The 57,671-nt window shown below is 71.0% G+C and carries 44 protein-coding genes (1 of these 44 running past the window's edge); 28 read left to right on the forward strand and 16 right to left on the reverse strand.

From position 1 onward, the window contains the following. The first annotated feature begins 298 nt into the window (after positions 1–298). A complete protein-coding gene (locus tag G4D86_RS47800; RefSeq protein ID WP_164002239.1) occupies positions 299–1,114 on the forward strand; it encodes an SGNH/GDSL hydrolase family protein in 816 nt (271 codons plus the stop codon). Positions 1,115–1,132: 18 nt separating this feature from the next. Here the strand turns inward: G4D86_RS47800 and G4D86_RS47805 are convergent, their stop codons facing one another. The 4 genes from G4D86_RS47805 to G4D86_RS47820 all read right to left on the reverse strand — a co-directional run bounded on the left by G4D86_RS47805 (position 1,133) and on the right by G4D86_RS47820 (position 4,790). Continuing rightward, positions 1,133–2,308: a tetratricopeptide repeat protein gene (locus G4D86_RS47805; RefSeq protein ID WP_164002240.1), complete on the reverse strand. Its 1,176-nt coding sequence runs from the start codon at positions 2,306–2,308 to the stop codon at positions 1,133–1,135. A 60-nt stretch (positions 2,309–2,368) separates the two neighbouring features. Continuing rightward, entirely contained in the window at positions 2,369–3,304 is a 936-nt protein-coding gene (locus tag G4D86_RS47810; RefSeq protein WP_240360888.1) for a Circumsporozoite protein, read from the reverse strand. A 147-nt stretch (positions 3,305–3,451) separates the two neighbouring features. Next, the gene (locus G4D86_RS47815; RefSeq protein ID WP_164002241.1) at positions 3,452–4,333 is read right to left on the reverse strand and encodes a GspE/PulE/PilB domain-containing protein; all 882 of its coding nucleotides are present in this window, start codon (positions 4,331–4,333) and stop codon (positions 3,452–3,454) included. Positions 4,334–4,421: 88 nt separating this feature from the next. After that, positions 4,422–4,790, reverse strand: a complete 369-nt coding sequence (locus G4D86_RS47820; RefSeq protein WP_164002242.1) for a Spx/MgsR family RNA polymerase-binding regulatory protein — start codon at positions 4,788–4,790, stop codon at positions 4,422–4,424. A 59-nt stretch (positions 4,791–4,849) separates the two neighbouring features. Here G4D86_RS47820 and G4D86_RS47825 point away from each other — a divergent pair, with 59 nt between their 5' ends. Next, positions 4,850–6,244, forward strand: coding sequence for a right-handed parallel beta-helix repeat-containing protein (locus G4D86_RS47825; protein ID WP_164002243.1), 1,395 nt, complete (start codon positions 4,850–4,852; stop codon positions 6,242–6,244). Positions 6,245–6,265: 21 nt separating this feature from the next. Here G4D86_RS47825 and G4D86_RS47830 read toward each other — a convergent pair whose 3' ends face one another. Further along, positions 6,266–7,153, reverse strand: coding sequence for a LysR family transcriptional regulator (locus G4D86_RS47830; RefSeq protein ID WP_164002244.1), 888 nt, complete (start codon positions 7,151–7,153; stop codon positions 6,266–6,268). A 212-nt stretch (positions 7,154–7,365) separates the two neighbouring features. Between G4D86_RS47830 and G4D86_RS47835 the strand changes: the two genes are divergently transcribed. The 4 genes from G4D86_RS47835 (at position 7,366) to G4D86_RS47850 (ending at position 12,608) form a co-directional block, all read left to right on the forward strand. Next, a complete protein-coding gene (locus G4D86_RS47835) occupies positions 7,366–8,124 on the forward strand; it encodes an outer membrane beta-barrel protein (protein ID WP_164002245.1) in 759 nt (252 codons plus the stop codon). A gap of 325 nt (positions 8,125–8,449) precedes the next feature. Beyond that, positions 8,450–9,163 (forward strand): ribose-5-phosphate isomerase RpiA, encoded by a 714-nt coding sequence (gene rpiA / locus G4D86_RS47840; protein WP_164002246.1) that lies wholly within the window; start codon positions 8,450–8,452, stop codon positions 9,161–9,163. 383 nt (positions 9,164–9,546) lie between these two features. Then, positions 9,547–11,154, forward strand: coding sequence for a DUF1592 domain-containing protein (locus G4D86_RS47845; protein ID WP_164002247.1), 1,608 nt, complete (start codon positions 9,547–9,549; stop codon positions 11,152–11,154). Between the two features lie 8 nt (positions 11,155–11,162). Continuing rightward, positions 11,163–12,608, forward strand: a complete 1,446-nt coding sequence (locus G4D86_RS47850; protein ID WP_164002248.1) for a DUF1552 domain-containing protein — start codon at positions 11,163–11,165, stop codon at positions 12,606–12,608. Between the two features lie 36 nt (positions 12,609–12,644). Here the strand turns inward: G4D86_RS47850 and G4D86_RS47855 are convergent, their stop codons facing one another. Further along, positions 12,645–13,673 carry a metal-dependent hydrolase gene (locus G4D86_RS47855; RefSeq protein ID WP_164002249.1) on the reverse strand — a complete coding sequence of 343 codons (1,029 nt, stop codon included), beginning with the start codon at positions 13,671–13,673 and terminating at the stop codon, positions 12,645–12,647. Between the two features lie 131 nt (positions 13,674–13,804). After that, positions 13,805–15,115, reverse strand: coding sequence for a pectin acetylesterase-family hydrolase (locus G4D86_RS47860; protein WP_164002250.1), 1,311 nt, complete (start codon positions 15,113–15,115; stop codon positions 13,805–13,807). Positions 15,116–15,316: 201 nt separating this feature from the next. Between G4D86_RS47860 and G4D86_RS47865 the strand changes: the two genes are divergently transcribed. Both G4D86_RS47865 and G4D86_RS47870 read left to right on the forward strand, forming a co-directional pair. Next, entirely contained in the window at positions 15,317–16,012 is a 696-nt protein-coding gene (locus tag G4D86_RS47865) for a hypothetical protein (protein ID WP_164002251.1), read from the forward strand. A gap of 84 nt (positions 16,013–16,096) precedes the next feature. Beyond that, positions 16,097–17,851, forward strand: a complete 1,755-nt coding sequence (locus G4D86_RS47870; protein ID WP_164002252.1) for an ATP-binding protein — start codon at positions 16,097–16,099, stop codon at positions 17,849–17,851. On the opposite strand, the gene G4D86_RS47875 is transcribed toward G4D86_RS47870, so the two are convergent. Further along, on the reverse strand, positions 17,817–19,940 hold the full coding sequence (locus G4D86_RS47875) for an ATP-binding domain-containing protein (protein WP_164002253.1): 2,124 nt from the start codon (positions 19,938–19,940) through the stop codon (positions 17,817–17,819). The genes G4D86_RS47870 and G4D86_RS47875 overlap by 35 nt on opposite strands. 91 nt (positions 19,941–20,031) lie before the next feature. Here G4D86_RS47875 and G4D86_RS47880 point away from each other — a divergent pair, with 91 nt between their 5' ends. From G4D86_RS47880 to G4D86_RS47925, 11 genes are all read left to right on the forward strand, one after another. After that, positions 20,032–20,919: a spermidine synthase gene (locus tag G4D86_RS47880; RefSeq protein ID WP_164002301.1), complete on the forward strand. Its 888-nt coding sequence runs from the start codon at positions 20,032–20,034 to the stop codon at positions 20,917–20,919. Positions 20,920–20,985: 66 nt separating this feature from the next. After that, positions 20,986–21,876 carry a ChaN family lipoprotein gene (locus G4D86_RS47885; RefSeq protein WP_164002254.1) on the forward strand — a complete coding sequence of 297 codons (891 nt, stop codon included), beginning with the start codon at positions 20,986–20,988 and terminating at the stop codon, positions 21,874–21,876. Positions 21,877–21,881: 5 nt separating this feature from the next. Then, entirely contained in the window at positions 21,882–22,658 is a 777-nt protein-coding gene (locus G4D86_RS47890; RefSeq protein ID WP_240360890.1) for a helix-turn-helix transcriptional regulator, read from the forward strand. 65 nt (positions 22,659–22,723) lie between these two features. Beyond that, a complete protein-coding gene (locus G4D86_RS47895) occupies positions 22,724–23,071 on the forward strand; it encodes a DUF3703 domain-containing protein (protein WP_205520383.1) in 348 nt (115 codons plus the stop codon). 98 nt (positions 23,072–23,169) lie between these two features. Further along, positions 23,170–23,775: a hypothetical protein gene (locus tag G4D86_RS47900; RefSeq protein ID WP_164002255.1), complete on the forward strand. Its 606-nt coding sequence runs from the start codon at positions 23,170–23,172 to the stop codon at positions 23,773–23,775. After that, on the forward strand, positions 23,772–25,334 hold the full coding sequence (locus tag G4D86_RS47905) for a GMC family oxidoreductase (RefSeq protein WP_164002256.1): 1,563 nt from the start codon (positions 23,772–23,774) through the stop codon (positions 25,332–25,334). Before G4D86_RS47900 ends, G4D86_RS47905 begins: the two co-directional genes overlap by 4 nt. Positions 25,335–25,525: 191 nt before the next feature. After that, positions 25,526–28,300 carry a M16 family metallopeptidase gene (locus G4D86_RS47910; protein ID WP_164002257.1) on the forward strand — a complete coding sequence of 925 codons (2,775 nt, stop codon included), beginning with the start codon at positions 25,526–25,528 and terminating at the stop codon, positions 28,298–28,300. Positions 28,301–28,427: 127 nt separating this feature from the next. Further along, positions 28,428–29,300: a KPN_02809 family neutral zinc metallopeptidase gene (ypfJ, locus tag G4D86_RS47915; protein WP_164002258.1), complete on the forward strand. Its 873-nt coding sequence runs from the start codon at positions 28,428–28,430 to the stop codon at positions 29,298–29,300. Positions 29,301–29,391: 91 nt separating this feature from the next. Next, complete coding sequence (locus G4D86_RS47920; protein ID WP_164002259.1) at positions 29,392–30,297, forward strand: hypothetical protein; 906 nt, start codon at positions 29,392–29,394, stop codon at positions 30,295–30,297. Positions 30,298–30,420: 123 nt separating this feature from the next. Continuing rightward, a complete protein-coding gene (locus G4D86_RS54080; RefSeq protein ID WP_256445442.1) occupies positions 30,421–30,552 on the forward strand; it encodes a hypothetical protein in 132 nt (43 codons plus the stop codon). Further along, complete coding sequence (locus tag G4D86_RS47925; RefSeq protein ID WP_205520384.1) at positions 30,549–31,295, forward strand: helix-turn-helix domain-containing protein; 747 nt, start codon at positions 30,549–30,551, stop codon at positions 31,293–31,295. The genes G4D86_RS54080 and G4D86_RS47925 overlap by 4 nt, the downstream gene beginning before the upstream one ends. Positions 31,296–31,305: 10 nt before the next feature. Here G4D86_RS47925 and G4D86_RS47930 read toward each other — a convergent pair whose 3' ends face one another. The 3 genes from G4D86_RS47930 to G4D86_RS47940 form a co-directional block, all read right to left on the reverse strand. Beyond that, positions 31,306–31,767: a hypothetical protein gene (locus G4D86_RS47930; RefSeq protein ID WP_240360891.1), complete on the reverse strand. Its 462-nt coding sequence runs from the start codon at positions 31,765–31,767 to the stop codon at positions 31,306–31,308. A gap of 522 nt (positions 31,768–32,289) precedes the next feature. After that, positions 32,290–32,631 carry a hypothetical protein gene (locus tag G4D86_RS47935; RefSeq protein WP_164002261.1) on the reverse strand — a complete coding sequence of 114 codons (342 nt, stop codon included), beginning with the start codon at positions 32,629–32,631 and terminating at the stop codon, positions 32,290–32,292. An 18-nt stretch (positions 32,632–32,649) separates the two neighbouring features. Then, positions 32,650–36,333 carry a VIT domain-containing protein gene (locus tag G4D86_RS47940; RefSeq protein WP_164002262.1) on the reverse strand — a complete coding sequence of 1,228 codons (3,684 nt, stop codon included), beginning with the start codon at positions 36,331–36,333 and terminating at the stop codon, positions 32,650–32,652. Between the two features lie 158 nt (positions 36,334–36,491). Here G4D86_RS47940 and G4D86_RS47945 point away from each other — a divergent pair, with 158 nt between their 5' ends. Further along, complete coding sequence (locus tag G4D86_RS47945) at positions 36,492–38,348, forward strand: glycoside hydrolase family 15 protein (RefSeq protein WP_164002263.1); 1,857 nt, start codon at positions 36,492–36,494, stop codon at positions 38,346–38,348. Between the two features lie 27 nt (positions 38,349–38,375). Here G4D86_RS47945 and G4D86_RS47950 read toward each other — a convergent pair whose 3' ends face one another. Then, on the reverse strand, positions 38,376–40,487 hold the full coding sequence (locus G4D86_RS47950; protein ID WP_240360892.1) for a S9 family peptidase: 2,112 nt from the start codon (positions 40,485–40,487) through the stop codon (positions 38,376–38,378). Between the two features lie 81 nt (positions 40,488–40,568). After that, the gene (locus G4D86_RS47955; RefSeq protein WP_164002264.1) at positions 40,569–40,955 is read right to left on the reverse strand and encodes a hypothetical protein; all 387 of its coding nucleotides are present in this window, start codon (positions 40,953–40,955) and stop codon (positions 40,569–40,571) included. Between the two features lie 64 nt (positions 40,956–41,019). Between G4D86_RS47955 and G4D86_RS47960 the strand changes: the two genes are divergently transcribed. Continuing rightward, entirely contained in the window at positions 41,020–41,208 is a 189-nt protein-coding gene (locus tag G4D86_RS47960; RefSeq protein ID WP_164002265.1) for a hypothetical protein, read from the forward strand. Positions 41,209–41,215: 7 nt separating this feature from the next. Here G4D86_RS47960 and G4D86_RS47965 read toward each other — a convergent pair whose 3' ends face one another. Then, on the reverse strand, positions 41,216–42,505 hold the full coding sequence (locus G4D86_RS47965) for an MFS transporter (protein WP_164002266.1): 1,290 nt from the start codon (positions 42,503–42,505) through the stop codon (positions 41,216–41,218). A gap of 258 nt (positions 42,506–42,763) precedes the next feature. Between G4D86_RS47965 and G4D86_RS47970 the strand changes: the two genes are divergently transcribed. Continuing rightward, positions 42,764–45,757 carry a CBM96 family carbohydrate-binding protein gene (locus tag G4D86_RS47970; RefSeq protein ID WP_240360893.1) on the forward strand — a complete coding sequence of 998 codons (2,994 nt, stop codon included), beginning with the start codon at positions 42,764–42,766 and terminating at the stop codon, positions 45,755–45,757. 48 nt (positions 45,758–45,805) lie between these two features. Here G4D86_RS47970 and G4D86_RS53570 read toward each other — a convergent pair whose 3' ends face one another. Then, complete coding sequence (locus G4D86_RS53570) at positions 45,806–46,402, reverse strand: hypothetical protein (RefSeq protein ID WP_164002267.1); 597 nt, start codon at positions 46,400–46,402, stop codon at positions 45,806–45,808. Between the two features lie 38 nt (positions 46,403–46,440). Further along, positions 46,441–47,112: an STAS domain-containing protein gene (locus tag G4D86_RS47980; protein WP_240360894.1), complete on the reverse strand. Its 672-nt coding sequence runs from the start codon at positions 47,110–47,112 to the stop codon at positions 46,441–46,443. 401 nt (positions 47,113–47,513) lie between these two features. Between G4D86_RS47980 and G4D86_RS47985 the strand changes: the two genes are divergently transcribed. The 6 genes from G4D86_RS47985 to G4D86_RS48010 all read left to right on the forward strand — a co-directional run. Then, positions 47,514–48,377: a 2-oxo acid dehydrogenase subunit E2 gene (locus G4D86_RS47985; RefSeq protein ID WP_164002269.1), complete on the forward strand. Its 864-nt coding sequence runs from the start codon at positions 47,514–47,516 to the stop codon at positions 48,375–48,377. Positions 48,378–48,473: 96 nt separating this feature from the next. Next, positions 48,474–49,271 (forward strand): intradiol ring-cleavage dioxygenase, encoded by a 798-nt coding sequence (locus G4D86_RS47990; RefSeq protein WP_164002270.1) that lies wholly within the window; start codon positions 48,474–48,476, stop codon positions 49,269–49,271. Positions 49,272–49,389: 118 nt separating this feature from the next. After that, complete coding sequence (locus G4D86_RS47995) at positions 49,390–49,881, forward strand: GFA family protein (protein ID WP_164002271.1); 492 nt, start codon at positions 49,390–49,392, stop codon at positions 49,879–49,881. Between the two features lie 146 nt (positions 49,882–50,027). Next, positions 50,028–50,453: a YciI family protein gene (locus tag G4D86_RS48000; protein WP_164002272.1), complete on the forward strand. Its 426-nt coding sequence runs from the start codon at positions 50,028–50,030 to the stop codon at positions 50,451–50,453. Positions 50,454–50,774: 321 nt separating this feature from the next. After that, positions 50,775–52,319 carry an SDR family oxidoreductase gene (locus tag G4D86_RS48005; protein ID WP_164002273.1) on the forward strand — a complete coding sequence of 515 codons (1,545 nt, stop codon included), beginning with the start codon at positions 50,775–50,777 and terminating at the stop codon, positions 52,317–52,319. A gap of 25 nt (positions 52,320–52,344) precedes the next feature. Then, positions 52,345–57,671: the 5' portion of a type I polyketide synthase gene (locus tag G4D86_RS48010; protein WP_164002274.1), read on the forward strand. Its footprint extends 1,069 nt past the window's final position; only the first 5,327 of its 6,396 coding nucleotides appear in the window; its start codon is at positions 52,345–52,347; its stop codon lies beyond the right edge, outside the window.

Genomic DNA, 57,671 nt, shown 5'->3' on the forward strand with positions numbered 1-57,671 from the left:
CAGCAGCCAGCGCCACCCGCGCGACTCGCACAGGCGAGTGACTGAGGGTTGCAGTAGCCATACCCGCATAACCCACGCCAGCCCGCCTGCTACTCCCTTCTCTCTGGTGGGGTCGAGACAGAGCCAAGGAACCTTCCTTCCACGAGTCCACTGCCCGAAGGGGTGGGACGGAGTGCGGGGCTGACCGCGTCATGGATGCGTCAGGCCGCCCGGCCCTTCACCCGCCGTGTGCCACCTGCGCCACGCACTGGAAGGGGGATGTACCTCACCGCGTCCGGCCGGTAGCGTTCGGCCGGCAATGCGGAACCGTCTCGCTCGCGCGCTCACCCTCGTCCCCCTGCTCTCCGCCGCTCCCGTGCTGGCCGCGTCCGAACCGGATGCCGGCGCGCCACGCGAGGCGCTGCACGCCGCGCCCGTGTTGCCGGCTCCACCGCCCGCGGTGAGCCCGTCGCCTCCGGCGGCGGAGCGCTCGCACACCGTGCTGCTCCTGGGAGACAGCCTCATCGCCACCGGCTTCGGCGAGTACCTGCAGGCGCGACTGGAAGCGCACCCGCACATCCGCACGGCCCGGCGCGCGAAGTCCTCCACCGGGCTGGCCCGTCCGGACTTCTTCGACTGGATGACGGTGGGACAGCAGGAGGTGCAGCGCCACAACCCGGACGTGGTGGTGGTCATCATCGGGGGCAACGACGGGCAGTCGCTCAAGGACGCGAAGGGCGGCAAGCCCATCCACTGGGGTCGCCCCGAGTGGGAAGAGGCCTACCGCCAGCGACTGGAGGACTTCGTGACAGTCCTGTCCGCGCCGGGCCGGAAGATTGTCTGGCTGGAGCTGCCGGCCACCGGGCGCAAGCGCTTCGAGCAGAAGCTGGAGCTCATCCGCGGCCTCCAGCGCGAGGTCATCTCCGCCCACCAGGACGCCCTGCACGTGGAGACGCGCCCCTTCTTCACGGATGCGAAGGGACGCGCCCTCGTCCAGACCCGCGTCGAGGGCTTCCGCAAGCCGATGCGCCTGCGCATGGAGGACGGCGTCCACTTCACCGTCGCGGGAGGCCGCTACTTCGCCAGCAAGGTGTACCCCGAGGTGCTGGGCCTGCTGGGGCTCGCGCCGGGGTAGTGCTTCACGCGCCCGGCGTCACCGCGAGCCGAGCGCCGCGACGAGCCGGTCCGCCTGCTCGCGGATGTGGCGGTCGCGACTGGCCTGGGCGCGCTGCGCGTGCGTGCGGGCCCGGGCCGCGTCGCTGTCCGCGAGCGCGAGGGCCAGGTTGAGGTGGAGGCCCGCGTCTTCGGGGTGCGCCTTCAGGGCCTCGGTGAGCACGGCGCGGGCGCTGGCGGCGCCGCCCGGCTTCGACAGGTGCAGCACGGCGAGGTCATTGGCCGCACCCACGTCGGAGGGCTCGGCGGCGAGGGCTGCCTCGAGGAGCGTCCGCGCCTCCGCGTCGTCTCCCAGGCGGCGCCGCACCTTGGCCAGCGCCACCCGCACCGGGGCGGAGTCCGGGGCCTTGGCGAGCGCCTCGCGGAGGATGCGGTCGGCGTCCTCGTTCTTCCCGGCCACGAAGGCGGACAGGCCGTGGAGGTAGATGGCGTCCGCGCTCTCGGGCAGGAGCAGGCGCAATTCGATGGCCGCGCGCAGGGCCGCGTCGGGAGCACCGGCGAAGAGGCACAGCGAGGCGAACTCGCGGAACAGCGAGGCCTCCTTGGGCGCGCGGAGGATGGCCTGCCGCAGCGTCACCAGCGCCGCGCCCACGTGGCCCTGGAGCACCTGCACGCGCGAGGCGAGCAGCAGCGGCAGGTGCTCGGTGCGGGTGGCCTCGGAGGCCTCCTGGTAGCGCTTCAGCGCCGCGTCCAGCTGTCCCTCGCCCTGGAGCGCCTGGCCCAGGTACGTCAGCGTCTGGGCGTTGCCGGGCTGCAGGGACAGGGCCCGCTCCAGCGCGGGCACCGCGGCGGCGTACTGCTCGCGCGCGAGCAGGGCCCGGCCGTGGTTGAGCACCTCGAAGTAGCCGGCCTTCGGCTGGGCGGCGAGCGCGCTCAACAGCTCCAGCGCCCGTGCATCCCCCTTCTCGGCGTCGAGCCGGGCCACGTGGCTGAGCGCCTCGGGGTGGGTGGGGTGCAGGGCGATGAGCTGCTGGAGCACGGCGCGCGCGGCGGGCTCGTCATGCTGCGCGAGGCGCAGGCGCGCGAGCCCCAGCAGCGCGCTGGCATCCTTCGGGTCCTGGGAGATTGCGCGCTCGAACTCGCGGGCCGCCTCCTTGAGGAGGCCCTGCTTCATGAGGCGCGCGGCGGAGGATGCGAGCTTGGAGACGGCGGCCATGAGTCCACGGAGTCTAGCCCAGCCCCGTGAGGGGCCGGGCCTTTCCCACCGGGGCGCTGGTTAGAAGACGGAGTTCCAGGCGTCGCTGGCCGCGTTGCCGATGCCGCTGGCCACGTCGCCCAGGGCGCCCACCGCGCCGGAGAACACGTCGCCGGCCGCGTCCACCACGGCGCCGCCCGCGTTGATGGCGCCCTCGGCCACGTTCTCCAGAATCTCGCCGCCCGCGGCGGCGGCCGTCTCTCCCACGGCCTTGAGCACGTTGCCCGGGTTGACGGAGCCCTCGACTTCCACGCCGAGGCCCAGACCCGCGGTGGCCTCCACGCCGACGTCGAACTCCAGGTTGCCGCCGTCCAGGCCGATGTCGGCGTGGGCATCCCCGCTGACACCCGCGCTGGCGCTGGCGGTGATGCTGCCGGACGCGAGGGTGTCGCCCTCATGCTTCAGCTCGATGGAGCCCGTGAGGCTCGCCTGCGCGCCCGCGAAGCCCGAGGCCGCGGCGTTGATGGACACGTTTCCATCCGTGCCCACGTGCAGGTCCAGGTTGATGTGCCCGTCGGCGCCGATGCGGCCCATCGCCTCCACGTCGAGCTCCACCGAGTACTGCTCGCCGGCGATCTCGAACTCCACCGTCTTGCTGGCTCCGGCGCCCGCCTCCACCGCCGTGGCGTCGATGTCCACGTCGAGGCTCACGTCGATGCCGGACAGGCCGATGTCCGCGTCCACCCGCGCGTCCGCCGTCAGCGACGGCCCCTGCGCGTACGCCCGCGTCTCGATGCCGCCCGGGCCGGTGCCGCTCGTCTCCGCGCGGGCACCGCCGGCCTGGAAGCTGGACTGGCCGCTCACGAGGTTGCCGCGAGGCCCCTCCACCGTGCCCTGCGCCTGCGTGTCCACGCGCGGGTTGCGCGCACCACCCTGCGGCTGGGCCGGGGGCTCGCGGCGCACCGGCGGGGGCGGGGGCGGAGGCGGGCGGCGGGTTCCGATGGGCGAGTAGGACATGGGGGGCTCCGGGATGACACGCGGTGCCCAGGTGGGCACCCTCTGGTTCTCATTCTCCGAGAGCCCGCGCAGGAGTTGCCTGGAGCCTTCACTTTTTTGTGGGTTTCGAGCGGCGCGCCTGGGTGGAGGTGGGTCTGACTCGGCGCGTCAGTGGGAATGGGGCGCGGAGTCGGGTCCCCCGGGCAGGCCGGAGGTGCTTCCGTCGGGGCGGAGCCGGCGGATGGCGCGCAGCAGGAGCTGCTCGTCGCGGGGGTTGGCCAGGAAGCCTCGCGCCCCCAGCTTCCGCGCCCGCTCGAAGCCCTCGTCGTCCGAGGTGCCGTGGACGATGAGCGAGCCGGCGATGTGCACCTCTCCGGCCAGCAGTCCTTCCATGGCCTGGATGGGCGCGAGCACGACGTCGTTCGGCGCGGTGTGCAGCACCTCCAGCGGCGTGGCCACCTTGGCGGGGATGCCGTGCCGCGCGAGCTGCCGGGAGATGAGGACGGCGGTGACGGGCGGCCACCCGTAGAGCAGCAGCGGGCCACCGGGGGCCGGTGTGGGGCCGGCGGGAGGCTCGGCCGGCTCTTCGATGCCGTAGAGCTCGGCCAGTGCGCGCGCTACCGCGGGGTCCGACGCGACATGCGCTTCGACACGGGGCTTGCCGGACACGGCGCGCACGGCGTCCACGGCCTCGAGCGATACCGGGGCGGGCAGGGCGATGTGGAGCACCTCGCGCTCGCCCTGCTCCAGTTGCACCATCTCCACGCGGAGCGGGACGGCGCGGTACTGCCGCGCGATGCGGGCGGGGATGAGCGAGGCCACGGCGCGCTCGGGAAGCGCGTGCTCCAGGTCCACTGCCTCCACGCCGAGCTGGGCGGCCAGGCCGCGGAGCACGTCGGCCTCGGTGCAGACGCCCTCGCGCACCAGGGCGCGGCCGAGCGGCACGTGGGTCTCGAAATGATGTACCAGCCCCACCCGGAGCTGGGCGCGGTTGAGCACTCCCAATTCCAGGAGGATCTCTCCGAGCGGACGTCGCGCGCCGGTCTCCATGAAGGAAAGGAGTCTTCACTCCAGGTCCCAACGCGCGAGGGACGGCGCGACGAGCGCATGCTCCCCCGCCTGCTTCCGGGGCATGCCCTCAGCGGGCGCCGTCGAAGGCCCGCGCGTACGCGTCCGGCTGGAAGCCGACGAGGACGGTGCTTCCGGTGACGAGCACCGGCCGCTTGACGAGCTTTCCGTCGGCGGCCAGCCAGGACACCAGCTCCGCGTCGGACGCGGCGTCCACCTTCGCCTTCCCGAGCGCGCGGTAGCTCTGGCCGCTGGTGTTGAGCCACTTGCGGACGGACACGCCGCTGCGCGGAATCCACTGTCCCAATTCCGTCACGGTGGGCGGCGCATCGACGATGGGCCGCACCTGGTGCGCGACACCGTGCGCCTCCAACCACTTCAGCGCCTTCCTGCACGTGTCACAGCCGGAGTACGTCAGGACGAGGACTTCGTTCGCCATGGGGCGCTGCTTCTAACAGAGGTTGGCGGCCTTCGAGTGGCGTGTTAGCGCGGCGAGACATGAACACCTTCGTCCCGCTCCGCTGGAAGCTGTCCCTTCCGCTCCTCGTCGTGGGGTTGTTCGCCGCCGCGTGTTCGTCCGCTCCGGAGGCGAAGCCTCCGACGGTCGTGCAGGAAGAGGAGGACGCGGGCTCCACGGGCGGAGGTGAAGACTCGGGCACGGTGGACGCGGGCGGTGACGCGGGCTCCGTCACCCCGGGGACGGACGGAGGCGGTGACGCGGGGCCGACGGACGGTGGCTCGGACGCGGGCACATCAGATGGTGGCTCGGACGCGGGGCCCGTCATCCCGGTGCCGGCGGACGGCGGCACCACTGTCACCAGTACGCTGTCGGGCCGGCTCACGGAGGCGGGCTCTCCGTACCGCGTCGTCGGGGACGCGAATGGCGTCGTCACCATTCCCAAGGGTCAGGTCCTCACGGTGGAGCCGGGCGTCATCCTCGACTTCCGCGGCCGCCCGGAGGTGACGGAGGCGGACGTGGACTCCTCCGCGCCGGCCAGCGTGATGAACCACCAGAAGGGCCGCGTGGAGGTGCGCGTCTACGGCGCCATCCACGTCCAGGGCACGGCGCAGAAGCCGGTGCTGCTCACGTCCACCAATCCGTACGGCTGGTGGGGCGTGAACTTCTATGGGCAGGGCTCCGTGGGCGACGGCCACCCCAGCTTCGAGCACATGGTCTTCGAGAAGGTGCGCAAGAATCAGTACAACGGCGACCGTGACTGGACGCGCGGCGCGCTGTGGGCCTACTACCCGGGGCCGGTGACGATTGCCCACTCGGTGTTCCGCGACAACGTGGCGTCCGCGCACTGCGCCGCGCTGGACCTGATGTACACCGACGGCTCGCGAATCGAGGACACCCTCTTCGAGGACAACCGCGTCATCGACATCGACCGCTTCGGGCAGCCCGGCACCTACGCCATGTCCGGTGGCGGGTCCGTGTGCATCACCCACGGCCGCAACTCGGTGGTGCGCGGCAGCACCTTCCGCGACAACGGCGTGGAGGCGTACCGCGGCTACCTCACCACTGCGCTGGAGCCCCGGCCGCTGCTCACGTTTCCCAACCCGCAGAACATCGTCGACCTGGGCGGCGGCGGCGCCATCCACTACTTCCAGCCCGACAATGACCTGCTGGAGAACAACCTCTTCGAGGGCAACTTCGTGGCCCAGGGCCCCGGGTCGGCCATCTACGTGGAGCACCTGGGCGCGCGGGCCGTCACGCTGAAGGGCAACCGCTTCGTGAACAACCGGGGCGGCGCGGGCGGCGTCATCGTCTGCAACCGGGGCTCCGGCACCGCGGACCTGGTGCTGGCCACCAACAACGTCTTCACGGGCAACACGCTCAACGGGCAGCCCGCCTCCAACATGACGGGCGACTGCGGCACCGTCGCGCAGTAGCGCGCGCCCGTCACGCCGTCCTCACGACTCCGGCTCCGAGCCCGTGAGGACCTGCACCACGCGCCGGGCCGCGCGGCCCGGCTTCACTCCGGCGCGGTGGTACAGCTGCGGGTGGAACACGTGCGTGGCGCCCCGGGCCAGCTTCAGCGCCTTCAGCTCGCCCCGGCGCAGCTCGCGCGCGGCCAGGTGCTCCGGCAGCCAGCCGTAGCCCAGCCCCTCCAGGATGGCGGCCTTCTTCGCGGCGAAGTCGTTGAGGTGCACCGTGGAGCGCGCCTCCAGCACGCCGGTGCTCAGCTGCAGCCGAGGGTCCGAGCCGCGCACGGTGATGACCAGGTGCTCCGCCAGCTCCTCGTCCTTCAAGAGCCCGCGCCGCTTCGCCAGCGGGTGCCCGCGGTGGGCCACCAGCACCGCCTTCAGCTCCGGCAGCTTGTAGCCGCGCAGGCCCGGCAGCGTGGGCGGCAGCACGGACACCATCAGGTCCGCCTCCTCGCGCACGAAGGCCGCCTCCACGCCCGCGAGGAACTCCGCGGACACGTGGAAGCGCGTGCTGGCCCCTTCCGTGCGCAGCTCCTTCACCACGCGCAGCAGCGGCTCCGCCGGGAAGATGCCGTCGAAGACGATGCGCAGCGAGGGCTCCCAACCCGCGCGAATCTCCGCGCACGCGGCCTCCAGCTCCCGCTCCGCCGCCAGCAGCTTCCGGCAGTGCTCCAGCACCCGCTCGCCCGCGGGCGTCAGCCGGGTGCGGTAGCCGCGCCTGTCGAGCAGCGTCAGCTCCGTCTGCTCCTCCAGCGTGCGCAGCGCGTACAGCACCGCGGTGTGTCCCTTGTGCAGTGCCCCGGCCGCGGCGGCGAAGGTGCCGTGGCGGGCGAGGGCATCCAGCGCGCGGGCCTGCTCCAGGGTGACGTTCATGCAGACATTGTCTGCGCCCCTGACAACCACGGGCACCGGTTTGTCAATTTTCCATCCGGGGTCGAATACATCGCGCGAAGGCGGAAATCCCTGACAGATGCCACCGAGTTGCCCCCAGGTCCTGAATGACCGCTCATGTCACGACGCAGCGCACCTTACGTGGATGGTGCGGGCTGTCATAAAGTGAAAGCTCACTTGTTGGGAGGGGATATATGACGGGAAGGCTGTTCAAGGCCCTTGCGGTAGCGACCTCGCTCGTTTCCTCGGCTGCGATGGCGGAGGAGGTCGCGACGACGGGCTCCAGCGTCAAGAGCGGGCTGGAGCTCACCGTAGGCGTCGGCTTCCAGGCCGGCGCGGGCTACGTCTACAAGAACGGCCCGCGAGCGGACGGGACGGTCGGCGATGTGAAGCTCAGTGACGTCGCCAACGGGGGCCTCGCGGTCCTGCTGGATGTGGGTTACCGCGTCAACCCGAATTGGTACGTCGGTGTCTACGGCCAGTACACGAAGGTGCTGACCAAGAACAACCCGTACTCGTGCCCCGACACGTTCGACTGCTCGACCAACGCGCTTCGCCTCGGTCCGAACGTGCAGTACCACTTCTCGCCCGAAGCCACCTTCGACCCCTTCGTGGGCCTGGGTTTCGGCATCGTCCTCCTGAACTCCACCATCGAGGGCTCGGTTCCCACGCCCGTGCCCGGCGCCAATGTGGCCCTGGATATCGACAGCAAGATCCGCGGCCCCGAGTTCGTGAACGTCACCGTCGGCGGCAAGTGGCGGCTGAGCAACTCCCTGTCCTTCGGCCCGTACCTCACCGGCACCTACGCCCGTTACACCGTGCGCGCCGGCACCACGACCACGACGCTGCCCCCCGCGCTCGGTGGAACCACCACTGAGACGAATCTGGCCCCCGTGGATGACGGCCCGTACGGCCTCATCATCCTGGGCATTCGCGGCACCTTCAACCTGTAGTCAGCCGGACCGGGGCCGCGCCTCCCGCGCGGCCCTGTCGTGACACGGAGGCCCCGCTTCCGTGTCACCTCCCCGACGGGCTCCGAACCCGCGCTCCTGGCTCCGCCAGTCCCGAGCGCTTCGAAGTCGCAACGGGGTTGCAATCTCCTCCAGATGGCGTGACGGCCCGGTGATGTGCGTTCGCCGCCGTCCGGTCCTTCGTCGAAGTGCCGCCGTCAGGTGAAGCCTTGCACGTCCGCCGTCTCCCCGAGCCGGGTGTCGGGCCCTCTCTCCGGCCATGACTCGCCTGGCGCCCGCCGCCACGGGGAGGAGTAGCTTGCGCGGTATGGGCCACTCGGAGGTCGGCGACACCGCCCGGTACAAGCGCGAGGCCGCCACGTGGGCGGTGGATACCTGCTTCCGTGCCGGCATGGTGGTGGGCCTGGGCACGGGCAGCACCGCCGCGTTCGCCGTGCACCGGCTGGCGGAAGTGCGTGCGGAGGGCCGGCTCCTGGACGTGCTCGGCGTGCCGACGTCGCGCGAGACGGAAGCGCTGGCGCGCACGCTGGGCGTGCCCCTCACCACGCTGGAGGAGCACCCGGTGGTGGACGTCACCGTGGACGGCGCGGACGAGGTGGCCCCGGACCTGTCCCTCATCAAGGGCGGGGGCGGGGCGCTGCTGCGGGAGAAGATTGTCGCGCAGGCCAGCCGGCGCGTGGTCATCGTGGTGGACGCGGCCAAGCTGTCGCCGAGGCTCGGCACACGCTGGCCCCTGCCGGTGGAGGTGCTGCCCTTCGGCTGGCGCTCGCAGGCGCTCTTCCTGGAGTCGCTCGGCGCGAGCGTCGCCGTGCGGCGCGACGCGCGCGGCGAGCACGTCCTCACGGACCAGGGCAACCTCGTGCTCGACTGCCGCTTCGGCCCCATCGAACGCCCGGAGGAGCTCGCCGCGCGCCTGGGCTCGCGCGCGGGCGTGGTGGGCCATGGCCTGTTCCTCGGGCTGACGACGGACCTCGTGGTGGCCGGCGCGCACGGCGTGGAGCACCGCGCCCGTCAGGGCTGACGCCCAAGGCCCGGCGGCGCGCGCGTGCTCGCCTTCCTGCCCACCAGGCCAGTGGCGCGTGCGGGCCTCCGGATGCGCGGAGCCTGGTGGTAGCTTCGCGCGCGTCGTGGCCGTGCGCGGGTGCTTCGTTTGCTGCCACTTCGCGGGTGGAAGTGGGTGGCTGTGGGGCGCAGGAGATCCGCAAATCTTGGACTCCAAGAAGAAGCCCCGGACGCTCTCGTCAGCTGAGGCGAAATACGCCAGTGAAACTGCAAATGGAGTGGCATCTGTACGCGGCCACGAAATCCTCACAGGCCGCGACGGAGTGAGCGGTTAAAGTTGTCGACGCGCCAGCACTCCAGAGGGGGTTTTCTGGGAGTCGCTGGTACGAGGGTGCCTTTCGTATGCGAATCATCCGTTTCTGCATTCCCGCGGCGCTGCTGCTGGCGGCCGCATCCTGCTCCAGCGACAAACCAGGAACCGGCAAGGAGCCTCCGGAAGTATCGGAAGCGTCCTCGGCGCGCGTGCGCCGCCTGACGCGAGTGGAGTACGACAACAGCCTCGCCACCGTCGTGCCGGGGATGCCTTCGCTCAGTGGCACCTTCGCCCCGGAAGACACCATCCTCGGCTTCAGCACGCACGACCGGCTCCAGGTGACGTCGCTGCTGGCGGACCAGGTGGACAACGCCGCGCTGAACGCGGCCCTGTTCGCCAAGAACCAGCTGAAGATCCACGAGAAGTGCCCGTCGGGAGCGGACGAGGAGCAGTGCACGACGGACATCCTGTTCGACGTGGCCAGTCGCGCCTTCCGCCGGCCCCTCACGACGGAGGACAGGGCGGACCTGCTCGCCTTCTGGCAGGACGCCCGGAAGACGGCGGACCCGCAGACCGCGCACCGCATCTTCCTGCAGGGCATCTTCGCGTCGGCCTCCTTCCTCTACCGCACGGAGCTGGGTGAGCAGGGCGAGGGCGCCAACCAGGTGGCGCGGATGACGCCGTACGAGGTCGCCTCGGCGCTCTCCTTCGCCATCACCGCCGCCCCGCCCGACGCGGAGCTGCTCGCCGCCGCGGAGGCCGGGGAGCTGAAGACGGCGGACCAGCGTGAGGCGCACGCGCGCCGCCTGCTGGCCACCCCCGCCGCGCAGAAGCGCCTCGCTCACTTCATCCGCGAGTGGCTGGGCATCACCGGCCTGGCCAACCTCAACAAGAACAACCAGGTCTTCCCGGCCTTCAGCGCGGCGTTCAAGGACTCCAGCCAGGCCGAGACGCGGGCCTTCATCGACCACGTGCTGGCCAACGAGGGCGGCTCCGTGAAGGAGCTCCTGGGCGCGAACTACACCTTCGCGGACGGCCGCATGTCGCAGTTCTACGGCACCACGAGCACGCCCAACGGGACGATTGGCAAGGTGCCGCTGCCGGCCGACCGCGCGGGCATCCTCACCCAGGCCAGCGTGCTGGCGACCTACGCCCTCTTCGACTCCAGCTCGCCCATCCGCCGCGGCAAGTTCGTCCTCACGCGCCTGCTGTGCCGCGAGATTCCTCCGCCGCCGGCCACCGTCGTCATCATCCCTCCCGCGCCCGCGGCGGACTCCACCACCCGCGCCCGCTTCGCCGCGCACACCAACAACCCCGCCTGCGCCGGGTGCCACCGCAGCCTGGACCCCATCGGCTTCGGCTTCGAGAACTTCGACGGCCTGGGCAAGTCGCGCACCACGGAGAACGGCATCGCCGTGGACGCCAGCGGCTCGCTGGAGCACTCCAACGGCACCTTCCCCTTCACCGGGGGCGGTGAGCTGGCGCGCTTCCTCTCCACCAGTGATGACGTGGCCAACTGCGTGCCCCTGCAGCTCTTCCGCTACGCCATGGGACGTGAAGAGGACACCGTCGACGAGCAGCTGCTCTCCGAAATGCGCACGGCCTTCAAGGCCAACCCGCGGCTCCAGCTGGGGGATGCGCTCGTCAGCCTCGTGCGCTCTCCCTACTTCACCCACCGGCGCACCCTTTCTCCGTGAGTCGCCCCATGCTCCGCCAACTCTCCCGTCGAAACCTGCTCAAGCTCCTGGGTGGCTCGGCCGCGGCGCTCCCGCTGGCCAACCTGCTCGGTACCTCGGACGCGCACGCGCAGACCACCGCGCCCCCGTTGCGCTTCGTCGCCATCTTCACGCCCCACGGGTGCCTTCCGGAGTTCTGGAACCCGCAGAGCACCGGCGCCACCGATGCGGACTTCACGCTCGACTTCGCCAACTCCATGCTGCTGCCGCTCCAGCCGCACAAGTCCAAGCTGCTGGTGGTGGACGGCCTGGACTACCGGGTGCTGTACGAGCACGGCCTGACGGGCCACGAGGGCGCGCCCGTCACCTTCCTCACCGGCAGCAAGGTCAACACCGCCAGCGGTGACGACCTGCCGGAGAGCGCCTCGCTGGACCAGGTGCTGGGCAACGCCATCGGCGGCGGCACCAAGTTCCGCTCCCTCCAGCTCAACGCCTGGGAGCAGTTCGGCGGCCAGCACGTCTACAACAGCATCAGCTTCACGGCGAACGGCTCGCGCGTGCCCTTCGAGCGAGACCCGGCCGCCGTATACCAGCGCCTCTTCGGCAACGCGCCGCCGCCCGCCGCGGACCCGGCCGAGGCCGACAAGCTCATCGCCCGCCGCAAGAGCCTGCTCGGCTTCCTCACCAAGGATGCGACGCGCCTGCGCGACAGGCTCGCGGGTGAGGAGCGCCAGAAGCTGGAGGCCCACCTGGAGGCCCTCGCGGACATCGAGCGGCGCATCGGCTCGCTGAGCACGGCGCCCAACCCGGCGCCCACCCCCGTGCCTTCCACGGAGGCGTGCAGCGCCGGTGTCGTGCCGCCGCAGTACGGCCTGGGCGAGCTGGGCAACCTCGCCCGGCTGCCCGAGCTGACGAAGCTGCACATGGACATGATTACCCGCGCCTTCGCGTGCGATTTCACGCGGGTGGCGACCATCACCATCTCCGCGCCGTCCATGCCGTGGATTCAAATCAACGAGGACGTGCACAACGACCTGGCGCACCGGCTGGACGTCACCACGGAGCCGCTGCGCACGCAGATCCGCACGAAGATGGTGACAGCGCAGCGCTGGTACGCGGAGCAGGTGGCGTACCTCATGACGCAGCTGGCCTCCGTGCAGGAGGGCAGCGGCACCGCCCTGGACAACACCATCATCCTCTGGGGCAACGAGCTGGGTGACGCCTCGGGCCACATGAATGTGCGCGTGCCCACCGTGCTGGCGGGTGGCGCGGGTGGCCGCTTCCGCATGGGCCGCTTCATCCACGCGCGGCCGGCGGGGTCCAACCCGCTGTCCGGCTGGGGCGGCCCCGGCTCGCCGCTGCCGGGCGCCGTGGCGCACAACAAGCTGCTGGTCTCCATCGCCCAGGCCTTCGGGGTGAATGTGAATACCTTCGGCCACCCGGACTACACGGGGCCGCTGGCCGGGCTGACCTGAGTCTCGTCTAGCGCGTCGAGGCCCCGGTGGAAGGAGTCACTCCTTCTCCCGGGGCTTCGTCGTTTCCGCGTCCTGGCCCCGCCACCGGCGCAGCAATTCGCTCGCGCTTCCGCCGCGCTCCAACCGTGCCTCCGTCACGCGGTGGTCCGCGTCCAGGCGGAGGACGAAGCCCAGCGTGGGCTCGCCGCGCAGGTGGTAGCGCAGGTCGGAGATGCGCACCTCGCGTCCCCCGTCGGCGGGCGCCACCGTGACGACGGGAAAGCGGGCCCACGCGAGCGCCTCGCGCACCGGCCCCACCGCGCGCACGTCCGGGGGCAGCGCGTCCACGGTGGCCTCCACCCGTCGCGCCTCGCGGGGCGCACCGGCCAGGGGCACCTCGCCCGCGGCGAGCACGCCTCCCGGCAGGGTGGCCACGTACCGCCACGTGCCCACGGAGAAGGGCAGGGGGAAGACGCGCACGGACTCCGCGGTCGCGTAGGCCGCCTCCACCCGCCGCGTCAGCACGCCCCAGGACGCCACGCGCGCGCCCACGTAGCCGGCGGACAGCGCCAGTCCCACCAGCAGCGCCCGGCGCCAGTCCATGCGTCGACGACGCCACGCCACGACGGCGCCCACCAGCAGCGGCAGCGTCACCCACGGGTCCACCACCATCGTCCAGTCGAGGCTGAGGCGGGTGTCCGAGAATGGCAGCAGCAGCCGCGTGCCCCAGCCCGTCCACAAGTCCGGCAGCAGGTGCGCGAAGAGGACGGAGGCGAGGCTGGCGAGGAAGACGGGGCGGGGCCTCGCGCCCCGGAAGACGGCGCACGCGGCCAGCGTGGCCCCGAGTGCAATCAGCGGGCTGAAGAGGAGCGCATGGGAGAGCCCCCGGTGCGCCTGGAGGGCCACCGTCACCGCGTCCCCGCGCGCCAGCAGCGTGTCCAGGTCCGGCAGCTCCGAGGCGAGCACCGCGCCCAGCAGCACCGCGCGGTCCGTGGGCGAGGCCCGCTCGCCCATGCCGGGGCGCACGTCCGGCCGGCGCAGCGCGCCGATGGCGAGCCCCAGCAGCCCGTGGGTGAGGTTGTCCATGGCGGGTGCTTCGTCTAGCGCCCCACCGCGAGCAACGCCAGCGGCAGGCCCCTGAAACGACGAAGCGGGACGCCCGGCATGAAGCCCGGCGTCCCGCTCCCTTCAGACAGCTTCAGTCGCGACGACGGGGACTACCCGCCCAGCGCGCCGTTGATGAGCGGCGCGACAATCTGCATGCCGGGGTCCTCGTTGTTGTAGTTGTTCGCCGGCTCGTAGATGCGGATGCGCTGGCCCTCGTTGATCCACCGCGAGAGGAACTTGTCCATGCCCACGAACTCGCTGTAGCACTTGTACGTCTGCGTCTGCGGGAACTCGAGGTACTCGTACCAGTACCGCTTCTTCTCCATCTTCTGGCAGGCGTGCGCACCCATGAAGGTGATGATGGTGCTGCAGTGGCTGGCGTTGATGGCGCGGTGGTACGGGATGAAGTAGCTGAAGTTGTTGTAGAGGTTCAGCTCCTGCACCAGCTTGTCCTGGTCCACCTTCCAGTAGCCGTGCACGGACTCCTCGTCGTTCGGCGTCTGGAAGCGGTCATAGGAGAAGCGCGAGTAGTTGTAGTCGCGCGTGTAGCCCGTGTACGCGAGCTGGTCGTTGGGGAACTCCTGCGCCACCATCTTGTTGATGGTGCCGAAGTCGTTGATGTTGAACGTGGCCGGCAGCAGCGAGAAGACCGAGTCCAGGTTCCACGACGTGCGAATCTTGTCGTGCAGCGGGCGCGAGCGGTAGGTGGAGTTCGGCGCCATGAAGATGGGGCCGGAGTCATTGAGCAGGTAGCCGCGCGCCGGGTTGATGGCCTTGCGCACGAAGTAGTAGCCGGCCGACGTCGCCGTGCCGCCCGCGCTGTAGCCCGTCATCAGGAGCTTCTGCACGGTGGGGAACTGCGTGTGCGCCCAGTTCGCCACGGCCCGCGTGTTGGTGTAGCCGTTGTGGTACCAGGTCAGCGGCGGGTTCTGCCCCGTGGAGTCCGCGTAGGTCTTCACGTTGTTGCCGATGTGCACGTCGCCCGTGCAGTACGGCATGTAGACGATGTTCCAGTCCTTGGTGACCAGGTCCGTGCGGCTGCGCAGCGGCAGGCCCGGGTCGGCGCCGTTGACGAGGGGCGACACGTACTTCGCGGTGAACTGGGTGATGTAGTCGTCGGAGATGCCGTTGGGGTTGGCCGCGCCCAGCACGCCCGCGCGCCCGCTACACGTCTCGAAGTCCCAGCACGCGCCGCCGCCCTCGAGCAGGAACATCAGGTTGGGCGAGCTGGTGCGGTGCACGAAGAACTTGTACTGCGAGCCGTTGCCACACTTCGTCCCGGGCAGCTCCACCTTCTCCCAATTGTAGTTGTTACCTCCGTCCACGAGCACGCTGACGATGGACGAGACGATGACCTCCGCGCGGGCCATGCCAGGCACCAGCGCTACGGCCATGAGACAGGCCAGGAGTAGGCGCTTCATTCAGGAACCTCCGGGTTTGGTGGGAATTCCTGTCTATACAATGCAATTGCAACTGTGTCAGGCCCTTTGTGCCTGATTCATGTTTCATGCGCGCCAGGGTTTGTGATGCGTTGCGGCAAATGCACTCGGGGCGAGTCATTGCGCGGCGCGTCGGGAAGTCAGGTTTGCCAGGTGCGCTCGGCGCGCGGTATTCGGGTCGTCATGGCCGAGAATGCTCGCTGGAAGGGCCTCCCGTGGCTCATCGCCGCGGGAGCCGTCGTGGGGCTCGCCGTCCTGCTGGCCGTGTTCCTGCTGCGCCCGGAGCCCTCCAGCCCCCCGGAGGCGGGGACTCCGGCGGCCACGTCGGCCTCCACCTCACCCGCGGCGTCCCCCACGCCGGCCGCGACTCCGTCCGCGCCCGTGGCCGCGCAGCCGGGTGGGGGCACGGTGTCGCCCTACCTGCCCCAGCCTCCGTCCGTGCCGTCCGGCGACGAAGCGCCCCAGTTTCATCCCGTGGACCTGAAGGCGCTGCGCGCGAAGCTGCCCGACAACCTCTACTGGACGCTGGGCGCTCCCACGGAGGACGTGGAGGTGCTGAGGCGGCGCGACGAGGAGACGCGGCGGTGGAATGACGTCTACGGCAAGGTGCTGTCGGGCATGGCCACCGAGGCGGAGGTCCACGAGTACTACGCGCACCGCCGCGAGGTGTCCGAGGACATGGTGGCCTTCGCGAGCACGGTGCTCGCGGACTACGGCGACCGGCTCTCCGAGCAGGAGCGGGGCCTGTACGAGCTGAGCGTCGACATGCACCGCACGCGGCTGTCCGAGCTGCCGCGCCAGGAGCAGGAGGCTCTCACCCGCCGCCAGGAGCAGGAGCAGCGCCGCGAGGCCTGGCGCCAGGGGCAACAGCAGCCTTGAGCGCGGGTGCCCCGTCGGGGGACGGACCGGCCGCTCGCTCGCACCTCCACCGGGCCCGGCCCGTGAGTGTTGGGTGTCGAGCACATGTCCGGCTGCCTGGAGTGGGGCGTGCGGGAGGGAAGTGTTAAGCGGAAGAACACGAACGCCGTGGCCCGCCCCTTCATCCAACGCGTGGAACATCCCCTGACCGAACAGGGCCTCGCCAGCGCCGACTCCTCAGGGGCGGACATGGCGGGCATCGACACCGTTCTCCTCGACCAGCTCCCGGAGAGTGTCGCCGTCTGCGATGCGGACGCGGCGTGCCTCTACGTCAACCCCGCCATGGAGCGGACCTTCGGCAGGCCCCGGGCGGACCTGCTGGGCCGCGTGCTGTGGGAGTGCTTCCCGGACGTGCTGGGCGAAGCGTTCCAGGAGCGCTTCCACCGGGTGGCCCAGACGGGCCAGGCGGAGGAGTTCGAGTGCCACTACGCGGCCCGTGAGCGCTGGTTCGTGAAGCGCCTCTTCCGGGGCCATGGGCGCGTCTACGTCTTCTCGCGGGAGATTACGGCCGAGAAGAAGCAGGAGGCGACGCTCCGGGGGCTGTACGACGAGACGCGGCGCGCGCAGCGCCATGCGGCCTTCCTGGCGCAGGCCAGCGCGGTGCTGACGTCGTCGCTGGACCACGACCAGATCCTCCAGCGCATGGCGCACCTGACCATCCCCACGCTGGCGGACGGGTGCGCCGTGGACGTGCCCGGGCTGGACGGTGAGGTCCGGCGCGTCGCGGTGGCCCACGTGCGCCCGGGCATGGTGGAGCGCACCCAGGCCTTCCACGCTCGCTATCCCATCCGCATGGACGACGCGGGTGGCATCGGCCGGGTGCTGCGCGAGGGCGTCACGGAGTTCGTCCCGGAAATGCCGCCCCTGCGCGAGACGGAGCTGGCCGCCGACGCGGAGCGCCTGCTCGCCACGGAGGCGCTGGGCGTCCGGACGTTCATCTCCGTCCCGCTGGTCAGCCGCGGCAAGGTGCTGGGCGCGCTCACGCTCGTCATCACCGAGTCCGCGCGGCGGTACACTCAGGCGGACGTGCGGCTCGCGGAGGACCTGGCCCGGCGCGCGGCCTCGTCGCTGGACAACGGGCGGCTCTACACGGAGGCGCAGGACGCCATCCGCGCGCGCGACACGTTCCTCTCCGTCGCATCGCACGAGCTGAACACGCCCCTCACCTCGCTCACCCTCAACGTCCAGGCGCTGCGCAGGGATTTGGACTCGCGCGCCCCCGCCGCTCCGGAGGCCCTGTCCACGAAGGTGGTGGCCGTGCAGCGGCAGCTCTCGCGCCTGTCGAGCCTGGTGCGCGAGCTCCTGGACGTGTCGCGCATCACCGCCGGCCGGCTGCGGCTGGAGCGCGAGGAGCTGGACCTGGCCGCGCTCGCGCGGGAGATGGTGCCGCGCTTCTCGGAGGACCTGGCGCGGGCGGGGTGCGAGCTGCGCCTGGACGCGCCGGGCCCCGCGCGGGGCTACTGGGACCGGATGCGGCTGGAGCAGGTGCTGCAGAACCTGCTGTCCAACGCCATCAAGTACGGCCGGGGCCACCCCATTGAAGTGCGGGTGGGCGCGGACGCGGAGCGGGCCTGGCTGACGGTGCGCGACGAGGGCATGGGCATCGCCCCGGAAGGGCAGGCGCGCCTGTTCCAGCGCTTCGAGCGGCTGGCCAGCGAGCGGCACTACGGTGGGCTGGGCCTGGGCCTCTGGATCGTGAAGCAGATTGTCGACGCGCTGGAGGGCCGCATCCTCGTGGAGAGCGCGCCCGGCACGGGCTCCACCTTCACCGTGGAGCTGCCGCGCCAGCGTCCGGGATGAGGTGGCTGCGCACGCCGGAGGACACCACCCAGAGCTGGTGGGACGTGCGCGTAATCGCCACGTGCAGGCGGCGGCGCGACTCGTCGTCCATGGGCCAGGCCCGCGCCGTCACGTCGGGGAGGATGACGTAGTCGAACTCCAGGCCCTTCACGCTGCCCACGTCGGTGACGTCCACGCCGGGCTCGAAGGTGAACTCGCCGTCGCTCACCCGCCGGGCCCAGGGCAGCTCGGCCACGACGCGGTAGACGGCGTCCGCGGACTCGGGGCTGCTGGCGATGACGCCCACCGACGCGTGGGGCTCACGTGAGACGAGGTCCCTCAGCGCCTCGCCGATGAAGAGCTGTGCCTGGGCCTCGTCCGGGAAGTGGTGGAAGCCCACCGGCGCGCCCGGGCGGCCCGCGGGGTTGGAGGCCTCCGGAGCCTGGGTGCCCAGCACCTGCCGCGCCAGCTCCACCACCGGCTGCGGGCAGCGGTAGGACACCTGGAGCCGGCAGGTGGCGGCGTCGCGGATGTTCAATTCGTTGAGGACCGCGGGCCACCCCGCGAAGCCGGCGTCCGTCTGCTGCATCTCGTCTCCGGCCAGCGTGCAGCTCTTGCCCTTGCCCAGCAGGCGGCTGACGACGAACAGCTCGAAGAGGGAGAAGTCCTCGGCCTCGTCGAGCACGACGTGCGCCAGCCGCTCCAGGCCCAGCGAGGTGTGCTGCGCCTTGAGGAACATCAGGATGGGCAAATCGTCCAGGTCCACCGTGCCGGCCATGGCGTACGGCGTGTCCTCTTCGATGGCCTTCCCGTCCACGGTGACGAGCCGGTCCGGGTCGGTGATGTCCTTCAGCTCCTTGGCGAGGGGCGTGGAGTGCTGGAGGCGCGTGTGCTCCATCACCTCGTCGATGGCGGTGCGCGGCAGCTCTCCGCGCGCGGCGTTGACCACGGTGTCCAGGAAGCGCCGGTCGAAGTACGCGTCCGCCAGCCGCTTGCGCAGCCGCTCCAACGTCGTGCCCGCCTCTGTCTTCGGCGCGCCGATGCGGGCGGCCAGCGCGCGCCGCAGGGCGGGGTGGCGCTTGAGGCGCGACACCAGCGGCGGCGTGTCGTGCCACAGCTTGATGCCGGGCAGGTTGAACGCCTGCTTCGCCGTCGCCAGCAGCCAGGAGTCACGCGTCTGCACGGCCACGCCGCCCAGGCCGAGCGGCGCCAGCAGGCGGCGGGACAGCCGGGCCAGGCCCTCCTCGGGGACGATGAGCTTCATCCGCGACTGGGGGTACGTCTGCGCGTTGTCGAAGGCAATCTTCGCCAGCCGGTGCAGGGCCACCGTCGTCTTCCCGCTGCCGGCGCTGCCCAGCACGAGCAGCGGCCGGTCCGGGCCGGTGCTGACGGCCTCGTACTGCTCCGAGTCCAGGAGCGCGGTGACGCCGAAGGCATCCTCGCTGCGACGGGCGCCCTTGCCGGTGCCGAGGAACTCCGGCCGCGCGGCGGTGCCCGCGCCGCCCGACTGGAGCGTGGCGACGTCGAGCCCCACGCTGTGCCACGCACCGTCCGGGGCGCGCTCCAGCACCAGTCTGCCGGAGATGATGCGCGTCAGCACGCCGCGCTCGATGACGACGAGCCGGCGCGTCTGCACGGTGCCCTCGGCGAGCCGCTCGCCGAAGTACTCCTCGTAGGAGTCGCCCTCCTCGTAGCAGTAGAAGACGCGGGCGACGGGGGCGAAGCGCCAGTCGATGACGCGCACGCCGGCGCTCACGTCCGCGAAGGTGGTGCGGCCCAGCAGGTAGTCGCGGGGGCCGCCCACGCCGTCCAGGCGCAGGTGCGCGAAGTAGGGGGCCTGGGAGTCCGGCAGGCGCGCGGTCTCCTGGCGCTCCATGAGGGAGCGTGCCTGGTTCATCTGCGCGAAGAGGTGCGGCAGGTCCGCGACGGCGGCGGTGGCCACGTCGTCGCGCAGCACCTGGAGCTGGGCGACCAGTCCCTGCGTGTCCGTTCCGCGGCCGGCCTTGTGCCGGGCTGCCTCCAGCGTGGCCTGCACGCGGGCGAGCAGTGCCTCCTCCTCGGCGATGATGTCGCGGGCGCCTTCCGGAAGGTTGCCATGGGAGTGGCTCATGCGCGGCAAGGTGAACCCTGGCGGCGTGCAGGTCAACCCGTTGTTCTTCCTGGGAAAGTTGCTACTTTATGGGTGGCCGGAAGGAGGGGAGATGCGGCGTCACGGCCCCCGACTGCTGCTGGCGATGTGGGCGCTGCTGGTGTGCGCCGCCGCCAGTCCCCGCGCCGTCCTCTACGAGAAGCAGTCGCCCTACACCTTCATCGCCGTGACGGAGGACGCCGAGGGCCTGCGGTATCTCCAGTTCGACCAGACGGGCGCGTTGCAGAGCGTGGTGCGGCCGGGGCATCCGTTGGAGCTGGAGCTGCCCTACACGCAGGTGTCGATGGTGGGGCTGGCCTTCGTGCCGGCGCCCAAGCGCATCCTGGTGGTGGGCCTGGGCGGTGGGGCGATGCCGATGTTCCTGCGCGCGGTGGTGCCCGGGGCGCGCATCGACGTGGTGGACATCGACCCGGACGTGGTGGACGTGGCGAAGCGCTACTTCGGCTTCCGCGAGGACGACCACCTGCGCGCGCACGTCGCGGACGGGCGGCGCTTCGTGGAGGCGGCGGGGCCGCCGTATGACCTCATCTTCCTGGACGCGTACGGCCCTGACAGCATCCCCCAGCATCTGGCGACGGTGGAGTTCCTCACGTCGGTGCGGGCGCGGCTGGCGAAGGGCGGCGCGGTGGTGGGCAACTTGTGGGAGGACCCGCCCAATGCGCGCTTCGACGCCATGGTGCGCACGTGGCAGGTGGGCTTCACGCGGCTGTACACGTTCGACGTGCGGGGCAGCGCCAATCGCATCCTCGTGGGGGTGCAGCGCGCGGAGAAGCAGTCGCGCGCGGCGCTGGAGTCACGGGCGGAGACGCTGGAGCGCGCGAAGTCGATACCGTTCGACCTGAGCGCGCTGGTGGCGGCGGGCTATGCGGATGCGACGGAGCGCGAGCCTCGTGGCGAGGTGCTGAAGGACGCGGCTCCTGTGCCGGCGCAGGCTCCCTGACGCCCAACCGCGTGACTCGCCTCCCGGACCCAGGCAGAGTCCAGGCCACGAGGAGGCACGTACCGAATGGCAACAGTCACCCTGCGTCATCTGCTGGTCGCCACCGCGCTGCTGGGCGGTTGCAAGACGGCCCAGCCCGCCGTCCAGACTCCTGACACCGGCACCACCAACACCGCGCAGGCGGACTGTGGCCCCGCCATTCCCGGCATGGAGGCGCTGCTGAAGCCCGCGGCCTTCATCGTCCTCGGAGAGATGCACGGCACCCAGGAGGCGCCGGCCTTCACCACGCGGCTGGCGTGTCATGCGGCCGCCGCGGGTCAGCCCGTGCGCGTGGGACTGGAGCTTCCCGTGGAGGAGCAGCCGCGCATCGACGCGTTCCTCGCGAGTGAGGACGGCGCGCTCCAGCCGCTCACGGCGGGCGGGTTCTGGACCCAGAAGAATCAGGACGGTCGGAGCAGCAAGGCGATGCTCCAGGCCCTCGTCCGGCTGCGCGAGTTGAAGCGCGCGGGCCTGCCCGTGGATGTGCGTGCCTTCGATGCGGGCGGTGGAGATCGCGACGCCACCATGGCGGCGAAGCTCCTCCAGGAGCGGGCTCTGGCCCCCCGGGACACCTTCATCGTGCTGACCGGAAACCTCCATGCCCGCCGTGACAAGGGCGCACCGTGGGACCCGAACCTGCGCTTCATGTCCAACCACCTGCTCGAAGCGGAGCCCGGGCTGGTGACGCTCGACATGGCCTATCTGGGCGGGAGCATGTGGGCCTGCATCGGCAGGTCGGAGGACGCCTGCAAGGTCCAACCCCTGAAGAAGGCCCGCTACGAGGAGCACGCGGCGACGCCGCGCATCGTCGTCCAGAAGGGCGCCACGGACGAAGGGTATGACGGCGTCTACGGCGTCGGCACGGCGACCGCTTCACCTCCCGCGGTCCACGCGGCCACGGCGCTGCCCACGCCCTGAGCACCGTGAGCAGGACCCGCGCCTGGAAGGGGCAGCTCTTCTTCGGACCCCGGCGGCTCCTGTACGCCGGGCCGCTTGGTGAGACGCGCCCGCACGCGCACCACACCTTCCAGCTCCTCGTGTCGCTCGGGGAGCCGGTGGCGCTGCGGGACGCCCACCAGCACGTCGTCACCTGCCAGGCCGCCGTGACTCCACCCGATGTCGAGCACACCATCGCCAGCCCTGGCGCGGCCGTCATCATCCTGCACGTGAATCCAGACGACGCGGTGGGACGCCAGCTGCGCACGCTGGACATCGGCACGGACGCGGAGGCCTGGCGTCGCGCGGGAGCGCCCCTGCTCACCCAGGGCGCGAAGTCCCTGCCGAAGCGCTGGGCCGACGCGGAGCGCCTCGTGCACGCCCTGCTGCAAACCCTCCGGGCAGACACGCGACAGGCTTTGCCGGCCCACCCCTCCGTGAAGAAGCTCCTGCGCCTCCTGCCGGACCTGCTGGAAGAGGACGTGCGCCTGTCCGCCCTCGCGCCGCTCGTGGGGCTGTCTGCAGGGCGGCTGTCACACCTGTTCGGCCAGGAGGTGGGCCTGCCCTTGCGGCCCTACATCCTCTGGCTGCGCCTGCAGCGCGCCGCCGGGCACCTCCAGCGCGGGGCCTCGCTTACGAGGGCGGCGCACGCCGCGGGCTTCACCGACAGCGCGCACCTCAGTCATGCCTTCCGCCGCACCTTCGGCCTCACCCCGTCGGAGATTGCAGGCGTCGTGGACTGGGTCCTTCCGCCTCCGGAGTAGCGAGTTCTTACAAGCCCGCAGCCGCCTCCCCGCGCGAGGGTGGAGTCACCCAAGAGGAGGAAGTCATGCCCATGAAGCCGAAGCTGCGCGCCGCCTTCGAGGCGGAGCTGCTCGAAGCCCTCCAGTCCGAGGCACGCCAGGACTCGCCGAGCGCCTGGCGCCACCTGGAACGGGCCCACGTGTTGAGCCAGGCCTACGCGGGGCCGCATGTCCGCGTGCACTGCCGGATGTTCGCCTTCGGGTGGCGGCGCCGCGACATGCGCGAGCTGGCGGGACAGTTCGCGCGCATCCTGGTCGCCGGGCCGGGCTCGTGGCTGGGCCGGGCGCCGCTCGGCAACACCGGTGGCGCCAACGTGGGCATCCTCACGCCCATGCCCATCCCGGACGACTTGCGGGTGTTGCTGGACGCGTGAGGTCGACTGTCAGCTACAGGGGCCCTCCGCGCCGCCGTCTGTCCGAGCACGGAAGGGCACGATAGGCTTCGCAACCGGCGTCGGAACCGGAGGATGGAATGGACGTGTCGATGACCCGCCGGGGACTCCTCAAGCGCGGGCTCTTCGGAGGCGCCCTGCTGGCGCTGGGAGGCAGCGCCCTGCTGGCCTCGCGCGAGGGGCTGTCCCTGTCTCCGCCTCCGGAGGGACTCCAGGTGCTGGGCCCTCGCGAGTACGCCACGCTCCAGGCGCTGGCGCGGCGGGCCTTTCCGGGGCGCCCGGGCTGGCCGGACGCGGACACGGCGCGCGTGGCTTTCACGGCGGACAGGCTGCTCGCGCGAGGAGACGCCTCCGTGGCGAAGGAGGTGCGGGAGTTGCTGGGCCTCTTCGACAACGCGCTCGCGGGCTTCCTCTTCAACGGCCGCGTCACTCCCTTCTCCCGGCTGTCCCCCGAAGCGCAGGACGCGGCCTTCGAGGACTGGCGCACCTCGCGCCTGCTGCTGCGGCGCACCGGGCACCATGCCCTGCGCACGCTGGTGTACAGCGCCTACTACCTGCACCCGGCGGCGGTGGCGGCCTCGGGCTACACCATCCCCGAGGGCTTCCATGATGCGAACGCAGTGGCCTGGAAGGGTGAGGGTCCCCGCCCCGCGCCGCTGACGCAGAAGGAGGGCTCCACGCCATGAGCGGCCGAATCTTCACGGGAGACGAGCTCACCGAGGACCGCACCATCACCTGTGACGTGTGCATCGTGGGCAGCGGCGCGGGCGGCGGCGTGCTGGGCCACGAGCTGACGCGGCGTGGCCTGGACGTGGTGATGTTGGAGGAGGGGGGCTACCGCACCCGCCGCGACTTCGACATGAAGGAGTCCACGGCGTACCCGGCCCTGTACCAGGAGATGGCCAACCGGGCGACGGACGACCTGGCCATCAGCATCCTCCAGGGCCGCACCGTGGGCGGCGGCACCACAGTCAACTGGTGCGCCAGCTTCCGCACCCCGCCGGAAATCCTCCACCGCTGGCGCGACATCCACGGCGTGCAGGGACTGGACGAGAACACGCTGGCCCCGCACTGGGACTGGCTGGAAGAGCGGCTGCACATCCGCGACTGGCCCATTGAAAGGGCCAATCGCAACAACCAGCTCTTGTGGGAGGGACTGGGGAAGCTCGGCTACAGCCGGGGCACGGTGAAGCGCAACGTGAAGAACTGCGCGGCCCTGGGCGCCTGTGGGCTGGGCTGCCCCACGGACGCGAAGCAGTCCACGCTGGTGACGCTGATTCCGGACGCGGTGGAGCAGGGGATGCGCCTGTTCGCCAACGTCAGCGCTCGCAAGCTGGAGCTGGATGGCATGCGCGTGGTGTCGGTGCACGCGGACGTGCTGGACCCGCGCACGGACCGGCCCACGGGCCGGCGCCTCACGGTGAAGCCGAAGGTGACGGCGGTGTGCGGCGGGGCCATCAACTCGCCGGCGCTGCTGTTGCGCAGTGGGCTCACCGCGCGGGGGCTCGTGGGCAAGCGCTTCTTCCTGCACCCGGTGGTCGTCTCCACGGCCCGCTTCCGCGAGCGGGTGGAGGCCTTCTACGGCGCGCCGCTCAGCGTCTACTCGCGCCAGTTCATCGACCGGGGGCCGGGGAAGCTGGGCTGGCTCATCGAGGTGCCACCCATCCACCCCGTCCTCGCCTCGGTGACGATGCCGGGCTTCGGTGCGGCCCATCAGGACCTGATGGCGCGATTGCCGTATGCCAATGCGGTCATCTCCATCACCCTGGACGGCGTGCACCCCGGGGACGAGGGCGGCACGGTGGGACTGCGCGGCGAGGGCGAGTACACGCGGCTGAAGGTGGACTACCCGCTCACCGACTTCCACTGGGAGGGTTTCCGAGAAGCACTGAAGGTGGCCGCGCGCCTGCAATTCGCCGCGGGCGCGGAGCAGGTGCTCAGCCCGCACTCGTCGCCGGTGGTGATGCACGGCGAGAAGGACGTGGCGCTGCTGGATAGGGCGCCCTACGCGCCGCTGTTGTGCCGCGTGGCCAGCGCGCACCAGATGGGCGGCTGTGCCATGGGCGGCAGCGCGAAGACGAGCGTGGTGGACAGCACGCTGCGCTACTGGGACGCGGACAACCTCTTCGTGGTGGACGGCTCGGTGTTCCCCACCGCGCTGGGCGTCAATCCCATGGAGACCATCCTCGGCCTCGCGCACTGGGGCAGCCAGCATGTCGCCAACGCGGTGAGCGGGCGCTCCTGAGACTCCGGGCCTCTTGGCCCGGCCCTCCCGTTGGTGCTAATTGCCCGTCCCCATGTCTGTCCTTGGCGCTGAAGTCTGAGCAGCTGTCAGGCTTTGCCGTTCTTGGCGGGCTGAAGCGAATCATTGTCACCCGGGGGAGGCATGGGGCCGAGTGGACCCGTCATGCTGCTCCCGGGTTCTGCCGGAGCACCATGAACGCCAGAAGCCGTCTCCAGACCCGCCGGCCCCGCGCCGTCACGGGCGCCCTCGTCCTGCTCGCCCTGTTGCTGGGGGCGTGCACCACGCTGCCTATCCGGGGGCAGGTGGTGATGCGCGACGTGTCCTTCCCGCTGCGCGACTTCCGCATGCCCTCGGGGCTGCGCGTGGTGGTGGAGGAGGACCGCCGCTCGCCGGTGGTGGCGGTGGTGGCCGTCGTCGGCGTGGGTGGCTCCAGCGACCCGAGCGGCAAGGAGGGCCTGGCGCACGTGGTGGAGCACCTGACCTTCCGCTCCCGCCATGCGGGCGGCCCGTCCATCCAGTCGCGGCTGGAAGCGGCGGGCGTGGGCCACTCCAACGCGTCCACCAGTCTGGACTACACGGCCTACGAGGCGCTCGCGGCCCGCGAAGCGCTGCCCGCGCTGCTGAAGATGCACGGCCAGTGGCTGGCGTCGCCCGTCGCGGGCATCACCCCGGAGGTGTTCGCGGTGGAGCGCGAGGTGGTGCGCAACGAATTGCGCCAGCGCAACGAGACGGGCTACGTGGGGCAGGTCTTCAGCTGGATGAACGCGGCCTCCTTCCCGGCGGACCATCCCTACGCGCGGCCCCTCATCGGCACGCACTCCACGCTGACCGCGCTCACGCTGGCGGACGCGCAGCGCTTCGCGCGCGCCCACTACCGTCCGGACAACGTGACGCTGGTCATCTCCGGTGACGTGGACCTCGCCGCCGTGGAGCCGCTGCTGCGCGAGAGCCTCCCCGCCGCGTGGGTGGGCTCCGGCGCGCCGCTGGCCGTGGAGCCGCGCCTGCCCGTGAAGGTGGCCGAGCCTCCGCTCACCCCCGCGCCGAAGTCGCTGCCGGAGTACGCGGCGGCGGTACCGTCGCCCGAGCTGTACCTGTCGTGGGTGCTGCCTCGCGGCTTCGACGAGCAGGGCGCCGTGCAGGAGTTCGTCCGCGCCAGCCTCGACCGGAACCTCTGGGACGCGGTGCGCAACGACGGCGACATCGTCGGCATCAGCACGGGCCTGGTGCCCGGCACGCGCGCGTCGCTGCTCGTGGTGCGGGTGCAGCTCAGTCGCGGGGACCACCCCCAGCGCTCGGCGGAGAAGGTGCTGGACCAGGTCCACCAGGCCTGGTCCGGAGTCGGGCAGGAAGTGCAGGCCGCGGAGGCCGCGCAGGTGCTCGGCAAGGAGGCCGACTTCCAGGCCGCGCGCCGCAACGTCGTCACCGGCATGGTGCTGGAGTCGGAGAACCTCCTGTCGCGCACCCTGCGCCGCGCGCTGCTCACCCACTTCACGCTCGACGTGCGCTCCTACACGCGCTCGCAGATGGCGCTGATGGCGCTCGGCGGCAGCCAGGTGACGGACTTCGCGTACACCTGGCTGCAGCGGGACCGGGCGCGCATCATGCTCGTGCGCCCCGGTGAGAGCGGGACGGCGGTGGCCGAGGCCGGCGCCACGCAGCTCCCGGCGCAGCCCGAGCCCACGGCGCCCGTGGAGCGCGCCACGCCGTCCATGGTGACGGCCCTCTCCGCGCCGGTGCACATGCTCAAGCTGGACAACGGCATGGAGGTGTTGCTCGCCCCGCGCCCGGGCCTGCCGGTGGTGCGGGTGGGCGCCGCGATGGGTGGAGGCTCCGCATACGGGGCGAAGCCCGGCGTGGCGGAACTGGCCGGCGCTGGCTCGTTCCGCGAGTCCTGGTTCGAGGGCCGTCCCAGCGACTGGGGCCTGTGGGACTCCAGCTCGCTCCAGAGAGACCATGTCCGCGTCGAGCTGTCCGGCACCGCCGGCAACGTGGGCAACATGCTGGCGATGCTCGCCGAGCAGCTCTCCTCCGTGCGCACGTCCGAGGACGTCGTGCGCTTCCTGCGCGAGCAGGTCCTGCCGTGGCACGCCGCCGTGGATGGCCGTCCCGAGGTGCAGGCCCACCGCGCCCTGCTGGGCGCGCTCTACGGTACGCACCCCTACGCCCACGAGGCGACGGGCGCGGAGATGGCCCAGGTGTCCTGGTCGGATGCCCAGGACTGGATTGAAGACGTGTACCGGCCCGGTAACACGGTGGTGGTCATCGCGGGCGAGTTCGACGTGAAGGAAGTGGAGGCGCTGGCGCGCAAGTACCTTGGTGGCTGGAGCCGGGGGACGCCTCAGCCGGTGGACCTGGCGGCGGCACCGGCGCTGCCCGCGGCCTCCGCGCGTCCCAACGTCCTGCTCACCCCGCGCCCGGGCGCCACCCAGGGCCAGGTCCACATGGCGTGCCGGCTGCCGGCGGCCACGCCCGAGGCCGAGGCGCGCTACTCGATGATGGCGGAGTTGATGGAGGTGCAGGCCTGGCACGACATGCGCTCCCAGCGCGGCGCCTCCTACGGCTTCCAGTCCAGCACCTGGCTGGGGCGCGGTGGGGCGGCGCACCTGATGGTGGAGGGCATGGTGGACGCGCGGCGCATGAGCGAGGGCGTGGGCTCGGTGCGCCAGGCCCTGGCCGCGTTCGCGAAGACGGTGTCGGCGCGGGACTTGGAGCAGGCCCGCTCGCGGCTGCTCGCGCGGCAGGCGGTGTCCTTCATCTCCACGTCGGCCTGGGTGGACGCGCTGCTGGACACGCGCGTGCGGGGCTTCACGCCCGACGCGCTGGCGCAGCGGCCCGCGCACCTCCAGGCGGTGACGTCCGAGGCGCTCCAGCGCGAGTTCGCTGGCTGCCTCGAGCGGCTGGTGGTGGCTGTCACGGCCGACGAGGGCCAGGGCAAGGCCGCGCTCCAGGCCCTGTCGCAGCCGTAGCCTCCGCCGCGCCCGCCTCCTCGCCTGGTGTCCGTTCATCCTGTCGAGGGGGTGAGGGCGCGGCCGCTACACCCTGGAGGACTGCCTACCTTCCCACCACCAAGGAATCCTCAGGAGGGGTGGCCGCATGAGATGGCAGGGGGGACGTCGCAGCTCGAACATCGAGGACCGGCGGGGCAGTGGGTTGGGCCGTCCGCTGGCGGTGGGCGGTGGCATAGGCTCCATCGTGGTGGCGCTGCTGGTGATGCTGCTCGGCGGAGACCCCTCGGACGTGCTCAACGGCGGGGAGCAGGGGACGACCGCGGGCACCGGCGGCTCCGGGCAGGCGGTGGACCCGCGGCAGGACCCGATGAAGGACTTCGTGGCCGTCATCCTGGCGGACACCGAAGACACCTGGCCCGGCCTCCTGAAGCCCGTGGGCGTGACGTACCAACAGCCGCACCTGGTGCTCTTCTCGGACATGGTGCAGTCCGCGTGCGGCACGCAGGAGGCCGCGGTGGGGCCCTTCTATTGCCCGCCGGACCAGCGCGTGTACCTGGACCTCAACTTCTTCGACGAGCTGGACCGCCGCTTCGGCGCCCCGGGTGACTTCGCGCAGGCCTACGTGGTGGCGCACGAGGTGGGGCACCACGTGCAGAACCTGCTGGGCATCTCCGACCAGGTGCACTCGCAGCGCAGCCGGATGTCCGAGCGCGATGCCAACGCCCTGTCCGTGCTGACCGAGCTGCAGGCGGACTGCTTCGCCGGCATCTGGGCCCACCACGCGCAGAAGCAGCGCAAGGTGCTGGAGGAGGGCGACGTGGAGGAGGGCCTGGGCGCGGCGACGGCCATCGGCGATGACACGCTCCAGCGCCGCGCGCGGGGCCGTGTCGTCCCCGAGTCCTTCACCCACGGCTCCTCCGCGCAGCGCGTGTCCTGGTTCCGCCGGGGACTGGAGCAGGGCACGCTCGAGGCGTGTGACACCTTCAACGACGGCGCCGCCGGCACGCGCGGCCGCTAAAGGCCCCGGGCCGGATGGCGTTTTCATTCCCCTCCAGGCTTGAATGGCGGGTTGCGGGCCCCAGGTCCGCACCCACCACGCCGGAGGGGACATGTCAGCACCCAGGGCCCTGTTGTCCGCGGCACTCGCCGCCAGTCTCCTCTTCGCTCCCGGCGCGGAGGCGCGCTTCGGCAAGCGCACCTCGTCGGACTCGTCGAAGGAAGAGTCCCACGAGGCCACCGCCATCGGTGCCGATGAAGACAAGGACGACGACGACGATGACGACGAGCCCTCGAAGGCCCAGGACTCCCAGTCGTCGGACTCGGACGGCGGCGGGTGCTGTGGCGGGGCGGCGTCGAGTCTCGGTGAGGAAATCCTGGGGAGCCTGTTCCGGGTGATGCTGGAGGGGCTCGTCTACGTCATCGCCACCAATGGCACGCACCTGGACGGGGAGCCGAATCCCGACTCGGAGGTGAGCCAGTCGCGCCGGCACGCCGCGCCGCTGTCCATGCGCATGGGGGTGCAGGGCGTGATGCCGGGAGAAGGCGCGAGCGCCCTGGACATGTACTTCGGCATGGAGGAGCGCCGCTTCGGTGTGGCGGCGAACGTGCTCCGGCTGGAATTGCCCACCGACGACGGGACGGAGGGCGTGGACCGGCTCACGCTGGTGGAGGCACACGTGAGTCATGCGTTCTACGTCCACCCGCGAGCCCGCGTCCGCGCCGAGGCGGGTGTGAGCACCGCGCGAGCGCCGGACGTCACCCTGGTGGGGCCCAGCGTGGCGGTCTCCGTCGAGGCCTGCCTGCTGGGACCGCTGGACGTGGAGGCCCGGGCTCAGCTCACGCCGCTGCCCTACCGGCAGGTCGACGGCACGGCCGGCCTCGCCCTGCACCTGGGCGGCTTCGTGCTGCGCGGGGGCTGGCGCGGCCTCTTCCTGGACGACCTGGGCGTGGTGGACGGCATCTCCCACCAGGACCGCCTGCACGGCCCCTACCTTGGCGCGGGCTTCGCCTTCTGAGCGTCCCCCCGGGGACTTCGCGGGAGGGGTGCACTTTCCGTTGCCTTGACGGTTCGTCCGCCATAACGGATATTCCAGTCATCCGTTTTGACGGATATCCGTCCGGTAACAAAGAGGGCACCCATGAGCGCAGCCGTCATCGACCTGCAGGACTTCCGCAAGAAGCGCGAGGCCGAGCAGTGTCAGATGATGCGCCCCGCGCCGGTCCGGCCCTGGATGCCCGTCTGGGTGTGGGTAGTAGTCTGGCCGGTATGAAGTCGGTTCGGGAGAACACGGGTCGGCGGGGCTCGGACGCTTCGGAGCGCAGGCGGCGCGAAGCGCGGGAGCCAGGCGCGGAGTCCACTCCACCGGCCGAGTCAGCGCCCCCTTCCCAGGACGCCGCCGCGGACACGGAGAAGGCGTGGTCCTACGAGGTGGCGCACCCCGACACGGACCAGGACCTGGCGCCCATCGTGGGGAAGAACCTACGCCGGCTGCGCAGCCAGCGCGGCCTGTCGCTGGAGCGGCTGGCGAAGGCGTCTGGCGTCAGCCGGGCCATGCTGGGACAGATTGAGCTGGGGCAGAGCGCGCCCACCATCAACGTGCTGTGGAAGATTGCCCGCGCGTTGGACCTGCCGTTCTCCGCGCTCATCAGCATGACGGGCGGCGCGGGCACGCGGCTGATGCGGGCGCGGGAGGCCAAGCGGCTCACCTCGCACGACGGGCGCTTCGCGTCCCGGGCGCTCTTCCCGTTCGACGAGCCCCGGCGCGTGGAGTTCTACGAGCTGCAGCTCAAGGGCCACAGCGAGGAGCGCGCCGAGCCGCATCCTCCGGGCACGCTGGAGAACCTCATCGTCACGCGGGGCACGCTGGAGATGGAGGTCGGCACGGAGCGCCACCTGCTCGCCGCGGGTGACGCCATCCTGTTCGAGGCCGACAAGCCCCACGTCTACCGCAACGTGGGGCCGGACGACGTGCAGATGTACCTGGTGATGACGTACGCCGAGGAAGTGGGCTGAGGCGCGCGCTCTAGCGGGCGGTGCCCATCAGCATCGGCATGCCGTTGCACATCATCATCACCGGCGCGCCCATGGTCATCATGGCGTTCATGGCGTCACAGCACTCCTTCACCATCGCCATGTCCTGACCTTCCATCGGCATCATCTTGCACACCATGCCGTCCTTGCCCATCTCGCACGTCATCCGGACCATCATCGGCGCCATCTGACGCATCATCATGGGCATCATCATCGGCATCCCCATGCCCATGGGGTTCATGCCCATGCCGCCCATCATCATCGGGTTCATCGGCATGCCCATGCCGCCCATCATCATCGGGTTCATCGGCATGCCCATGCCCATCATCGGGTTCATGCCCATGCCGCCCATCATCATCGGGTTCATCGGCATGCCCATCATCATCGGGTTCATGCCCATCATCGGCATGGAGGGGGCGGAGTTCGTCGGCATCGGGTTCGGGGCGGCCATCATGGATGCTCCATGTTCGGGTGGGCGTGAGGCGGGTGCGTACGGCAGTGCCCGTGGAATAGAGGCTCGCGGCCGCGAACGAAATGTGGCGGGAGGGCATGCGTGCGTTTTCCTCCGAGGCAACGGAGGACCGGCTCGCCGTGACGGACGCGCTGCCGTGTGGAGCGGACGGCTCTCCGCTGGCGCGGAGGAAGTGTCCTCCGTGTCACGTCGGTGTGGGTGACGGCCTCCGACGGAATCCGGACAGCGGCCTCGTCCTCAGGTGAGGCGCTCGACGGGGACGAGCAGCACCTCGCGCAGCCGCCAGTCCAGGCGCTTGAGGTCCTCGGCGGCATTGCTGAGGCGGGCGACGAGCTCCGGCCCGTGCTCGCGCGCATGAATCTTGGCGTCAGCGAATTCCTGTGGGCTACGCGAGCACGGGTGTGGTGCGCCTCGATACGGGGCAGGGCCACATGGTGGAGTACGCGCCGCCAGCGTCAGGTGGGGCTGTCGAAGTCAGCGAAAGCGACTTCGAGGAGGCCCTGGTCAGGGAATCCGCCCCTTCACCTTCCACCACAGCAACCCGATGAACGACTCCGGCAGCGGCTCGGGAGGCGTCATCGCTTCATCCTCATCCCCCCGCCGTGTCGCCGGAGGCAGGGCCCGCCTGGGCGCCGGCAGTGGCAGCGGCTCGGAGCTGTGCAGCCCCCGCTCCGCCCGCTCCAGCGCCTCGGAGAAGGACCTCCGCCCGGCCTCACGCGTGTCGATGGCCGAGACTCCGGACACCCGCTCCGGAGCATGGATGCGGGGAACGGCATCCGCGCCCTCGACGCGGCGGATGCCCTTCACTCCGCCGATGGGTCCTCGGGACTTCCGTCCGTAGCTCATCGCGGACCTTCCTCCACCTCACTGCGGGGACTGCGTGGACACCGTGTCCTTCGAGCGCGCCACCAATTCCTCACGGCGCAGCAGCAGGCGCGCGTTGTCCTTCGGCAGGATGCGCAGCTGGAAGCGCCGCCGGTTCGAGTCCTCCTCGCCGAACACGCCCCTGTCACTCACGAGCAGCAGCGCCGTGGGCACCACGAACCGCGACGACCGGTTGCCGTAGTAGTGCACCACCACGTGGTACGGCCCCGGCGCCGCCTTGCGCGAGTGGTACAGCTCCGGCCCCAGTCCATCCGTGATGTCCCAGAAGAGCTTCCCGCCCAGCCGCGTCTCCTTGTGCTGGTAGAAGCAGCGCTCGCCATTCGGCTCGATGACCCACAGGTCGATGTCCGTGCTGTCCGAGTTCCAGTGCGTCGTGAGCTGGTAGTCGATGGGGGACACGGAGATGAGCCCGGCCACGTCCTCGTCGTCGTACTTCCCCGGCTTCTCGGACAGCTCGCTCAGCCGGGCCCGCAGCACGGCGGCCACGCCCTCCGCGCGCGGGTGACGCGCCAGCGACCACAGCATCCGCGCGTAGTGGTACGACGCCACGACGCGCAGCTCGGACGTGTGCCGCGCCCAGCCGCGGGCAAGCACGATTTCATAGTTCCGCGCCGCCTCCGCGTACCGGCCCGCCGCGTCCAGCGCGAGCGCCTCCTCCAGGAAGGCCTGTCCCTCGAACGGGCGGTTGAGCCGCACATGCTCGAACAGCTCCGCGGCCGCGGGATACTGCCCCATCGCCAGCAGTCCGTAGCCCACCAGCCGCAGCGCCTCCGCGTCCTTCGGGCGCAGCTCCACCGGAGAGGACAGCGCCCGCACCGCACCCCACGTGTCGCCCGAGAAGGCCCGCTTGCGCGCCACCGCCTCGTACACCATGACGTCATCCTTGTTGGCGCGGCGGGCCTGCCGGTACGCCAGCTCCGCCTGGAGCCGCTCCTCGCCACCGGCGTAGGGGTCCTCGCGCAAGGGCTGGCGCTTCAGCAGCGCGGACAGCGCCGTGCGCTTCTCCGTCAGCCCGCGCACGACGTCCTGCCCGGACTTCGGCACCTCATCCAGGGCAATCCCCTGGAGCTTGTCCCTCCGCTGGTCCTCCTCCTTCCGGCGCAGGGCTTCCAAATCATTCAGCTCCACGCGCTCGTCGCGGATGGCGTAGCGCGTGTAGTCGGACTCGGACTCCAGCACGAGCATGGAGGCGCGGGCATTGGCCAGCCGGTAGTGCTGGCTGAGCGCCACCACCATCCGGTCCAACCGCTCGTCGTCCAGGGACACCAGCCTTGCGACGAACAGCTCCGCCCACGCGCGCGGGGCGAAGGGGCTCTCCTCGTCGCGGGGCAGGGGAACGCGCAGGACGCGCTCTTCGCCATTGGCGCGTGTCACCACCTCCATCTCGGCGGCGCCGTCCTCGGGGAGCCGCCCGGCCACCTGCAGCTCCTGCCCGGGGAAGACGAGATGCGGCCGTCCCGCGACCACCAGGTCCTTCACCGCCGCGCCCTTCACCTCCACGCGCTCCAGCACCACGGCGGCGGCGCGGTGCGCCCGGGCCGCCGCATCCACCTCGGAGCCGGAGAGCACGTTCACCACGCGGCCGCCGCTGGAGCGGGCCAGCGCGTCGAACAGCTCGGCATTCACCGCGGCCTCGCCGAAGCGGTACGTCACCCAGCGCAGCGACTCGGCGCTGGGGTGCTTGGAGATGAGCGACTCCACGTTGCTCTGCCCCCAGGTGACGTTGCCGTCCGACAGGAGGAACGCCGTCACCTTGCCGCCGGGCTGCGCGGGCTTCAGCCACTCGCTGCCGGCGCGGTCCAGCTCCGCCAGCACGCCGTCCACGTGGGAGGCGCCCTCGAGGAAGATGCGCTCCAGCTCGGCGAAGGTCTCCTTCCGGTGGCCGGCGTCATTGGTGCGCCAGCCCGTCCCGTGCAGCCAGCGCGGGCGCACGTCGAAGAGGAGGACGGCGTACTCCTGGAGCGTCGGGTCCTTCTCCAGCAGGGCGCGCAGGGTGGCCGCCTGGAGTGCCCACGCATTGCCGTCCTCGATGGACAGCGACGTGTCCACCACCAGCACCGCGCGTCCGGTGGGAGGCCCTTCTGCCTCCGAGGTGAGCCGCGCCGGCAGTCGCACGCGCGCGTGGAAGGCCTGGCCCGGCAGGCCCGCCACGTCGCGGCCCACGAGCACGTCCGCCTCCGCGCGCTTCGGGGTGAGCGCCGCCGCGAGCGCTCCGTCCCCTTGCAGCTTCGCGAAGTCATACGTCCGCCACGGGCCCAGGGTGCGCGGCGCAACGCCTTCCGGCTGCACCGTCACCGAGTCCGCCTGGCGCGGGTCCACGTGGAGGCGCGCGGACACCTGGACGTCCTTGCCGGCGCCCACGGGCAGCGGCCACGTGTAGCGCAGGTTCTTCCCGTCGAAGATGAGCGTCTGCTCGTAGGCGATGACCACGCGCTTGAGCGACTTCGGCGGCAGGGGGAAGACGCGGGCACTGAAGGTGGAGGCGCCCGCCCACTCCAGCAGCGCGGGGTCCACGTTGCGGCGGACAATCTCCTCATAGACTTCACGAGCGCGCTTCTGCTCGACGACGCGAGCCTCCTGGCGCTCGCCCCAGGAGCGCTTCGCCCCCTTCGGGCTGGGCGGCGCGGAGGCACCCAGCTCTTCCACGCGCGCCGAGTCGTCACCCAGCGGCGGCAGCAGGTCCGACGACTGGAAGAGGGAAGGCGCGTTGACGGCGACCGAGCCGGAGTAGAGCGCGAAGCCGGCCACCGCCGCGCCGCCGGGGAGAGGGTAGTAGAAGGTGCCTTCGAGGTTGCGGTTGGTGTCGTTCTCGAAGAGGTGGTCCACCACGGTGCGGGCGCGGGCGCCCTGGATGTACGTCACCACGCGGACGGCGCGCGTCTTGAGCGGCTGGTAGCGGCCGGCCTCGTCCATGACGAGCACCTTCGCCGCCCGGGGCGCCGCCTCCACCTTGGGCAGCACGGGAGTGGGGAGGTCCTCGGCGTCATCGGGAGCGTTCTTCGAAGGCTTGGCCGCGGAGGCGCCTCCGCCCTTGATGATCTGAATGACTTCCCGGCGCTTCTGCTGGAGCTGCCTGGGCGCGCCCGTGGAGGCGGGCTGTTCCCCGACCACCCCGCCGAGCACGCCCCCCACGACGCCGCCCACCACGCCCCCAACGACTCCGCCCTCGACGACACCGTCGTCGGAGGGCTCCGAGGGGCGCGGCGCGGCCGCCGGGGCCGGCGGGGGGCTCTCGACCGCTACCGCCAATGGCTCGGCCTCCGTCTCGGGCAGTTGCTCTTCCCCATCCTCGATCCTCGACCCTTGACGCTGCTGCCTCGCCTGCATTTCCCGTTCGGAAAGCGCGGCGCGGAGCCGCTGCTCCTCATGCTGTTCCCCGGAGCCTCCGGACTGGAGCAGCTTCGCGAGCTGCTCCTCGCTGAGCACCTGCGGGTCCGCCACGGAGTCGCGCAATTCCGCGAGGTCGACCGCGCCCGTGTCGGGCTGTCCCGGAACCGTGGTGGGGGCCACGAGCCCGGCCTTCTCGAAGGGAGGCGTCAGCGCGGCCCGGGCAGGTGCCTCCGGTTGCGGTGCGGCGGGAGGCTTCGAGGTCGAGTCGCGGTTGCAGCCCGCCACGACGAGGCACGTCAGCAGCACGGCGGTAGAGAAGCGCGTGAGGTGCATGGTGGAGGACGTTAACCCAACGCCCTTCGCCCCGTCGCCTGCCCCCCGGACGGGCACTCCAGGCCCGGTCCGCGCGCCCGGTGGTGCTTGTGACCCGGCCCTCGCATCCCAACCGTGAGCAGACAGAGAACTCCAACGACGGGACGCCAGCGCACCGCATGAGCACGCTCTCCATCAGCGACTACGCCCTGCTGTCGGACTGCCGCACGGCGGCACTGGTGAGCCGGATGGGCTCGGTGGACTGGCTCTGCTTCCCCCGCTTCGACGGGCCCTCCGTCTTCGGCCGGCTCCTCGACGCGAAGGCGGGCCACTTCTCGCTGCGCCCCGAGGGCGAGGCCCGCGCCACCCGCCGCTACCGCGAGCAGACGCTCGTGCTGGAGACCACCTTCCATACGCCGACGGGCACGGTGGTGCTGCGGGACGCCCTGGCGATGGGCAGCAACGAGCGCGGGCACGAGCTGGGCCGCGCCTCTCCCGGGGTGCTGCTGCGCCACGTCACGTGCACGCAAGGCGAAGTCACGCTCGCGCTCGAGCTGAGCGCCAGGCCGGAGTACGGGCTCATCTCCCCGTCCCTCCGCCCGAAGGAGGGCGGTGTGGAGTGCCGGGGTGGGGCGGAGGCGCTGCTGCTCGCCTCGGCGGTACCGCTGCGCCTGGAGGGCTCTGACGTGCGGGCCACCTTCGCGCTGCGCGCCGGCGAGTCCACGGGCTTCGCGGTGCAGCATCAGCTCACGTGGTCGGAGCCGGTGGCGCTGTGGACGCAGGAGAAGATTGCCCGCCGCCTGGAGGACACGACGGAGACCTGGCGCTCTTGGTCCGACGAGCACCAGGGCTACGAGGGCCCGTGGCGCGAGCTCGTCCACCATAGCGGCCGCGTGCTGCAGGGCCTTACCTTCCAGCCCACGGGCGCCATCATCGCCGCGCCCACCACGTCGTTGCCGGAGGAGCTGGGCGGCGTGCGCAACTGGGACTACCGCTACACCTGGATGCGCGACGCCAGCTTCACCCTGGACGCGCTCTGGGTGGCGGCCTGTCCGGACGAGGCGGAGCGCTACTTCCAATTCCTCGCGGAGGCGGCGCAGTCGCAGCTCGCCAGCGGCCAGGAGCTGCAGGCCATGTTCGGCGTCGGCGGCGAGCACGACCTCACCGAGCGCAAGCTGTGCCATCTCTCCGGCTGGCGCGGCAGCGCGCCGGTGCGCGTGGGCAACGACGCCTGGTCGCAACGCCAGCTCGACGTCTACGGCGAGGTGCTGAGCTCCGCGCACCGGCTGGAGGACATGCTGGAGAAGACGGACGGCACCTTCCGTCGCTTCCTGGTGGACGCCGCGGAGATGGCGGCGAAGCGGTGGAGGGAGGAGGACCAGGGCCTCTGGGAGATGCGCTGCGAGCCGCGCCACTACGTCCACTCCAAGCTGATGTGCTGGGTGGCGCTGGACAGGGCCATTCGCCTGGCGGAGCGACTGGACGCCGGGGACCGCGTGGAGCGCTGGCGCCGCACGCGCGACGACATCCGCCGGGCGCTGCTGGAGGAAGGCTGGAACGAGGAGGTGGGCGCCTTCACGCAGGCGTTCGGCTCGGACGTGCTGGACGCCGCGTGCCTGATGATTCCCATCGTCGGCTTCCTGCCCGCGGACGACCCTCGCGTGCGCTCCACCGTGCGGGCCATCCAGGAGCACCTCACGGACCGCAACGGGCTCGTCCACCGCTACCGCATGGATGACGGGGTGGAGGGCAAGGAGGGTGCATTCCTGCTGTGCACCTTCTGGCTCGCGCAGGTGCAGGCGATGGCGGGCGAATTGGAGGCGGCCACCGTCACCTTCACCCGCGCCGCGTCCTTCGCCAACGACGTGGGCCTGTTGGCGGAGGAGGTGGATGAAGAGCGGCGGGTGTTGCTCGGCAACTACCCGCAGGCCTTCAGCCACGTGGGGCTGGTGAACGCGGCCTGGGCCATCTCCCAGGCGCGTGCGCGCCCCGGCCGGCCCGACGCGTCGGCCGATGCGGCACCCGCGGCGGGCTGAGCGCCACGGAGCGAGAACGCGGCGTCGCTACCTCGCGCCCACCTTCGAGGCGGGCGCCGCGTGGGCCTCCAGGAAGCGGGCCGCGCGGGAGATGAACTCGATGAGGTTCTCCTTGCGCGCGAGCGAGTGGCCCTCGTTGTCGGCCACCATGTACTCGACGGGCACCTTGCGCTCGCGCAGGGCGCGGACGATGAGGTCCGACTCGCTGCGGGGCACGCGCGGGTCATTGGCGCCCGCGTAGACGAAGAGCGGGTCGACGATGCGGTCCACGTCCTTGAGCGGGGAGATGGACTCCATGAAGGCGGCGTCCTTGTCCGGGTCGCCGAACTCCACCAGGAAGATTTCGCGGATGAAGCCGCTGGTGGTGGCCATGAACGTCTTCAGGTCCGCCACGCCGAACAGGTCCACGCCCGCGCGCCACAGGTCCGGCATACGGGTGAGGCCCACCAGCACGGTGTAGCCGCCATAGCTGCCGCCGAAGATGATGACGCGGTCCGGGTCCGCCCAGGGCTGGGACGCCGCCCAACGGCCAGTGGCCTCGATGTCCTTGAACGCGGCGAGGCGCGCTGGCCCGTTGTCCCCCTCCTCGAACGCGCGACCGAAGCCGTCGGAGCCGCGCACGTTCGGCTCCACCCAGGCGTAACCCTGTGCCAGGAAGAACGCGGTCATCGGCGACCAGCGAATCTGCGAGGCCCCTGAAGGCCCACCGTGGTAGCTGACGATGACCGGCAGCTTCCCGGTGCGCTGCTTCGGCAGGTAGACGTTGACGGGCAGCTCCAGCCCGTCATGCGCGCGCACGGAAGAGATGCTCACTTCGATGGCCGGCACCTCCTTCAAGGACGGGCGCGGCTCGCGGCGCAGTGGTGACACCTTGCCCGTCTTCGTGTCCACCACCCAGACGTCGGTGGGCGTGGTGGGCGTGGACCAGGTGGCGGTGAGGCGCCGGCCGTCCTCGGAGAACTTCCCCAGACTGCCCTGGCCCAGCGGCATGGTGATGCGGGCGCGGGGCTTCAGCGTGCGCGCATCCAGCAGCCGGACCTCGCTCCGGTTTCCTGCCCCGAGAGAGAGGCCGACGAGGCCGCCCACCTTGGAGACCTCGACGCTGTTGATGAGCGCGGTGGCGGGGGCCTTCTCCACGTACCGCGCCTTCTCCTCGCCGCTCTCTGCGTCGAGCGCCAGCAGCCACGCCTGCTCACCGCCGCCGTCGGTGGCCACGTACACCGTCTTCCCGTCCGGGGAGAAGCGGGCGTCGAAGACGGCCACCTTGCCCTCGCGCGGGTAGAGCGGCCGCGTCTGGCCGGACGCGAGGTCCACGCGCACGAGGTAGTTCTCGGAGCGCGACGGGTAGCGCACATAGAGGCCCGCCCTGCCGTCGCGGCTCACGTCGGTGAGGAAGCCCGGCAGGTCGTCGCGGTACACCTCTCGGGACGCGCCGCCAGAGGCGGGCACTGCGTACAACGCGGTCTCCGCGGCATTCATGGGCCGGCCGCTGAAGTACACGGTGTCCGGCGCCAGGTCGGGCACGAGCGCGTTGTCGCGGTTGAGCTTCTCGCCCGCGGTGAGCTCCACCGGCACTGAGCCGTCCAGCCCCACCTTCCAGATGGACCAGTTCTCGTCCGCGCCGGTGTCGGAGAGGAACACCAGCGAGCGGCCATCCGGCGTCGTCGTGACCTGGGACACGCGCTCGCCCCACTCGAAGAGGCGCTTCGCGGGCGCGTCGGGGCGCCGGGCGTCGGCCACGTAGATCTGGGGCAGGCCGTCGCGGCTGGAAATGAAGAGGGCCTGCTTGCCGTCGCGGGTGAGCTGGGGCTCCATGTTGATGAAGGCGTCCACCAGCGGCGTCACCTTGCGCGCCAGTTCGGCGATGCGCGCCGCGTCCGCACCGGAGGGCACGTCCGGCGCCACCTTCTCCGGCTTCACCGCCGCATCCGCGGGAGCGGGAGCCCCGGACGTCGCGGGCCCGGCGTTGGCCTGCGTGCCGTCAGTGGGAGGGGCACCCGGCATGCCCGTCGCGCCGGCCGGGGTGGTGGCGTCCGGAGCGGTGGCGGTGGGAGGAGGGGTTTCCGACGGCGGCTGCGGCTGCGGAGAGCTCGCGCAGGCGGACAGCAGCGTGACGAGTGCGAACAGGAAGGAGCGCATGGCGCTGCAAGCTATAGCGCTGCTCTGGCGGGCTGCATTCCGGCGTGTCGGGCGTCTGTCATGCCCCGCACAGGGCCGCGCTCAATCCAGGTAGCCCCAGCGGTCCTCCTCGAGGACGTAGAAGGGGCGGCCGAAGGGAATCACCTCCGTCCAGCCCAGCACGTGCCGCGTCGAGTCGCCGTTCGGCTCGTAGGTGAAGCCGAAGTGCGGCCCGTCGTACTTCGCGCGGGGGAGCTCCGACAGGAAGCCGGGGACCAGCTCCTCCAGCGTGGCGGGGAACCGGCCGTGCTTCGCCTGGAAGGCCCGGCAGGCGGCGATGAGGACGTCCGCGTTCTTCCGGGCCCGCTCGCTCCCCGCGCGGTCGGGACGGAGGACGACGTACAACATCACCAGTCCACCGGCGACATTCCCCACGAGCTGTCGCGTGGTGGCGAGGAGCCGGTGGACGGCTCCCTTCTTCGTGGACATGCGTGCCCTCCGGCGCGAGTCCTCATCTTCCCACGGCTGACTATCTTCGCTGAAGGGAGGACTCATGCCGGACATCGACGAACGCCGGCGCATGGGCGAGCCAGAAGAGGACGTGCTGGAGCGCCAGGGCGCCTACGAGGAAGAAGTGCCTGGCCACACGCCGGGCTGTGCCGAGGGCGACGACGAGGAGGCGCCGCACCGGACGCATCCCTGGCCGGACCCGGACAAGACGCCGGGGCGTGCGGAGGGCTGAGCGCGGGTCAGCTCTCCCGGGGGCCGGTGCGCTCCGCCGCGATGTCCATCCCCCTGGCCACCTCCGGGATGATGCCCAGCCGCTGGTAGATGGGGCGCACATGCTCGCGCAGCGAAGGCAGCTTCATCCGGAACCACGCCGCGCCCAGCAGGCACATGGCGCCCCCGATGGCGAGCGTCCGCGGAGCGCCCAGGTTCGTGGCCAGCACACCCGCCAGGAGGCTCCCGAAGGGCGCGGTGCCCATGAAGGCCATGGCGTAGAAGCTCATCACCCGGCCGCGCATCCGCTCCTCGACGATGGTCTGCAGCACGGTGTTGCTCGACGCCGTCGTCACCATCATCCCGAAGCCGCACAGCACCATCGTCACCATCGACAGGGCCATGTACCGCGACGCGGAGAAGGCCATCAGCCCCGCGCCGAAGAGCAGGGTGGTGGTGAAGATGACGCCGCCCAGCCCGCGCACGGAGCGCCGGGACGCCAGGAACAGCGCGCCCGTCAGCGCGCCCAGGCCTGACGCGGCCATCAGGAAGCCCAGCGTGTTGGGCCCGCCGTGCAGCACCTGGGACGCCATCACCGGCATCAGCGTGGTGAGGGGCATCCCCATCAGGCTCACCACGGCGATGAGCCCCAGCAGGGTGCGGATGGGCGGGAAGTGGAAGGCGTGCTGGAAGCCCTCCTTCAACTCCGTGAGGACGTGCTGCGGGCCATGCGTGCGGGCGCGCGGGGTGATGCGCATGGCCAGCAGCGAGGCAATCACCGCCAGGTAGCTGAAGGCGTCGATGAGGAAGCAGCCGCCCTCTCCCAGGACGGCGATGAGCGCGCCCGCCACGGACGGGCCCAGCAGCCGCGCCCCGTTGAACATGGACGAGTTGAGGGCGATGGCGTTGGGCAGGTCCGCGCGGTCCTCCACCATCTCCACCACGAAGGACTGCCGCGCCGGCATGTCGAAGGCGTTGATGAGCCCCTGGAGCACCATCAACGCGCCGACATGCCACACGGCGATGTGGCCGCTGAGCGCGAGCACCGCGAGCGCGAGCGACTGGAGCATCGCCAGCACCTGCGTCACCACCAGCACCCGGTGCCGGTTCCACCGGTCCACCAGGACGCCCGCGAGCGGGCCCAGGAGGAAGGTGGGAATCTGCCCGCAGAAGCCGATGACCCCCAGCAGCAGCGCCGAGCCGGTGAGCCGGTACACGAGCCAGGCGGTCGCCACCCGCGTGAGCCACGTGCCGATGAGCGACACGCTCTGCCCCGCGAAGAAGAGCCGGTAGTTGCGGTGGGACAGGGCCCGGAGCATGAACCGCCACCCTCCGCGTGGGCGCGGCGCGTCGGACGCTCGCTCCTCCATGATTAAGCGCCTGCTCCTTCCTGGGTGTCCGCGTGACGGGGGCCTGCCGCACGGCGTGCTGCTGGAAACCTGGGCACCGGGGGGCGGGAGCCGCCATCGCCTGCCTGGAGGGCAGGCAGCCGTGACTCCGCCGGGCGCCGCTCCTTCCCCGGGCTGGCGCACCTGTTGCTCACCTGCCGCTTCCGTGGGGCCAGAGGGAGGAAGCGTGTGAGAAGGTGGACAGGCGCGGTGGTGGGGTGGGGCATGGGTGTGGCGCTCGCGGTCCTCGCAGGGTGCGGCACAACCCACGATGAGGCAACGGATTCCACAGCGGAGCCCGAAAACGCGGGCGCGAAGGAAGCGCCGCTGACGACGCAGACGGTGACGGTGGCGGCCGCCGCGGATGCGCACGTGGTGGCGACGGCGCCAACGACGAGCTACGGCTCCTCGTCCACGCTGGAGGTGGACCTCGCGCCCGAGTCCCAGGCGTACCTCAAGTTCCTCGTGCCGGATTTGCCGGGGACGGTGACGTCGGCGCGGCTGCGCCTGTACGCGCTGGACGGCTCCTCGGACGGGCCCTCCGTGTATGACCCGCCGGGCGTCCGCGAGTGGAACGAGACGGTGACGTGGAACACCCGCCCGCAGTGGAACGGCTGGGGCGTCGCGAGCGCGGGGCCCGTGGCCAGCGGCACCTGGATGGAGCTCGATGTCTCGGGCATGTACATCTCCGAGAACGGCTGGGTCGAAATCTACATGTCCGCGGACAGCACGGACGGCGTGACGCTGGCCTCCAGCGAGCACCCCGACGCGACGCTCCGTCCGCAGCTCGTCCTCACGGTGGAGTCCGCCGAGGACCACCCGACGCCCGCCCCCGCGCCGCTGCCGGTGTCCGGCGCCCCCGTGAGCTTCTCGCCGAGCGCGGACACGTACGTCTCCGCGGACAACGCGGCCTCCTCCAGCGGTGGCGCCTCCACGTCGCTCCTCGCGGACAACTCGCCGCAGCAGGAGGTGCACCTGCGCTTCACGGTGCAGGGGCTGACGGAGACGGTGCAGCGCGCGGTGCTGCGCGTGTACGCCAGCGCGGGCACCGATGACGGCCCGGCGGTGTACGCGACGCAGGGGAGCTGGAGCGAGGGAAGCGTCACCTGGAACACCCGCCCCGCGAAGGTGGGCGCGGCGCTGGACGACTCGCAGGCCATCGCCGCGGGCGCGTACGTGGACTACGACGTGACGGACCTCGTACGTGGCAACGGTGACTACACGCTCGGGCTCTACGGGACGTCCACCGACGGGGTGACATTCCTCTCGCGCGAGAGCACGGACACCTCGCGCCGCCCGAAGCTCCTCGTCTGGGCGGGCGCGCCCCGGGCCGCGCCCACGGATGCGTGCCTGACGCGCACGGAGCTCTTCTCCTCCGGGACGGGTACGGCGCAGGACACGTACGCCGACGAGGGTACGCCGGACATGAAGTTCCACCACCAGGCAGCGCTACGGGTGGACTCGGAGCCGCGCGCGGAGAGCTTCCTCGACTTCGACGTGCAGCTGGGCGCCGGCCAGGTGCGCCGCGTGCTGCTGCGCCTGTACTCGGTGGACGGGACGGGCAATGGGCCGAGGCTGTTCCGCGCGGCGCCCTTCGACGCGGCGGCGACGGACTGGAACCACCGCCCCGCGGTGACGGGGAGCGCCCTCGGGGACCTGGGCGCCGTCGCCCGCGACGCGTGGGTGGAGTACGACGTGACGGACGTGGTGACGGCGTCCGGTCGCTACACCTTCGCGCTGCTGCCGGACAGCACGGACGGGGCGCGCTTCGTCTCGTCGGAGGCGCAGGAGAAGGGCATCATCTCCGGCGCGCCCCAGCTCGTCGTCGTCTACGAGACGGCCGCGTTCTGCTCGTACCGGGGCACGAAGCCCTCGGGCACCACGGCGTGGGTGCGGCAGTCGGGCGGCCCGCTCGCGGAGCGCTCCGTCCACATTGCCCCGGTGCCGGGCGGGGGCTTCGCGGCCCTGAGCACGGTGGAGCAGACGCCGGGCGCGCCCTATTACTCCGAGCAGACGGACGTCATCACCCTCCACCGCGCGGACGGGAGCGTGGCGTGGACGCGCTCCTTCGCGCAGGCGGGGGTCGAGCTGAGCCGGGTGACGGTGACGGCGCTGGGCAACGTCCTGGTGGCGGGCAGCTACTCCGGCGCGCCGGACCTGGGGAAGGGCGCGCTGCCGCAGGGCTCGGGCATGGTGGTGGTGAAGCTCACGCCGTCGGGCGCGGTGGACTGGACGCGCGGCTTCACGGCGTGGTTCGACACCTCCGAGGGGCGCCAGGACAATCCGATGACCGTGTATGACCTGGCCACGGACGCGCACGGCAGCGCCATCGTCGTGGGCACGTTCTGGGGCTACACGGACTTCGGCGCCGGCCCGGTGTACTCGGGCAAGGCGTACCCGTACGACGACGAGTACCCGAACTCCTTCGTCCTGAAGCTCCAGTGGGACGGCGCGTACCTCTGGTCCCACACGCTGGTGGGCAGCGGCCTGCGCGGGACGCAGGCGACGAGCGTCGCCGTGGACGCCGCGGAGAGCGTCACCGTCGGTGGCTGGTCCGGCGGCGACACGGACTTCGGCGCGGGCGCCATCCCCGGGCGCGGTCCCTTCGTGGCGCGCTGGACGGCAGTCGGTGCGCACGCCTGGTCTCGCGTCCTCCCGGTGCAGTGGAGCAGCCTGACGGGCGTGGGCGTGCTGCCGGACGGCCGCGTCGCCTTCGCCGCCGACTTCGGGGGCCGCTTCACGTTCGCCGGCCAGGAGTACGCCAGCAGCGACCCGGACGACTACGAGGGCGGCCCGCGCGACGGCCTGCTGGGGCTGCTCTCCAGCACGGGCGCGGACCTCTCGCTGCGCCAGTTCCCCGGGCACTTCTTCCACGACCTCGTCGTGGACGCGGCGGGCACCCTCCTCACCTCGCAGGCGGGCGGTGGCAGCGAGTTGGGGCTGGGGACCGTGGGCCCGGCTTCCACCGAACCGGACCGTCCGACGGTGGCGGCGTTCGGCTCGGACCTGGGGACGCGCTGGGTGCGTGTCTTCGATGCGCTGGGCTACCGGCTCCAGCTCGCGGCCACGCAGGACGGCGTCGTGGCGTCCGGGGACTTCACCGGCCCGTTCGAGCTGGACGGCACCTGGTACACGCCGCTGTCGCGGCGCTCGGACCTGGTGCGCCTCAAGCTGAAGCCGTAGTCAGCTTCGCGCGGGGCCGGGCACTGGCCGGCCTTGCGCGAGGGGGCTTCACCAGTTGATGAGATAGGCGCAGGTGGCCGCGCCTTTCAGCCGGCAGTCCTGGTGCGGGCCATGCGTGAGGGTGGCCTTGGGCTCGAAGCGCTGGGCCATGCCCCGGATGAGCCCCACGTTGAAGCGGCACGGATAGAGGTCGCTACACACCACGAGGGCCTCGTTCTTCCCGGCCACGGGCTGGTAGCTGACGTGCCCGATTCCCTCCGTCATCTCCCCCGTCGCCGGATTGAACATGGGCTTGCCGTCCAGGCGGTGGTTCATGTGGTAGGCGACGTCGATGCCCGCGAGCGCCGAGTGGATGTCGCGGATGTTCGACGGGAACTCCGCGAACTGGGGAATCGTCGAGCCCACCTTCTCCAGGCCGCGTCCGCCGAGCAGCGTCTCGATCTTCTTGTAGACGGGCATGTAGTTCTCGAGCGGGTACCAGGCCGTCGGGTCCACGACGGGCTTGCCCTGGGCGTCGCGCGTCTGGATCTTCATCGTCTTCATCAACTCCTCGACGAGGACGGAGAAGCCCTTGACGGCGTCGACGATGGAGATGGTGCTCGAGCCGCTGACGGAAAGCCGGCTCAGGGATACGTAGTCTGTCATGGGAGCTCTTTGGGGAAGGGGGCGTTCGGGGCGGAGACTCAGGAGCGCTGCCCGCTGCTCGCCTCGAAGGCGCGCAGGGCGGAGTTGTTGCGCAGGTGCAGCAGGCACTCCTGGATGCCGTCTCGGAGCGTGGCGAGCGTCTTCACGCCGCGCAGCTCCACGCCAATCTGGGTGAGCGTCTGGGCGATGAAGGGGCTGATGCCGGTGATGACGCAGTGGGTGCCGAGCAGGCGCGCCGCCGCCACCATCTTCACGAAGTGGTTGGCCGTCGCGGTGTCCACCACCTCCACGCCGGTGATGTCGATGATGGCGCAGCGGGCCTTGCCCTGGGAGATGCGCTGCAGGAGCCGCTCGGTCATCTCCACCGAGCGCTGCGTGTCCATGACGCCGACGATGGGCAGCGTCAGGATGTTGTCCCACAGCTCGATGATGGGCGTGGACAAGTCCCGGATGGCCAGCCGCTGCTGCTCGATGGTGGCCAGCTTCTCCTCCAGCTCGCTGCGCGCGGACTCCAGCTTCTGGATGGACTGCGCGTTCTCCCGCACCGAGGCGTGGAGCTGCCGGGCGAACAGGTTGATGGTCTCCTCGAAGGAGGAGAACGCGTCCTCTTCACCCAAGGGGATGAGGTGCTGGGCCGGGTCGAACTCGCCGAGGGAAATCATCGCCAGCACGTCGCGGACGCGCTCCAGGCGCTCCAGGTCGACGGCCACGGTGGAGGAATCCGGTTGAGGCTGGGGCATGGAGGGAGGGGCCGGGAACCGGGGAAGTGGGGGGAAGGCCCGGGCCGAGGCCGCGAATTGTTATGTCAAATACATATATCCCTATCAAATGGGTGAGGAGCGACCCCTGGAGGGGCTGCTGGGAGTGCAGGCTGAGACATGTAGACAAGACCTGGGCGTAACAGCCGGTTTCCCTGCGCGAGAGGGAGACAATGCGGGGTACGCGGTTCTTGATAAGTCATTGCGCCGGCTGCCCGCCCGGGCTCTTTCGTGGCGCAGTGCGTTGAAGACGGGCAGGCGGGCAGGCTTCGAGGTGCACCTTCCCTTTGGAGGGGGGAAGCCGCGACACTGCGCGTCCACCGCGTAGGCGTTCCGAAGGAGGGACTGCGGCCATGGCGCACCTGGAGCTGATACCGAAGCGCGACCTGTCGAGCTTCCGCAAGCTGGCGATCGGAAGCTGGAAGACGGCGTATGACCCCACCGTCTACGGGACGCTGACGGTGCGCATGGACAAGGCGATGGCGTACATCGAGGCCTTCCGCCAGCGCACCGGCGTGCGGCTCACGGTGACGCACCTGGTGGCCAAGGCGATGGGCGAGGCCCTGCGCCGCTGCCCGGACGCCAACGCCATCCTTCGCTACAACCGCATCTACCTGCGCCAGCGGGTGACGCTCTCCACGCTCGTCGTGCAGACGGACGGCGGCAAGGTGGACCTCACCTCGGCGCGCATCGAGGACGCGGACAAGAAGAGCCTGCGCGAGATTGCCGGAGACCTGGAGGAGGCGGTGCGCCGCGTGCGCGAGCGCCGTGACGTGGCGCTGGAGAAGGGCAAGGGGACCATCCAGAAGATTCCCTACCTCTTCCTCAACACCTTCACCTGGCTCCTGTCCTTCTTCATGTACACGCTGAACCTGGACCTGAGCCGGTTCGGCATGCCGAAGGACGCGTTCGGCTCGGCCATCATCACCAACGTGGGCTCGCTGGGGCTGGACACGGCGTACGTGCCGCTGGCGCCCTACACCCGCGTGCCCATCTTCGTCGCGCCCGGCGCGGTGAAGGAGGTGCCGGTGGTGGAGGACGGCAAGGTGGTGCCTGGCAAGGTGATGAACATCAACGCCACCTTCGACCACCGCTTCATCGACGGGTTCCACGCCGGCGTGCTCGCCAACACCCTGCGGGAGATGCTGGAGAACCCCTTCGAGAGCTTCGACGCGCTCCCGGAGGCCGCCGAGGCCCCCGTGGCCGCGGTGGGGTAGGCGAGCAGACAGGCTCGCCGGGCGCCTTCAGCTTTTCGCAAGGTGTCTGAAGTGGAATCCCCTCCGTGGCCCTGAAGGGGGCCAGGGAGGATTCACATGCACGAGCATGACCACGACGACGGCGGTCTGGCGCAGGACCTGAAGCTGCTGGGCGCCTCCATGGAGCGCAGGACGTTGCTGCGCTTCGCCCTGGGCGCGAGCCTGCTGCCCCTGATTGGCTGCGGCGGCAGCGACTCCGGGACGGGGACGCCGGGGGACGGCTCCTGTTCGAAGATTCCGACGGAGACCGCGGGCCCGTATCCGGGCGACGGCTCCAACGGCCCCAACGTCCTCACGGAGTCGGGCATCGTCCGCGGCGACATCCGCAGCAGCGTGGGCACCGCCACGGGCACGGCGGCGGGCATTCCCCTCACCGTCACCCTGACGCTCGTCAACGCCTCCGGGACGTGCGAGCCGCTCCAGGGCTACGCCATCTACCTGTGGCACTGCGACCGCGAGGGCCGCTACTCGCTCTACTCCTCGGGCGTGACGAACCAGAACTACCTGCGTGGCGTGCAGGAGACGGACGCGAACGGGAAGCTCACGTTCACGACCATCTTCCCCGCCTGCTACTCGGGTCGCTGGCCGCACATCCACTTCGAAATCTATCCGGCCCTCGCGTCCGCGACGAAGGCGGGGAACAAGATCGCCGTCTCGCAGCTCGCCCTGCCCAAGGCCGCGTGCGACGAGGTGTACGCCACCACCGGCTACTCGGCGAGCGTCAGCAACCTGCGGCAGGTGAGCCTGTCGAGCGACAACGTCTTCAGTGACGGCTCCGACTCGCAGCTGGCCACCGTCACCGGCAACACCACGGACGGCTACGTGGCGACGCTGACCGTGGCGATCGCCGTCTAGCGGATGCAGGCAGAGACGTTCTGCTGACGGGTGGTCATCCGCCGCGAGCTTCCCGCCGCGAGCGGCCCGGGCTGTGCTCAGGTGCACGGCCCGGGGGTTTCCCCGCTCAGGAGGACGAATGAAGCTGGAAGGTTCCTGTCACTGCCGTGGTGTGCGCTTCACCGTGGAGACGAAGCATCCCCAGCCGTTCATGCGCTGCTACTGCTCCATCTGTCGCAAGACGCAGGGCGGCGGGGGCTACGCCATCAACCTGTCGGGCGATGCGGAGTCGCTCAAGGTGCGCGGGAAGCAGCACCTCAAGGTGTACCGCGCCAGCGTCAAGAACCCGGAGGACGCGCGGGCCCACAAGAGCACGGGCCAGCGCAACTTCTGCGGCCGGTGCGGCTCGGCGCTCTGGCTCTATGACCCGACGTGGCCGGAGCTCATCCACCCGTTCGCGTCCGCCATCGACACGCCCCTGCCGGTGCCGCCCGAGCTGGTGCACATCATGCTCGAGTTCAAGCCCGGCTGGGTCCCGGTCCACGCCAGCAAGGGGGACAAGAAGTTCAAGCGCTACCCCAAGGAGTCCATCGCGCAGTGGCACCAGCGCCACGGCGTGGAAGCCGACTGAGCGAGCGGGCACCCGGGCCCAGGGATTTCAGGCGGTTGGCGGTGTCGGGCGAAAGAAAATGCCATGTCGATTTCGACAACGCTCGTTCGACGCATGGATAGAAGGCGGGGTGGCACTCCCGCCGCCAATCCACAGGAGCGACGACGATGCGATTCATGGTGATCATGTACCCGGGCCCCGCAGCGGAGACTGGCGCCCTTCCTGACGAGAAGATCCTGACGGAGATGGGGAAGTTCAACGAGGAGCTGGTGAAGGCCGGCGTGCTCCTCGGCGGTGAGGGGCTCCAGCCGAGCTCGAAGGGCGCGCGCATCCGCTTCCCCGCGGGCGGCAAGCCCAGCGTGAGCGACGGCCCCTTCACCGAGTCGAAGGAAATCGTCGGCGGCTTCTGGATGATTCAGGTGAAGTCGAAGCAGGAAGCCATCGAGTGGATGAAGCGCTGCCCCACCGCGGGCGGCGAGATGATCGAGCTGCGCCAGGTGTTCGAGGTGGAGGACTTCGCTCCCAGCGACCCGTCGGGTGAGCTGCGTGCGGCGGAGCAGCGCCTGCGCGAGCAGGTGGCCGCGAAGAAGTAGACGCGCGCGCTCGCGCGGGAATCGGCGGACGTCACCGCCCCCTGTTTGAAACATGTATCCGATTGCCACGGCGCCGCCGTGAGGGTCCGTGGCAACCCATGAAGTAGAGCCGTCACCCGGTGGGCGCACGCCCTCCCGGGATGATTTCATTTCTCATTCGTTCCTCTGTAGCGCCCTGGCCGCGTGCGCGTGAGCGGCCCTGTCACACGTGTGTCCTGACAGGGCTGCACTCCGCGCGGTGAAAACCACCTGTATCAGGGCGTGTCAGACCCCTGATGCATTCATCAGCGCGCAACTCGAACAACGACGACGAAGGCACAAATGTCCTCACATGTTTCTCTGCAGAGCGCTGGCGCGGCGGCGAAGGTCCTGGAACAGATTCGCCACTGCGCTGCATCCGTAACGAGATATCCCATCGACATCCTCACGGCGGATGCACAGCTGGAGGACGAGCTCGGCATCGACTCGGTGAAGCTCGCCGAGATTGCCGCCGTGGTCGGACGTGAGTTCAACATTCCCCCGGAGCGACTGCCCAAGGGCGGGAAGGCCCGGACGCTCGGTGCCATGGCGGAGGTGGTGACCGCTTTGCTGGCGGGCTCGCCCTCCGCGCAGGCACCCGCGCCCGTCGTCGTGCAAGCCCAGGTGGCTGCTCCCGCGCCTGTCGCGGCGCCCGCTGCTGGGCCGCGGGCCGTGGCGGACCTCGAGGCGCGGGTGCGCGCCGTGTTCGCCCGGGTGACGCGCTATCCCGAGGAGCTGCTGACGCTGGACGCGGACCTGGAGGACGAGCTCGGAATCGACTCCGTGAAGCAGGCCGAGGTCCTGGCGGTGCTCGTCAAGGAGCTCGGTCTGGCGAAGGGGCCGACTCCGGCCCAGCGGCTGCGGACCATTTCCGCCATCTGCGAGGCCGCCCGCGCGCAGGGAGCCGCGCCGGCCGCGCCGGTGGCAGTGGCGGTGGCACCGCCGCGCGAGTCGGGCGCACCGTCGCCCGCCGCATCCCGGCCCATGCTTCCCTTCGCGGGGAAGATTGCCCTCGTCACGGGCTCGGGGAAGGGCATCGGCAAGGTCATCGCCATGCGTCTCGCCCGGGCCGGTGCGACGGTGGTGGTGAACTCGTTCCACTCACGGGAGGAGGGAGAGCGGACCGCGCAGGAGATTCTCGCGGAGGGAGGCAAGGCGCTGCACCTGTGGGGCTCGGTCGCGCAGGAGGACCACCTGGAGCGGATGTTCTCCGCCATCGCGGACCAGCTCGGCGGGCTCGACTTCCTGGTGTGCAACGCGTCCAACGGGCTCATCGGGCCGTTCGACCGCATCACCCCGCGCGACTGGGACAAGGCGTTCCGGACCTGCATCACCGGCACCTACGAGTGCGCCATGCGCGCGCGGCCGCTGATGGCCCGGCGGGGTGGCGGCAGCATCGTCACGATGTCCACCTCCATGTCCCAGCGCTACATGCACGACCTGGGCTGCCAGGGCGTGGTGAAGGCGGGCGTCGAGTCCCTCACGCGCTACCTGGCCGCGGAGCTGGCCCCGGAGGGCATCCGCACCAACTGCGTGTCCGCGGGGCCGGTGCACGGGGAGCTGCTCGGGATGTTCCCCGACGCGGCGGGACGTGTGGCGCGCTGGGAGGCGGCCACGCCCGGCGGGCAGCTGTGCACGGCGGACGACGTCGCTGACGTGACGGAGCTGCTGCTGGGGTCGAAGACGCAGCGGGTGAACGGGGCCATCTGGGTGGTGGACGCCGGGCTCTCGGGCACCGTGGACGGGCTGTTGCCGGACGCGGCCGGGAGGGAGTCGCACCCGGGTGGTCCGGGTCACCGCCACACGAATGGTCACGACGTACGGACGCTCCTCGCCCTCGATGCTTGAGCCTTCCTCCATCGGAGCCCCTGCCATGCGCTTCTTCGCCGTCCCGTACGACATCCACTTCGACGACACGATGGCGTACGGGAGCCATCACTTCCTCACCAACTTCAAGTTCCAGTGTGCCGGCCGTGAGCACCTGCTCTTCGGCCCGCACTTCTTCGACGTGCCGGAGCTGCGCCGCGACTTCGAGCAGGTGCTGCTGCTCACCTACGAGGGCTACTCGCGCAACCTGGCCCCGGCGATGCTGGGGGACCGGCTCGTGGTGCTGACGTCGGTCGAGGAGCGGGGCGAGGTCTCCGTGCGCTTCTGCTTCCGGACCTTGAAGAGCGATGGCACTCCGGTGGCCTGCGGGTACCAGACCGTCCTGTGCGCGGACAGGGCGGGTGCCCTCCGCGCGTTTCCCGACTCCTTCCGGCACTGCTTCGAGGCGATGCCGAGCATCCACGAGCCCGAGGCCGCCAGGAGCTTCCGGGAGCGCGCGCTGCTCGGAGGCAATGCCGTCAACGAGCTGTTCCCGGAGCCCATCCGGCAGCTGGCGAGGGCGCTCCTGGCGGACCCCGCCTCGCTCGGCGCCTCCAAGCTGGTGGACACGGCGCCACAGCTCCAGTCGAAGCCGGCGAGCGAGCCGCGACTGCCGCCCGGCTCCACGGCCTTCCTCTTCGCGGGGCAGGGCACGTTCCAACCCGAGCTCTTCGTCCGGCTGAAGGCGCTGCATCCGGAGCTGCGGGACGAGCTCACGGGCGTCGCGGCCGCGAGCCAGGCCATCGGGCTCGACGCGACGCCGCTGCTCGCGGCGCGGGATGCCGACGAGGTGACGCGTGCGCTCGAACGCGTGCCCCAGCTCGACCAGCTCGGCATCTTCCTGTCTGGCGTGCTCGGTGCCCGGTGGCTGCGGAGCCAGGGCGTGCGTCCGGACGTGTTCGTGGGGCACAGCTTCGGGGAAATCGCCGCCATGACGGCGGCCGGTGCGCTCGACCTGCGCACGGGGGCCGAGGTGGTGTGCCAGCGCATCCATGCGCTGCGTTCCGTGCCGGATGACTTCGGGACGCTCGCGGCCATCGCGCTCGGCGAGGCGGAGACTGCCAGGGCCATCACTGACAGCGGTGCCGGGAGCCTGGAGCTGGCCGGCCGCAACCACGCCCGGCAGACCGTGGTCGCGGGTCCGCGCGCGGAGCTGGAGCGGCTTCGCGCGCACCTGGAAGGGCGGGGGCAGGGGTTCACCTTCATCTCCAGCCGCTACCCTTTCCACCATCGGGGGCTGAAGCCGGCGGCGGATGCGTTCCGTGCCGCGCTCGCAGGCGTGCCCATGCGCCCGCCGCAGGAGCCCCTCTACTCGCCCATCGAGGGGCGCATGTACACGGGCGGGCACGGCGAGCTGGCGAATGCGCTCGCCTCGCATCTGGTGCGTCCGTTCGACTTCCTCGGCGCGGTGGAGACGCTGTCGCGGGCGGGCTGCACGCGCTTCGTGGACTGCGGGACGGATGGGCGGCTGACGCGCATCATCCAGCGAATCCTTCCGAAGGACGCGCCTGTCGAGATGACCACCGTCGCGGGTGCGCTCCCGGCTGAGGCGCCTCCGGCCGTGTCCGAGGCTGCCGCGGGTGAGGCGCCCGCGATTGCGGTGGTGTCCCTGGGGTGCATCCTCCCGGGCGGCGCGAAGGACCCGGAGACGTACTGGCAGAACATCCGCCAGGGCATCAGCGGCATCGTGGACCAGGGGCAGCTCCACCCGGAATTGGTGACGGACTTCGCGGGCCCCACGGGCACGCCGGACCGGACCTATACGCTGCTCACGGGGATGGTGCGGGACGCGGACCTCGTCCCGCCCGCCGGGCTCGAGCCGGAGCGCTTCCAGGGGTACGTGCGGGAGCAGAAGCTGTTGGCCATCGCGCTCGCGCAGGCCATGCGCGGCCTGGAGGCGACGTCCATCTACGCCTCGGGACGCATCCAGTGCCTGCTCGGTTCCACCGCGGATGGGTCGTCGGAGTATGACGCCGCGCTGTGTCTGGAAGCCGGCGAGGCCCTGCTGCGCGCGAAGGGCGCGAGGGACTCGGAGGTCGCAACCCTCGCCCGTGCGGCGCGGGAGGCCCTCGGAGTCGAGGCACGCTCCACCGACCTGGCGCCGCACCCGACGCTCCAGGCGGTGGTGTCGGACGTGGTGGGGCGGGGTGTCTCCACGATGCTGCTGGATGCGGCCTGTGCGTCCTCGCTCTATGCCATCGCGCTGGGGATGAAGGCGCTGGAGGTGGGCGAGGCGGACCTCATCCTGGCGGGAGGCGTCTTCTCACCGGGCCCGGGGAACAGCTGCCTGTTCTCCCAGTTCAAGGGGCTCTCCGCGAAGGGGAGCCGGCCCTTCGACGAGCGGGCGGATGGCGTCATCTTCGGCGAGGGCGCGGGTGTGGTCGGTCTGATGCGCCTGTCGGACGCGGCCGCCGCCGGCCTGCATGTGCACGCCATCATCCGGGGGGCGGGGCTCTCCAGTGATGGGCGCAGCAGCTCAGCGAACGTGCCGCGCTCGGAGGGGCAGGTGGCCGCGATGGAGGCGTGCTACGCGGCGGCCCACGTCGAGCCCGCGAGCATCCAGTACATCGAGGCGCATGGAACGGCCACACCGGCCGGGGATGCCACCGAGCTCAAGTCGATTGCGCGGGTGTTCAGCGGCAAGCGAAGCGGCCTCCAACTCGCCAGCGTCAAGGCGCTGATTGGCCATGTCGGCTGGGCGGCGGGTGCGGCCTCGGTCATCAAGTTGTGCAAGGCGCTGGAGCACCGGCTCTTCCCGAAGCAGTCCAACTTCGACAAGCCGGGCGCCGAGCTACGGGCGCTCGGGCCTGACTTCGAGGTGAGCACACGCGAGCAGCCGTGGCCGGAGAATGGAGCGCAGCCCCGTCGCGCCGCGACGAGCGGCTTCGGCTTCGGCGGCACGAATGCGCACCTGGTCCTCGAGGAGTACCGGGGCGGGGCGCCCGCGCGCAGGTCCCAAGTCCGTCCCTCGGCCATGACCGAGCTGGTGGTGGTGGCCGCGGAAGGATTGTTCCCGGATGCGCGAGGCGTGCCGGTACCGGGTGCACCCGCGGAGACGGGAGCGCGCTTCGACCCACAGGCCATCCGTCTGCCCACGTCGGTCCGCCTGCTGCCGGACATCGCCGAGGACATGGATGCGACGCAGACGCTCGGGCTCGTGGTCGCGAGCGCGCTCGTCCAGAAGCTGGGTACTTTCGATGCGCTGCGCTCGGGCACTGCCCTGGTGCTCGGGCTCGAAGGGAAGACGCGCCGTGGCGTGGAGGCCACCCAGCGCGTGTTGGCCTCCTCCACGCGGCGCAAGCTTCGCGAGCTCGCCCACCGCGCGCCGGAGCATCTCGCGGTCCTGCCGCTGGCGGACCGTCTTCACGAGGTGGTGACGGACTCCTTGCGTCCCTCGGGGGCGTACACGCTGCAGGGGATGATGCCCAACGTCACGCCGGGCCGCATCGCGGGGGCGCTCGACCTCAAGGGCCCCAACTTCGTGGTGGACGCGGGAGCCGCCTCGTTGTCCGCGGCGCTCCGGGCCGCGCGTGGAGTGCTGGAGAGCGGATTCGAGTTGGTGCTCGTGGGCAGCACCCACGTCCGTCGACCGGGCGAAGCGACAGGCACGTCCCAGCCGGCCGAAGGCGTGGCGATGCTGGCGGTCACCACCGCCGAGGTGGCCTCACGGCGGGGCCTGAAGCCGCTGTGCCGGCTCCGGATGTCGGCCGACGCGCGTGAGAGCGCTGGAGCCCGCCTGGAGCTTCCACCCCACTCGGCACGGGAGGGACTGGAAGTCCTCCGGTCGGTGCTGGCTGCCGGAGAGGGGCGTGCCACCACGCTGCGTTTCCACCCGGATGCCGCGACGGGAAACCGGCTCGAGCTCCGACTGTTGCCCATGGAGAGCGACCGCCCTGCTGTCGTGCAGCCGGCGGATGCGCGGGAGTCGCGGCACGCGGCGCCCGTGCCCGCTGCTTCCGGAGAGTCCACGGGCTTCGACCATGCGGCGCCCATCCGCTACCACGCGCCGGTGCTCGTCGAGCGCCCCGCGCGGCTGACACGGCCCACCCACCTGCGAGGCCGGCGCGTGCTGTTCATCGCCCAGGATGAGGCCCTGGCCCGCGAGCTCGCGGCCCAGGCCGCCGCGCTCTGCGGACCTGAGTACCGCATCCTCTGCGCCGGCGGCTCCGGGCAGGAGGGCCGCGTCCACCGAATCGACCTCACCCGTGAGGAGACGGCGGAAGCGGGTCTGGATGCGCTCGGCTTCGAGCCGCAGGTCATCCTGGCGGTCTGCCGGCTGGAATCCGGAGCAGGCGAGTCCGAGGTTGTCTCGGACACGGCCCTGCGCCACGAAGCACTGGAGTTGCTCTTCCTCGCCGCGCGGCGCGCCTACGAGCGGCTGACGGCGGGAGAGGTCGAGCTGGCGAGCCTGTGCATCGGCGGCGTCGGGCCGCGCCGGACGCTGCACCCGGTGACGGGCCTGTTCGCCGGCATGCTGAAGTCCATCGGTCGAGAGGTCCCCGCGCGGAATGTTCGCGCCATCTCCACCTCGCCGCTCCCGCTCGCGGCCGCGCTCGAAGTCGTCGCCAACGAGCTCGGCTCCGAGGAGGAAGGGGGACCGTCGGTCGAGGTCTGCTTCGATGGACCGCGCCGCTGCGTCCGTCGCCTGCGGCCCACGGACGTCACGGCCGAGCCTGCGCCGACACTCGACGCGCACTCGGTGGTCCTGCTCACGGGCGGTGGGCGAGGCGTGACGGCGGTCCTCGCCGGAGCGCTCCTGAAGCGGTTCGGCTGCAAGGTCATCCTCGTCGGCCGGAGCGACCCGGCGGAGGCTCCCGAGCAGGTGCTCCTGGCGAGCGATGAGGACCTGCCACGCCTGGAGCGCGAGTTCTACGCCTCTGAGCTGGCGGCCAACCGCACCGCGCGGATGCCCGAGCTGCGCAAGCGCTTCGAGCGATACCTGGCCGCGCGCGAGCTGCGCGCCACGCTCGAAGGTCTCGCGAGGCTTCCCGGTCAGATGCTCTACCGGTCCGCGGACGTCACTCGTCCCGAGGACGTGGAGCGGGTGATGCAGGAGCTCGTCCAGGCCCACGGGCGGCTGGACCTGGTGGTCCACGGCGCCGGCACCCAGACCTCCAAGAAGCTCAACCGTCGGCGGCTCGCGGAGCTGCGGACGAACCTGGACACCAAGCTGCTCGGGCTCCGGAACCTCCGCGACGCCTGCGCGAGCCGCTTCGCGAGGCCGGTGCCCTTCCATGTCCTCACCTCTGCCTTCAGCTTCATCGGCAATGACGGACAGGCGGACTACGGCGCGGCCAACGAGGCACTGGACCGGCTCTGCGCCTGGGTGAGCGA

Source organism: Pyxidicoccus caerfyrddinensis (assembly GCF_010894405.1).
In the GTDB taxonomy this organism is placed as follows: Bacteria; Myxococcota; Myxococcia; order Myxococcales; family Myxococcaceae; genus Myxococcus; species Myxococcus caerfyrddinensis.

What these genes read in the sequence shown, in the direction of transcription:
- G4D86_RS47910 (WP_164002257.1), top strand. Translation starts at nt 25,526, where the DNA reads ATGAACGCCAGAAGCCGTCTCCAGACCCGCCGGCCCCGCGCCGTCACG.
- G4D86_RS47815 (WP_164002241.1), bottom strand. Translation starts at nt 4,333, where the DNA reads ATGGAGACCGGCGCGCGACGTCCGCTCGGAGAGATCCTCCTGGAATTG.
- G4D86_RS47850 (WP_164002248.1), top strand. Translation starts at nt 11,163, where the DNA reads ATGCTCCGCCAACTCTCCCGTCGAAACCTGCTCAAGCTCCTGGGTGGC.
- G4D86_RS47930 (WP_240360891.1), bottom strand. Translation starts at nt 31,767, where the DNA reads ATGATGGCCGCCCCGAACCCGATGCCGACGAACTCCGCCCCCTCCATG.
- G4D86_RS54080 (WP_256445442.1), top strand. Translation starts at nt 30,421, where the DNA reads ATGAGCGCAGCCGTCATCGACCTGCAGGACTTCCGCAAGAAGCGCGAG.
- ypfJ (WP_164002258.1), top strand. Translation starts at nt 28,428, where the DNA reads ATGAGATGGCAGGGGGGACGTCGCAGCTCGAACATCGAGGACCGGCGG.
- G4D86_RS47920 (WP_164002259.1), top strand. Translation starts at nt 29,392, where the DNA reads ATGTCAGCACCCAGGGCCCTGTTGTCCGCGGCACTCGCCGCCAGTCTC.
- G4D86_RS47900 (WP_164002255.1), top strand. Translation starts at nt 23,170, where the DNA reads ATGGACGTGTCGATGACCCGCCGGGGACTCCTCAAGCGCGGGCTCTTC.
- G4D86_RS47880 (WP_164002301.1), top strand. Translation starts at nt 20,032, where the DNA reads ATGCGGCGTCACGGCCCCCGACTGCTGCTGGCGATGTGGGCGCTGCTG.
- rpiA (WP_164002246.1), top strand. Translation starts at nt 8,450, where the DNA reads ATGGGCCACTCGGAGGTCGGCGACACCGCCCGGTACAAGCGCGAGGCC.
- G4D86_RS47855 (WP_164002249.1), bottom strand. Translation starts at nt 13,673, where the DNA reads ATGGACAACCTCACCCACGGGCTGCTGGGGCTCGCCATCGGCGCGCTG.
- G4D86_RS47905 (WP_164002256.1), top strand. Translation starts at nt 23,772, where the DNA reads ATGAGCGGCCGAATCTTCACGGGAGACGAGCTCACCGAGGACCGCACC.
- G4D86_RS47960 (WP_164002265.1), top strand. Translation starts at nt 41,020, where the DNA reads ATGCCGGACATCGACGAACGCCGGCGCATGGGCGAGCCAGAAGAGGAC.
- G4D86_RS47940 (WP_164002262.1), bottom strand. Translation starts at nt 36,333, where the DNA reads ATGCACCTCACGCGCTTCTCTACCGCCGTGCTGCTGACGTGCCTCGTC.
- G4D86_RS47820 (WP_164002242.1), bottom strand. Translation starts at nt 4,790, where the DNA reads ATGGCGAACGAAGTCCTCGTCCTGACGTACTCCGGCTGTGACACGTGC.
- G4D86_RS47925 (WP_205520384.1), top strand. Translation starts at nt 30,549, where the DNA reads ATGAAGTCGGTTCGGGAGAACACGGGTCGGCGGGGCTCGGACGCTTCG.
- G4D86_RS47955 (WP_164002264.1), bottom strand. Translation starts at nt 40,955, where the DNA reads ATGTCCACGAAGAAGGGAGCCGTCCACCGGCTCCTCGCCACCACGCGA.
- G4D86_RS47950 (WP_240360892.1), bottom strand. Translation starts at nt 40,487, where the DNA reads ATGCGCTCCTTCCTGTTCGCACTCGTCACGCTGCTGTCCGCCTGCGCG.
- G4D86_RS47875 (WP_164002253.1), bottom strand. Translation starts at nt 19,940, where the DNA reads ATGAGCCACTCCCATGGCAACCTTCCGGAAGGCGCCCGCGACATCATC.
- G4D86_RS47865 (WP_164002251.1), top strand. Translation starts at nt 15,317, where the DNA reads ATGGCCGAGAATGCTCGCTGGAAGGGCCTCCCGTGGCTCATCGCCGCG.
- G4D86_RS47935 (WP_164002261.1), bottom strand. Translation starts at nt 32,631, where the DNA reads ATGAGCTACGGACGGAAGTCCCGAGGACCCATCGGCGGAGTGAAGGGC.
- G4D86_RS48000 (WP_164002272.1), top strand. Translation starts at nt 50,028, where the DNA reads ATGCGATTCATGGTGATCATGTACCCGGGCCCCGCAGCGGAGACTGGC.
- G4D86_RS47800 (WP_164002239.1), top strand. Translation starts at nt 299, where the DNA reads ATGCGGAACCGTCTCGCTCGCGCGCTCACCCTCGTCCCCCTGCTCTCC.
- G4D86_RS47870 (WP_164002252.1), top strand. Translation starts at nt 16,097, where the DNA reads ATGTCCGGCTGCCTGGAGTGGGGCGTGCGGGAGGGAAGTGTTAAGCGG.
- G4D86_RS47995 (WP_164002271.1), top strand. Translation starts at nt 49,390, where the DNA reads ATGAAGCTGGAAGGTTCCTGTCACTGCCGTGGTGTGCGCTTCACCGTG.
- G4D86_RS47845 (WP_164002247.1), top strand. Translation starts at nt 9,547, where the DNA reads ATGCGAATCATCCGTTTCTGCATTCCCGCGGCGCTGCTGCTGGCGGCC.
- G4D86_RS47810 (WP_240360888.1), bottom strand. Translation starts at nt 3,304, where the DNA reads ATGTCCTACTCGCCCATCGGAACCCGCCGCCCGCCTCCGCCCCCGCCC.
- G4D86_RS53570 (WP_164002267.1), bottom strand. Translation starts at nt 46,402, where the DNA reads ATGACAGACTACGTATCCCTGAGCCGGCTTTCCGTCAGCGGCTCGAGC.
- G4D86_RS47990 (WP_164002270.1), top strand. Translation starts at nt 48,474, where the DNA reads ATGCACGAGCATGACCACGACGACGGCGGTCTGGCGCAGGACCTGAAG.
- G4D86_RS47860 (WP_164002250.1), bottom strand. Translation starts at nt 15,115, where the DNA reads ATGAAGCGCCTACTCCTGGCCTGTCTCATGGCCGTAGCGCTGGTGCCT.
- G4D86_RS47945 (WP_164002263.1), top strand. Translation starts at nt 36,492, where the DNA reads ATGAGCACGCTCTCCATCAGCGACTACGCCCTGCTGTCGGACTGCCGC.
- G4D86_RS47885 (WP_164002254.1), top strand. Translation starts at nt 20,986, where the DNA reads ATGGCAACAGTCACCCTGCGTCATCTGCTGGTCGCCACCGCGCTGCTG.
- G4D86_RS47830 (WP_164002244.1), bottom strand. Translation starts at nt 7,153, where the DNA reads ATGAACGTCACCCTGGAGCAGGCCCGCGCGCTGGATGCCCTCGCCCGC.
- G4D86_RS47985 (WP_164002269.1), top strand. Translation starts at nt 47,514, where the DNA reads ATGGCGCACCTGGAGCTGATACCGAAGCGCGACCTGTCGAGCTTCCGC.
- G4D86_RS47895 (WP_205520383.1), top strand. Translation starts at nt 22,724, where the DNA reads ATGCCCATGAAGCCGAAGCTGCGCGCCGCCTTCGAGGCGGAGCTGCTC.
- G4D86_RS47805 (WP_164002240.1), bottom strand. Translation starts at nt 2,308, where the DNA reads ATGGCCGCCGTCTCCAAGCTCGCATCCTCCGCCGCGCGCCTCATGAAG.
- G4D86_RS47825 (WP_164002243.1), top strand. Translation starts at nt 4,850, where the DNA reads ATGAACACCTTCGTCCCGCTCCGCTGGAAGCTGTCCCTTCCGCTCCTC.
- G4D86_RS47835 (WP_164002245.1), top strand. Translation starts at nt 7,366, where the DNA reads ATGACGGGAAGGCTGTTCAAGGCCCTTGCGGTAGCGACCTCGCTCGTT.
- G4D86_RS48005 (WP_164002273.1), top strand. Translation starts at nt 50,775, where the DNA reads ATGTCCTCACATGTTTCTCTGCAGAGCGCTGGCGCGGCGGCGAAGGTC.
- G4D86_RS47965 (WP_164002266.1), bottom strand. Translation starts at nt 42,505, where the DNA reads ATGCTCCGGGCCCTGTCCCACCGCAACTACCGGCTCTTCTTCGCGGGG.